The sequence below is a fragment of the Microbacterium sp. A84 genome, from assembly GCF_051842815.1.
Lineage (GTDB): Bacteria > Actinomycetota > Actinomycetes > Actinomycetales > Microbacteriaceae > Microbacterium.
Window position 1 is genome coordinate 167,622 of record NZ_JBPXMS010000004.1, and the last position, 56,921, is coordinate 224,542.

A 56,921-nucleotide genomic window follows, 5' to 3' on the forward strand; every position below is an offset into this window, starting at 1 on the left:
CAGCACTGTTTCGGGCATCGCACCACCTCTCCGCGTCGATCGGGTTCTCCCATGGTATCGAAAAAAATAATTTGTCCACAGGCACGTCAATATGCAATGCTTCGGGAGCGGAAAGCGCATGAGCGCCTCACCGCAGCCGACAAGGTGGTCCGGCAGCACGGACCACCAACCTTTCAAGGAAGAGAGATTGCAATGAGAAAAAGCGTCCTGCGTGCAGTAGCAACTACCGGTGCTTTCGCCCTCGCCTTCGGACTCGCAGCCTGCGCAAGCAGCCCTGCTTCCGAGTCAGAAGGTAGCGCCGAGGAAAGTGACATCACGGTCGGCGTCGCCATGCCAACCGAAACCTCGGAACGCTGGATCGCCGACGGCGATGCTGTCAAGTCGCAGCTCGAAGAGGCCGGCTACGACGTCGACCTCCAGTTCGCGAACGACGACATCCCGCGTCAGCAGCAGCAACTTGACCAGATGATCACGAACGGCGCCGACATCCTCATCGTCGCGTCCATCGACGGGACCGCTCTGGCGACTCAGCTTGAGAACGCTGCCAGCAAGGGCATTCCGGTCATCGCATACGACCGACTGATCAACGGCACCGAAGACGTCGACTACTACGTCACATTCGATAACTACACCGTCGGAGTGCAGCAGGCGCAGTCACTGCTGCGCGGACTCGGGTTCCTTGACGAGAACAACGAGGAGACCGGCGCGACCGACCCCAAGGCCGTTGAGCTATTCGCCGGATCGCCCGACGACAACAACACGAAGTTCTTCTACCAGGGTGCGATCGACACGCTGCAGCCGTACTTCGATGACGGCCGGATCACCGTCACGTCCGGGCAGATCGAGATGGATACCGTCTCGACGCTGCGCTGGGACCAGGCCACCGCGCAGAGGCGCATGGAGGACCTTCTCACCAGCACGTATGACGGTGGCACCAAGCCACTCGACGGCGTGCTGGCTCCATACGACGGCATCTCGCGCGGCATCATCACGGCTCTTGAGAACGCCGGCTACGGCTCGACCATCGAAGACGGCCTGCCGATCGTCTCCGGTCAGGACGCCGAGATCGCGTCGGTGAAGATGATCGCCGACGGCGTGCAGTACGCGACCATTTTCAAGGACACGCGCAAACTCGCCACTCAGGCAGTGGCGGCCGCCGACGCGTTCGCGAAGAACGAGACCCCGGAGGCGAACGACACTGAGACGTACGACAACGGAGTGAAGGTCGTCCCGGCCTACCTGCTCGAATCGGACATCGTCGTGGCGGACAACATCACCTCGCTGCTAGTCGACTCCGAGTACTGGACCGCGGAAGAGATCACCGCAGGCGTCGCCGACTGATCCGCATTGTGACGTCCGTCTGCCGAGCCGGCTCGGCAGACGGACGTCACAACTGCTGTCACCCACTCACAGACAGGAGCTGCGATGTCCGACGCTATCCTCGAGATGCGCAACATCACCAAAAATTTCCCCGGCGTCAAGGTGCTCGACGATGTCACGCTCACCGTCGCCCGCGGCGAGATCCATGCGATCTGCGGCGAGAACGGCGCCGGAAAATCCACCCTCATGAAAGTGCTGTCCGGCGTGTACCCGCACAGTTCATTCGACGGCTCGATCATCTTCGACGGGGAACCGCAGCGGTTCAACGCGATCAAGGACTCCGAGCACACCGGCATCGTCATCATCCACCAAGAGCTCGCCCTTGTTCCGTACCTCTCGATCGCCGAGAACATCTTCCTCGGCAACGAGATCGTCCAGCGCGGTCTCATCGACTGGCACGAGGCCAACGCGCGAGCAACAACCCTCATGGCGCGCGTCGGACTCCATGAAAATCCGACGACGCCGGTCGGCCAGCTCGGCGTCGGCAAGCAGCAGCTCGTCGAGATCGCCAAGGCGCTGACGAAGAACGTCCGCCTGCTCATCCTCGACGAGCCGACCGCCGCACTCAACGACTCCGATTCCGAACACCTACTCAACCTGCTCCGTGGCCTTCGTGAGCAGGGCATCACCTGCATCATCATCAGTCACAAACTCGGCGAGATCGTCGATATCGCCGATTCGACGACGATCATCCGGGACGGGCAGGCAATTGAAGTCGTCGACATGCACGGCCCCGACGCCACCCAGGATCGCATCATCCGGGGCATGGTCGGCCGATCGCTGGATCGCCGGTTCCCCGAACGCACGCCGAACATCGGCGCGGAGATCTTCCGTATCGAGAACTGGCGCGTGCTGCACCCGACGCAGCAGGGCCGCGTCGTCGTGGACGATGCCTCGCTCTCTGTGCGCGCCGGAGAGATCATCGGCATCGCCGGGCTCATGGGCGCTGGCCGCACCGAGTTCATGATGAGCGTCTTCGGACGCAGCTACGGACGAGATGCCTCAGGCAAGGTCTTCCTGCATGGCGAGGAAATTTCCACGCGTACGGTGAAAGATGCGATCGCCAATCGGATCGCGTATGTGTCGGAGGACCGGAAGGAATACGGCCTCAACCTGATCACCGACATCAAGACGAACATCTCCGCCGCTGCCCTGGGCAAGCTGACATCCGCGGGGCCGTTCATCGACCGAAACCGCGAGGTGGAAGTCGCGGAAAAGTACCGCAAAGATCTCAACATCAAGTCGCGAACCGTCGCCCAGACCGTCGGAAATCTCTCCGGCGGCAACCAGCAGAAAGTCGTGCTGGCGAAATGGCTGTACACGGACCCTGAAGTCTTGATCCTCGACGAGCCGACCCGAGGCATCGACGTCGGTGCCAAGTACGAGATCTACGAGATCATCGGTGCGCTCGCGGCTGCGGGCAAGGCGGTCATCCTGGTGTCCAGCGAACTGCCCGAACTGCTCGGGCTGTCCGACCGCATCTATACCCTCGCCTACGGGCGAATCACCGGGCAGCTTCCCGTCGCCGATGCGACGCAGGAAGCGCTCATGTCCCTGATGACAATTGAAAACTCTGCCACGAAGGAGGCCGCGGCATGAATAACGTCTTCACCGAGGTCAAAGACCTACTGACCCACAACTTGCGCACGTCCGGCATCTATATCGCATTCGTCGCGATCATCCTGCTGTTCACGATCCTCACCGGAGGAACGCTGCTCAGCCCGGAAAACGTCACGAACATAGTGCTGCAGAACGCGCACATCCTGATTATGGCGCTGGGCATGATCCTGGTGATCGTCGGCGGTCATATCGACCTCTCGGTCGGTTCGGTCCTCGCGTTCGCGTCCGCCGTCTCGGCCGTTCTCGTCATCCGCATGGGCATGCCGTGGTGGGTCGGCGTGATCGCAGCCATCGTCACGGGTATCTTGGTGGGCGTATGGCAGGGATTCTGGGTCGCGTACGCCGGAATTCCGGCGTTCATCGTCACCTTGGCTGGCATGCTGCTGTTCCGGGGTCTCACCTGGCTGGTACTCGATAATGTGTCGCTGTCGCCGTTCCCGACTGCCTACCGTGACGTCGCCAGCGGATTCTTGGACGGCACCTTCGGGTCAATTACGGTGGGCCAGGGCGAGGGCCTGAAGGCCGTGCCCCTGACCGTAGACATTTTCACTCTCGTCATCGGTGTCCTTGCTGTGATCGGTATCGTTGTCTCCTCGCTGCGCAACCGTCGCACGCGTCAGGGGTACAACCAGACCGTGGAGTCGATGCCACTCTTCGTGCTGAAGCTCGTCGTGATCTCCGCCGTGCTGCTGGCCCTAGCGTGGGCCCTCGCATACAACCGTGGCTTCCCGATCGTCCTGATCATCGTCGCCGTGCTCATCCTGGTGTATCAGGTGATCGCGAACCGCACGGTGTTCGGCCGTCACGTTTACGCAGTGGGTGGCAACCTGTCGGCTGCCCGCCTCTCGGGTGTCAATGTGCGAAGCGTGAACTTCTGGATCTTCGTCAACATGGGCTTCTTGACCGGCATCGCGGCAGCGGTATTCTCATCGCGATCGAACGGCGCGCAGCCCGGTATGGGGAACATGTTCGAGCTCGACGTGATCGCGGCATGCTTCATCGGCGGTGCCTCCACGATGGGCGGCGTCGGACGCGTCGGAGGAGCGCTCGTCGGCGGCCTAGTCATGGCTGTCATGACGAACGGCATGCAGCTAATGGGTGTCCCGCAGTCCAGCCAGCAGATCGTGAAGGGTCTCGTCCTGCTACTGGCGGTCGCCTTCGACATCTACAACAAGCGCCGCGCGGGAACAGTGCGCTGAGCGCAGATCGTAGATCGTAGTACCCGGAGGCCGGAGCGTCGTATGTGCTCCGGCCTCCGGCGTCGCCAGCGCCACCGGCCGACCGGCAAGGTCGAGCGTGAGCACGATGTTCGAATTCAGGGCGAAGTGATCTCAGGCCGAAGTGAGCTCAGGCCGAAGTGGCCTCAGGCCGAGATGATGCGTGCGCCAGCCACCGGTCCGTGCACGTGCAGAGCCACACGGCCGGAGGCCTGTAGCTCACCCTGCACGTATCGTGCGCTCTCCGGCGACTCGCAGAGGAAGGCGATCGTCGGGCCGGAGCCGGAGACGATACCGCTGAGAGCACCGGCCTCGAGCCCTGCCTTGATGACCTCATCGAGACTGGGTCGCTCGAGCAGTGCTGGAACCTCAAGGTCGTTGTACATGCACGCGGCCAGCGAGTGCGGATCTCCCGCACGCAACGCCTGCAACACCGGAATCGGCACATCGAGTGACAGCGGCGGGTCATCGGCGAGGGCGCCGTTTTGGGCACGGTGCTCATCGAGGCGCGCGTAGATCGCGGGTGTCGACAGCCCCGCCTCGCTGGTCACGAGCACCCAGTCGAACCGCCCTCGCGCGAGGGCAGGGTTGAGCTGGTCTCCACGCCCCGTTCCCACCGCAGTGCCGCCGTGCAACGCGAAGGGCACGTCGGCCCCCAGTCGAGCGGCAAGCTCGTGCAGACGCTGGGGCGAGAGCCCGGTGTTCCACAGCGCATCGCACGCGACGAGAGCGGCCGCAGCATCCGCTGAACCGCCGCCCATTCCGCCGGCGACCGGCACGCTCTTTCGCAGTTCGAGGTGCACACCAGCGGTGTATCCGGTCGCCGCTGCGAGCATCTTCGCCGCGCGCATCGCGAGGTTCCGGTCATCCACCGGTACGGTGCTGGGATCGTCGATTCCAGACACACTCAACGAGAAGCCGTCGTCCGGATAGGCGATGACGTCCTCGTAGAGCGACACCGCCTGGAACACCGTCGCCAAGGAGTGGTAGCCGTCGTCATGACGGCCACCCACCCCCAAGTACACGTTGATCTTCCCCGGCGCACGCACGTGCACTGCTTCGGGAACCGCGGCAAGGCTCATGGATGTCTCACAGAGTGGACGAAGAAGCCCAAAGGTCGACGTCGATGCCGTTGGAGAGCGCGTCGATGCGTGCCAGCTCGTCGTCCGAGAACGCCGGGCCGTTGATCGCTGCGATGTTCTCATCGATCTGTTCGGGGCGCGAAGCACCGATCAGGGCCGAGACGACCACCGGATCGCGCAGCGTCCACTGCAGCGACATCTGTGCAAGCGTCTGCCCGCGTTCCTTGGCGATCTCGTTCAGTCCGCGGAGGATGGTGAGGCCCTCAGCCGAAAGGGGCTTCTCAGAGATCGATCGGCGCTTCTGGGCCCGATCCGCCGTGCCGTCCCCGAGGTACTTGTCGGTGAGCAGTCCCTGTGCGAGCGGCGTGAAGGCGATGGCCCCGAGACCCTCGGTACGGAGTGTGTCGTTGAGCTCGGCCTCGGTCCAGCGGTTGAGGATCGAGTACGAGGGCTGGTGGATCACCAGCGGGGTGCCGAGTTCCTTCGCGACGGCTGCGGCCTTCGCGGTGCGCTCAGCGCTGTACGAGGAGATTCCGACGTAGAGCGCCTTGCCCTGGCGTACCAGGGTGTCGAGCGCCCCGACGGTCTCCTCAATCGGCGTGACGGGGTCGACACGGTGCGAGTAGAAGATGTCGACGTAGTCGAGGTTCATCGACGTCAGCGACTTCTCGGCGCTCGCGAGGAGGTACTTGCGGCTGCCGAAGTTGCCGTAGGGACCGGGCCACATGTCATAGCCGGCCTTCGACGAGATGATCAGCTCGTCGCGGTACGGACGGAAGTCCTCGGCGAAGACACGACCGAAGTTCTTCTCGGCCGAGCCGTAGGGCGGGCCGTAGTTGTTGGCGAGGTCGAAGTGCGTGATGCCGCGATCGAACGCGTGGCGCAGCAGTGCGCGCTGGTTGTCCATCGGGATGTTATCTCCGAAGTTCCACCACAGCCCGAGTGAGATCGGCGGCAGGTAGAGCCCGGACGTACCGACCTGGCGGTACTCGAACTGCTGATAGCGATCCTCCTTCGCCACGTACGGGCGGTGGAGTTCGGCGATGTTGGTGGGGAAGCGCGGCGTTTCAGTCACGCCTCCAGGTTAGTCGTCTAGGGCCTCAGCGATGCGCACGAAGTCATCAATGGTCAACTGCTCACCGCGGGCGGTCGGTGCGACGTCTGCTTTCTCCAGAATTGCGGATGCCTCGGCAGCTGTGCCGCCGAGGACGGCGGAGAGCGCCTGCCGCAGCATCTTGCGGCGCTGTTGGAAGGCCGCGTCGACGATGCGGAAGGTCTTCTTGCGTAGCTCCTCATCGCCGCGCACTTCGTCAGATCGCTGGAACGCGACCAGCACGCTGTCGACGTTCGGCACCGGCCAGAACACCTGCCGAGAAACGGTGCCGGCGAGTCGCCATTTGCCGTACCAGGCAGCCTTCACGCTCGGTGTGCCGTAGATCTTGCTTCCGGAAGGGGCTGCGAGCCGTTCGCCGACCTCGGCCTGCACCATCACGACGCCGCGCTGCAAATTCGGGAAGGTCTCCATGAAGTGCAGCAATACCGGCACCGAGACGTTGTACGGCAGATTCGCGATCAGTACGGTCGGGTCTCCGGGGAGCTCGGTGATGCGCAGCGCGTCCGCATCCACCACGGTCAGTGCATCCGCGGGCACTCCGTGCGCCATGGCTGTCTCCGGCAGGCGTGCGGCGAGCCGATGATCGATCTCGACGGCGGTGACGGATGCTCCGGTCTCCAGGATCGCAAGCGTGAGGGAACCGAGCCCAGGGCCCACTTCGACGACACGCTCACCCGCCTTGACCGCACCCACCTGAACGATCTTGCGCACAGAGTTGGCGTCGACGACGAAGTTCTGGCCGAGCTTCTTAGTAGGGGTGACATCGAGTTCGGCAGCAAGGCGGCGAATCTCGGTGGCGCCGAGCAGCGTGACAGTCATCCTGCCATTGTCCCCCACGCGAGTACTCTGTTCGAATGCCCACTCCCGGAGAGCTCATCGCACCCCGTCGCATGGGTCGTGATTTCCGGTGGTTGCTCGCGTCGTCGTGGACGAGCAATGTCGGCGACGGGATCGCCCTGGCAGCCGCTCCCCTGCTGATCGCCTCGATGACATCGTCTCCGATCCTGGTCGCCTCAGGAGCCGTGCTGCAGTTCCTGCCGTGGCTGATCTTCGGACTGCACGCCGGCGCCATCGCAGACCGGTTCGACAGGCGCCGGATGGTGATGTTCGCGAACGCGGCGCGTGCGCTCGTGTTGGTCGCGCTGTGCGCATTCCTTTTCACCGGCACGGCGAACATCTGGATCGTGCTCGCCGTCGCGTTCCTCTATGGCACGGCAGAGGTGTTCGTCGATACCGCGGGCAGCACACTGCTGCCCATGCTCGTGAAACCCGCTGACCTCGGCATCGGCAACGCGCGACTGCAGGCCGGATACCTGGTTGCCAACCAGTTCGCCGGTCCACCGATCGGAGCCTTCCTGTTCGCCGCCGGATCCGCATGGCCGTTCCTCGTCGAGGTCGTGTGCGTCTCACTGGCGATCGTGCTGATCTCGCGGATGACGCATACGCCGGTGCCGCCGCGCGATGTGGACAAGCCGTCGCCGGTGCACACCGACATCGCGGAGGGCGTGCGATGGATGTGGCGGAACCCGCCCGTGCGGATGCTCGTGCTGATCATCCTCACCTTCAACATCACGTGGGCCGCGCCCTGGGGCGTACTCGTCCTCTACGCGACCGAGCATCTGCACATGGGCGCCGTCGGATACGGCACCCTCACCACAGCATCCGCAGCCGGCGGCATCCTCGCCACGCTGACATTCGGATGGCTGGAGCGGCACGTCTCTTTCGCCACGCTCATGCGGGTCGCGCTGTCGCTGGAGGTGCTCATGCATCTCGCATTCGCGCTGACCACGCACGCGTGGGTGGCGCTCGTGATCATGTTCGTGTTCGGCAGCTATGCGTTCGTCTGGGGCACGATCTCCACGACCGTGCGCCAGCGGCTCGTGCCGCACGCGCTGCAGGGCCGGGTCGCGTCAGTGAACATGGTCGGTGTGTTCGGCGGCATGGTGATCGGGCAGGCACTCGGCGGGGTGATCGCGCAGGTGTGGGGGCTCACCGCCCCGTGGTGGTTCGCCTTCGTGGGCTCGGCGATCACGCTACTCATCGTCTGGAAGCCGATCTCGCACATCGTGAATGCCAAACCCGTGCTCGACGAGGATGTCGTCAGCTGAGGCTCAACCGGCGATCCTGGTTCGGCGATCACCAGCGGCAGGCGTGCCGAAGTATCCAGGTAGACGATCAATCTCGTTGCTCGGACACCAGGTCGCTGATGGTGCCGTCGATCTTGCGCGGATGAGGAGTCCTGCGAACACGGTGGAAAGGGTGCTCAACTAGAGAAGGAGCCGTAGACCTCGAGGGTGTTCCGAGCGATCTGGGTGGCAAGCTCGTCGACGTCGAGCTCCAACTCCGCGGCCATGAATCGCAGGGTGTGCGGGATCAGGTAGGGCGCGTTCGGACGACCGCGCAGCGGCACCGGCGTCAGGAACGGGGCATCCGTCTCGACGAGGATGCGATTGAGCGGGGTGACCTTCAACGCATCACGCAGGTTCTGCGCATTCTTGAACGTGACATTGCCGGCGAAGGACAGGTAGTACCCGGCATCCGCGCAGATCTTCGCCATCGCGTCATCACCGGAGAAGCAGTGGAACACGGTCGTCTCTGGGGCGCCGACGCGAGTCAAGGTCTCGAGCACTGCATCGTGCGCGTCACGATCGTGGATCTGCATCGCGATGCCGTGCTTCTTCGCGAGTGCGATGTGCGCCTCGAAGCTCTCGAACTGCGGGCCACGCCGGTGCTCCTCAGTACGGAAGAAGTCCAGCCCGGTCTCGCCGATCGCGCGCGCCCTGGGATGCGCTGCCAGCTCGTCGATCACACTGATCGCGTGGTCGAGCTGACCGGCTTCCGCGTATGTCGGGGCGTCGTTCGGATGGATCGCGACGGCGGCGAGCACACGCAGATCGGATGCCGCGGCATCCACCGCCCATCGCGACGATTCGATGTCGCCGGATGCCTGCACAACACCGATCACGCCGACGGCCTGCGCACGATCGAGCTGCTCGGTGAGGCTGAGCGGCTCGACCCCGTCGGTGATCTCGAGGTGGGCATGGTTGTCGTACATCGGCACTGTGAGTGGTTCCGGCGCCGCCGGGTACCTGAGGTCCCCGCGTCCCGCTGGCTCGCGAGACTTCACGTATGTCACCGTTTCGGGCTGTTCAGAGGTCATACGTGAAGTCTCGCGATCAGGGCTGGGACTCTACGCGCGGGAACAAGGGCGCGAGGGCTGCGACCTTCGTGCCGGCGGGGAGGATGCCCCAGGTGCCGGCCTCGCGGACGGGCTGTGCCTGCAGCACGCCGAGAGCCTCGGCAGCGCCGAGCGCCGACCAGAGCTTCTCGGTCGACTGCGGCATGACCGGCGACAGCAGCACGCTGAGCGCACGGAGGCCCTCGGCGCACGTGTAGAGCACTGTGCCCAGGCGCGCACGCTTGTCCTCGTCGCGGGCAAGCGCCCACGGCTCGTTCTCGGTGATGTAGCCGTTCAAGGCATCGACGATCGTCCAGATCGACGAGATGGCCTCATCGATGCGGAACTGGTCGATCCATCCATCGGCCGCAGTCGCAGCATCCGCCACGATCTTCTGAATCACGAGGTCCTGCTCGGTGTACTCGGCAGCCTCCGGAACGACGCCGTCGAAGTACTTCTCGATCATCGCGATCGTGCGCGAGGCGAGGTTACCGAAGCCGTTCGCGAGCTCAGCCTGGTAGCGGGCCGAGAGGTCTTCCCAGCTGAACGAGCCGTCCTGGCCGAACGCGATCGCAGAGAGGAAGTAGTAACGGTACGCGTCAGAGCCGAAGACATCGGTGATCTCGGTCGGCGCGATGCCGGTGAGCTTCGACTTCGACATCTTTTCGCCGCCGACAAGCAGCCAGCCGTGCGCGAAGACACCCTTGGGCACCTCGAGGCCTGCGGCCATCAGCAGTGCCGGCCAGATAACGGCGTGGAAGCGCAGAATATCCTTGCCCACCACGTGGTAGGCCGGCCAGCGCGTGGCGAACAACTCCTCATCGGAGCCGTAGCCGACAGCGGTGGCGTAGTTGAGCAGCGCGTCGACCCACACATAGATGACGTGCGATTCGTCCCACGGCAACGGGATGCCCCAGTCGAAGGTCGAGCGCGAGATCGAGAGGTCCTTCAGGCCCTGCGACACGAAAGAAACGACCTCGTTGCGGGCGGAGTGCGGGCGCACGAAGTCGGGCTCGGTCTTGTAGAGCTCCAGCAGGCGGTCCTGGAACTCGCTGAGCTTGAAGAAGTAGTTCTTCTCCTGCAGCAGCTCAAGCGGCTTGGAGTGGATCGCGCAGACTTTCAGGCCCTCGAAGGGCCCGGTGCCATCGACGATCTCGGAATCCGGCTTGAACTCCTCACAGCCCACGCAGTAGAGCGCTTCGTACTCGCCCGCGTAGATGTATCCGGCGTCGTACAGTCGCTGGAAGAACACCTGCACGTTCGTCTCGTGACGCTCCTGCGTGGTGCGGATGAAGTCGTCGTTAGCGACGTTGAGAGTCTCCAGCAGCGGGAACCACGCCTCGGTGACGAGCTTGTCGACCCATTCCTGCGGGGTGACGTTGTTCGCCGCAGCAGCGCGGAGCATCTTCTGACCGTGCTCATCGGTGCCGGTGAGCATCCAGGTGTCATCGCCGCCCTGGCGGTGCCAACGCGCGAGCGTGTCGACCGCCACTGACGTGTACCCGTGTCCGATGTGCGGGACATCAGAGGGGTAGTAGATGGGCGTGGTGATGTAGAAAGATTCGCCTGCGGGCATGCGGTCAATTCTAGGCCGGATGCGCGGGGTGGTTACGCCCCGGTGATCACGGGCTGCGGCACGTACTGTTTCCTCGGAGATGTACGCGATCTTCGGAGCAATTCCGAGGATTCCTCCGAGCGAAGCGCACATCTCCGAGCGGGGCGCTTGTGGGATGCTCAGCGGCGGTGAGCCGTGACCGAACCATGCGCGCGACGGCTGACTTCCCCTGGCTCTCGGGAGCGTATTTCTGCCTGAGTGACGGTGAAGCCGTCCTCGACGAGAAGTTCGGTGAGCGCATCCGCCGACCAGAAGTACGCGGGAGCGACGGCGTGGGAGAAGGGCTCGCGTGGAGCACCATCGAAGTATCCGATCAGCAGCGAGCCACCCGGTGCCAGCACACGTGTGAACTCGGACAGGATCACCGAAACATCGTTGGGTGCGGTATGGATCAGGGAGTACCAGGCGAGGATGCCGCCGAGCGAGGCGTCTTCGAAGGGCAGGGTTCGCATCGATCCCTTGCGGAAATCGAGGTGCGGATGCCGACGTCGAGCCGCGGTGAGGAACTCCTCCGACATGTCGAGGCCCCTGACGTCGCGACGACCATCGTGGAGGAACTCGGTCCAGAGGCCTGGTCCGCAGCCAGCATCCAGCAGCGGGCCGGGAGTCGCATCGCGCCAGGCCGCGATCAGCGCACTGTCGCGGACATCCATCTGCGAGATGTCTCCGGCGATCTCGATGTACTCCGCTGCGCGGGCGTCGTAGGCCGCGGCAATAGATGCGTCGCTGCTCAATTCCGGGCAGCCAGCGCCTGCTGGTAGAGGTCGCGAGAGCTCAGGCCGGTCGCGGCGGCGACCTCGGCGCAGGCTTCCTTCAGACGCATGCCTGATCCGACGAGCGCCTGCACCTGGGCGACTGCGTCTTCTGCGGATATCGCGACGGGGGCCGCGCCTTCAACCACGACGACGATCTCACCTTTGACGCCGTTCGCTGCCCACTCGACGAGTTCGGATGCCGTTCCGCGGCGCACCTCTTCGTAGAACTTGGTCAGCTCGCGACAGACGGCGATGCGCCGGGTCTCGCCGAAGGCCGTGCCCATGTCGGTGAGCGAGGAGGTCAGTCGTGCCGCGGACTCGAAGAAGATCATCGTTCGCTGCTCGGTCGCGAGCTTCTTGAGTGCGGTGCGCCGATCCCCCGGCTTCCGCGGCAGGAAACCTTCGAAGGTGAATCGATCCGTCGGCAAACCTGAGATCGCGAGCGCCATGAGCACCGCGCTGGGTCCGGGGATCGCAGTGACGGTGACGCCCTGCGCAACTGCCTCTGCGACCAGTCCATATCCTGGGTCACTGACCGCTGGCATCCCGGCGTCGCTGACGACGACGATGTCTTGGTCCGCGGCAAGCGCCGCAAGCTCCGCCGCCTTGTGCTTCTCGTTGTGATCGTGCAGCGCGATCAGTCGCGGACGATTCTCGATCTGCAGCGCACGAAGCAGGTGAGCGGTCGTCCGGGTGTCTTCTGCCGCGACAATCTCGGCATTCTCGAGAACCTCGATGAGGCGGCGGGAGGCGTCGCCGAGATTTCCGATCGGAGTCGCAGCGAGGATGATCACGCATTCAGCCTAAGCGGGAAGTCCTAGGCTTGTGCCGTGACCGCGCCCGTTCCCCTGCTCCCGCCGCCTGCGGATCGTCTGACGCGCTGGGGCCAGCTCCGTGATCGGCTGCTGCGCGACCCGGAGTGGCGCGGCGTCATCCGCTGGTTCGCACCGCTCGTCGTCACGGCGCTCGCCGCTGTGCTGCGGCTGTCGAACCTCGCGCATCCGAACGTGCTCGCATTCGACGAGACCTACTACGTGAAGGATGCGTGGTCGTTGTGGACGCTCGGGTTCGAGGGCACCTGGGGTGATGGCGCGAACGAAGACTTCCTCACCGGAGACACGAGCACGCTCGGTCAGACCGGCAGCTACGTCGTGCATCCACCGCTCGGCAAGTGGATCATCGCGCTCGGCATGGGCATGTTCGGAGCAGGCAACAGCGCGGCCTGGCGGCTGACCACCGCACTCATCGGCACCATGACCGTGCTGCTGGTCTACATCGTTGCCAAAGAGCTGACCCGCTCGACCGTCGCAGCCACTGTCGCCGGGCTCCTGCTGGCGATCGACGGGCTCAGCATCGTCATGAGCCGCATCGCCCTGCTCGATGGCACGCTGACCTTCTTCATCCTGCTCGGATTCCTGTTCATCCTCTACGACCGCAGGCGAAGTATTCCGCTGGTGGAATATGCCGCTGCTGATGGATCGGAACCGCTGTGGGGCCGCGTCATCTGGCGACGTCCGTGGGTGATTGCCGCTGGCGTCGCGCTGGGCGCAGCGTCTGCTGTGAAGTGGTCGGGACTGTACGCACTCGCCGGCTTCGGCCTGTACCTCGTGATCGCCGATGCACTGGCCCGTCGCCGCGCCGGAGTGCTCTACTGGCCGATGGATGCCGTGATCCGACAGGGTCCCGTCTCCTTCCTGCTGTTGGTGCCCGCGGCGTTGCTCACATACCTGGTCTCCTGGACGGGCTGGCTCGTGACGGCCGGCGGCTACGACAGACAGAGTTCAGACAACCCGCTCGTCGCACTCTGGAAATACCACGAGTCGATCTACGGCTTCCACGTCGGGCTCAGTACCGGGCATCCATATGCCAGCGCGGCGTGGCAATGGCCCTTCCTCGTTCGTCCCACGGCGGTGTGGGTGGGAGACGACCAGAGCTGCGGCACCGACCATTGCATCTCGGTGGTCTCGACGATCCCGAATCCGCTGATCTGGTACGCAGGCGTCGCCGCGGCGATCTTCCTGCTGTACCGGCTCGTGCGCCGGTTCATTCGGCGGCAGCCGATGCCGTGGACCTACGCGATGCCTCTCGTCGGACTGGCCGTCACCTATGTGCCGTGGCTGCTGTACCCCGAACGTACGATCTTCCAGTTCTACACGGTGGTGATGATGCCGTTCCTCGTACTCGCGCTGGTACTGGCGCTGCGCGAGATTGCGGGGCGACGCGAGGATCCGCTGCATAGACGGCAGTCCGGCGAGCGCACGGTCATCGTCTTCCTCGTCATCACCGTGCTCGTCTCCGCGTTCTTCTACCCGGTGTGGACCGGCATGAACGTGCCATACGACTTCTGGCTCGTCCACAACTGGCTGCCGACTTGGGTGTAGCTGGCGACCATCACCCGGGAACAGGTTCTCGCCGGTGTGGGCTTCGAGCCCGATGCCAGTGCTGATGCGGGTCCCACCATGCGGGTCCGCGCACCTCGGGAACGCCCCGATTCGCGCGACGTTGCAGCGCGTTGAAGATGCGGGAGCTGGTGCCGATCGAGACGATGCGGCCGTTCTCGTCGAACAGGATGCGCTGGATTCCGCCTGCACACCCGGCTTGCAGCGCGGCTGAAATCGGGACCAGGTCACCGGTGTGCGCGACGCTCCCCCATCCGTGGCCCGCCGCGAGGTCGGCAGCCGTCGCAGCCACGACAAGTGTGGGCGCTGCGCCACCCAGATGCGGGAACAGATCTGATCCAGCCGCAGTGGTCAGGATCGCGGCCAGCGCGTCATGCCGCTTCTGGCCAGGGGTTCGGGTGTCTGCGGCAGCCAGGTTATCTTCGACTCCGGCTTCTTCCTCCGCAGACGGTTCGAAATGCACCCCGCCGCGTTCGGCCTTGTCGGCGGGCGCCTCCTCAGGCGCCTCGGCGCCATTCACCCGGGGGTTCAGAAGGCTGTCCATGAGCAGGCCCAGCTGTCCGGCCACTTCGGGAAGCAGATTGCCTCGCACTGGGATCGCCCCATCCCGGACCTTGCCGATCGAGAAGTACCGGCCGCGCAACGTCGCTTCCTCCGCCGGCTCCGCACCGTCGGGGTCGAGATATGCCACCATCACCTTGGCCAACACACTCAGGTCTTCCGGGAGCGGGAGAGGCCGCGGCGCGGCCTCGTCGCAGCCAGGATCGCCATCAGGATCGGCTCCCCGAGCGAAGTCGGCGAGCTGCCGGTCTGCCTCGATGCGATCCTCATCACTGATGCGACGCGCTGACTGCTCAAGCGGATCAGTCGCGGCCAGAAGCCCTGCCACCCCGAGCACCCCGCTGACTATGACCTCGCGCAGCGCCTGATAGCGGGCGGGCAAGAAGGCGCCGTCGCTGAAGCCGAGATCTCTGCGCACCAGTCCCGCAGCCTTCACGAGCCTGGTCGCGCCGCGGGTGTCGCTGCCGGTCAGCGTGCGCACCAGATCAGCAGGGCGGGAGCACCCGAACTTGGTCGTCATCCGCTCGTCTCTGAGGCCCTCCGACCGGTCCCGCACCAGGACTGTCGCATCGATCTGCACCCCTTCCAGCCGGCGCTGAATCCGACCGGTCAGGGCGAGAAGCTCCGCGGCATCCTGATCAGAAAGGCGCGGGATCTCCTCCGCGCCGAACGCATCGCGCGCCACCGAATCGAGGGTCTCCTCGAGACCTCGAAGTCGAGCAACGATGCTGTTCATACCTCTATTCAACAGGGGGCCACCGACATTACTGCCCCGTTTATGGCTGATCAGCAAACTTTTTCAAAGTATTTTCGTTACGCTGCAGGAACTTGCCGGCCACCAGCGCGAGCGCGCATCCGCGCCGCGTCGCGCTCGTACATGGCGGCGTGCGCCAAGAGCTCTGGCCTGTTGTCTGATTCCGCCCGCGAGTGACGTGCGAGTGCGTCGAGTCGAAGCGCGATCATCGCCCATAAGGATTCCACTGAAGCATCCGTGCCGTATGCCGATAACAACGTCGCCAGACGCGCAGGTTCGGCTGTTTGCACATCGATCGGTGCCTCAGCGTCCTCTACGTAGGGAATCAGCCGATAGGCGAGGTACGCAAGGTCCCACAGACGCGGTCCAGGTGCCGCCATGTCGAAATCGATCACACCGACGAGCACCCGATCTTCGAAGACGAGGTTGTAGGGCGCGAAGTCGTTGTGACACACGACTTCGATGGGTTCTCGCACCGGCATCCGCCACCCCGTCGTAGTGCGTGCACTCACGACACTCGCGTCATGAATCCGTCGTAGCAGCCTCGCGGCGCTCACCAGGATGCTGTCTTCCCACAGCCACTCCGGGAGCGGATAGTGCGCGACCGAACCTTCCACGAAGGATAGTCGCTCACGCCCGTCAGCAGTCATCCCCAGCACTTGCGGGACGCCGTCAATACCCGCTTGATGAAGTTCGGCGAGAAGCGCATGGATGTTGGGCGTCCATGTGCCCGTTGATCGACGCACCTCCCGGCCAACTCGCGTCACGTCATTCGTGTTGCCGCCGGAGAGAACGTGCTCCATCGCTTCGTCGTGCATGCGTCTAACCCCGCCCATCCCACGCCGCACGCACCGCGCTCAACGCCTCTTCAAGCGACAGGCCGTCAGCCTCTCCGACATACCGCTTCGCCGCCGCTTGAACCCTCCCCGAATGAACCTGTCCGGTCGCCACCCTGGTGCCGAGCGCCCGACTGGTGACGATGAGCCCATCGTTCTCGAGCGCGGAGTACGCCTTCGCGACCGTGCCCGCCGCGACGCGCAGATCAGCGGCAAGCTGACGAATCGAAGGCAGGCGGCTACCTGCGGCCAGACTTCCGGAGCGGATGCCGTCGGCGATCTGCGCACGGATCTGTTCGAAAGGTGCGACGGCGCTACCCGGATCGACGGTGATCATGCCGACGCCCGGGTCTCCGTCACGGATTCGCCGATCGTCCCCGATTCGCCGATCGTTGCAGCTTTGAGCGCCGCGACAGTCACGCTGACGATGCTGAGAACGAGGAAGAGCCCACCGCCGAGAAGTAGGGCATCCGACAAGACCTCCCACACGACTGCTGTCTCCCCGTCGATCGTGGCATTCCCCATCGCCAAGCCGGCAGTGAAGGAATACCCACCCATTGAGAACAGGACCGCACCGATCGACAGATTGAGAAGCACCTCCACCGAGCGCTGTCGCCAGTGCTGATCGAGATCGGCGTCTCCGATGCGCGGAAAGGCGGGCGTCGAACTAATCCGCCACAGTGCAACCAACACGCACGCGGCCAGGACGACGATCGAGATGAGCGCGGGAACGCTGTAGAACCAGCCCGGGTACGGCCCCGCTGACGAGGCGTAGTCGCCGCTCTCGAAACGGATCACTCTCGAACGCCCCGCCTCGTCATCACTCGCCGTCAGACCGCAGAACACGATGAGGAGAAGGAAGAGCACGGTCACTTCGATGAACGCCCAGCCCCACCGTCTCGGCACCACGCGCACTGCGGAGCGGGGCACAAGACTGGCCACCCTCGGCTCGCCATCAGAGATCTCGACTTCGCGAGGCGGAGTGACGCCATACAGCAGCATCCCGGCCGCGCCAGCGATGAGCGGCGTCACGGCAAAGGGCAGGCCCAGCAGTTGCGGCGAGGCGACGGCCGCGACGGCGCCAACGATGAAGACGAGGACCGCGAACAGAACAGCAATAAGGGCGCGCCGTCGCGCCGCCTGCATTACGGGGGCGAGACGCGGGTGCGGCAGAGATCGTGTGCGTCGGCGCAGGATCGCCCACACCAGAACCGTGGCGACGATGACGCCAGCGATGAACAGCAGTGCCATTGGTCCGGCCATGATTGCCCCCTCGTGTATCACCGAAACGGTACACGAATCAACATCCGTGTGTCAACAGATCGATACACAAATCAGGACAGCGATTCCCTGCTCCGCACGACCGCCGAGGCATCCCCCGTCGGCAGCCGGCACACGAACGCGCGGCAATCGTAGACGAGGTCCGCGACCGCGTCCTTCCCAGAGAACAGCTCGAATCCGGCATCCGAAAAAGCACCCGCCTGCGCGGGCGTGACGATGGCAATCACGTCCGCGTCGACGCGATGGGATGCCCTGGCGAGCGCACCCGCGCGATCATGCGTCACCACGACCACCTGACGTGGCGGCTCGACGAGCCCTGCCGCGGCCGCGAGTAGCGAGCCGTGTCCGAATGGATGCTGCACAGCGGATGCCGCGTACGCACGCACCTGCTCCTCGGCACCCGCCCGGTACTTCTCCCCTGCACCCAGCCGCCATGCTGTCAGCGCTGCCGACGCCAGCGCCGCGACGCCGGACGGCAGATCCCCGTCGGTCTGGTCAGGTGCCGCTGCCACGCCCTGTGCCGCAAGCACCGGGTCGCCGTCAGCACCCTTGCTGAGCACCTCGTCCAGTAGTTCACGGGCCACCACCGCCCAGCGCGCGTCTCCGGTTGCCACTGCGACGGCGAGCAACCCGTCCGCGAACAGGCCCACATCGGCGAGCGTCGCCACCGCCGTCGAGGCCACACCATCCAACGACGCCCGCACAAGCCGGCCCTCCGGCGAACGGTTCACCGACAGTACAAACGACGCAGCCTCGGCCGCAGCATCCACCCACGACCGCTCATCCAACGCCGCACCCGCCTGGGCGAGCGCGCCGATCGCGAGTCCATTCCACCCGGTGATGACCTTTCCGTCGACCGCCGGCGGTTCGAGCTCCTCGCGAGAAGCGGCGAGGTAGTACCCGCCCTCGCTGCGCTGCCCGTCGATCCACGACTCCGAGTCCTGTGCAGCGCCGAACGCCCCGCCGTCCTGACGCAGCACCCCGAGAAGGAACCTGGCGATGCCCCGCGCCGTCGTGTCGTCACCGGCACGCACGGCGATGTTCAGCAGCTGGGCGTTATCGGTCAGCATCCGCTCGTAGTGCGGCACAGTCCAATCGCGCTGCGTGGCGTAGCGAAAGAACCCACCGTCGACGCTGTCACGAAGGTCGGATGCCGCCATCGCTGCCAACGCACGCGCGGCCGAGGCCGCCGCATCCGGTGCCTCACGCCGAACCAGAGGGTGCTGCAGAAAACCCAAAGTCGTGGCCACCGGGAACTTCGGCGCGCCACCGTAGCCACCGAACATGGCGTCCTCGCGGGAAGCGATCATCCCGGCGGCCGCAGCCAGGCCCGAGGTCGACGGAACGTCTGATGGTGTGACGACGGCGGTCTGCGCCAGTGCCTCTGCGACAGCATCCGCCGATTCCACCGCCTTCTCACGGCGCAGCGTCCATGCCTCCTGCACCGCCCCGAGAACATCGCGGAATGCGGGCAGCGGCGCACGGGCTTCTGGTGGCCAGTACGTGCCTGCATAGAAGGTGCGTCCCTGCGGGGTCGCGAACACCGTCAGCGGCCATCCGAGATTCTGCGTGAACGCAGATGCGGCCGCCATATACGCGCCATCGACTTCCGGATGCTCCTCCCGATCCACCTTGACCGCGACGAAATCCCGGTTGATGAGACCCGCGATCTCTGGGGACGAGAACGACTCCCGCGCCATCACATGACACCAGTGACAGGTGGAGTACCCGATCGAGATCAGCAGCGGCACGTCGCGACGCTGCGCTTCAGCGAACGCCTCGGAGCCCCACGGATACCAGTCGACCGGATTCTCGGCGTGTGCACGCAGATAAGGGCTGAGTGTCTTCGCGAGGCGATTGCTCATGCCCTCACGCTACGCCGAGTCAACAAAACCACGCCGAGACGACGGCGTAAATGCCGCGTCTCGGCGTGGTTTTGTAGTTTCGCGGGCGCCAGGAAGGCGGCGCGTCTCAGTTGAATTCGTTGGGGTGCGATCCGACACGACCCGATCCGTCGAGCGGGTCGAGTGCGTCGATCGCGGCGATCTCCGCGCCGCTCAGGGTGAAGTCGAAGACATCGAGATTCTCACGCAGTCGTTCGGCACGCACCGACTTCGGGAACACGATCGTTCCCTTCTGCAGGTGCCAGCCCAGCACGATCTGCGCCGGAGTCTTGTCGTGCGCCGCGGATGCATCGGCGACAGCAGGCGTGCCGAACAGGTCGTATTTGCCCTGGCCGAGCGGTCCCCACGCTTCGATGCGGACGCCGTGCTCGGCAGCCCACGCGACAACCTCGCGCTGCTGGTATGCCGGGTGCAACTCGATCTGGTCGACCGCGGGAACGACACCGGTCTCGGCGACGACGCGCTCCAGGTGTTCCACGAGGAAGTTCGAGACGCCGATGCTGCGGGTGAGCCCCGCGTCGCGCAGCTCGATCAGCTTCGCGAACGCGTGGACGTAGTTGTCCTTTTCCGGGGTCGGCCAGTGCACGAGGTACAGGTCGACCTGGTCGAGACCGAGCTTCTCGAGGCTCTCCGCGATCGCCGTGTTCGCCTCGTCGCCCTCGTGGCGGTCATTCCACAGCTTGGTCGTGATGAACAGTTCGTCGCGGGCGATGCCGCTCTTTGCGATCGCGGCGCCGACGCCCTCTTCATTGCCGTAGATCGCTGCGGTGTCGATGTGGCGGTAGCCAATCTCGAGCGCTTCGCTGACCGCACGTTCGGTGTCTGCCGGTGGCACTTTGAACACGCCGTAGCCGAGCTGCGGGATCGAAACGCCGTCGTTGAGAGTCACAGTGGGGATCGTCATGCATTCAGCTTAGGGCCTGTCATGACAGGCCCTCAGCCCCCAGTACGGCACGAAGTGCCTCGGTGTAGTCCTCGAATGCGCGTCGTCCCTGCGTGCTCAGGGCGACGTAGGTGACCGGAGTGCGGCCCTTATGCGTCTTCTCCACGACGACGTAACCGGCATCCTCGAGTTTGCGCAGGTGCGTCGACAGGTTGCCCGCCGTCATGTCGAGCAGTTCCTGCAGTCGAGGAAAGGCGATGCTCTCGGTGGCTTCCAGCGTCGCGAGCGCTGCGGTGATGCGCAGGCGGGCAGCGGCGTGGATGACCGGGTCCAGCTCAACCACGATTACTCCCCGTCGTCGAGCGACGCAGGCGCCCCAGGTGGATGAAGGAGACGGCTCCCAGGAGGAGGAATCCGGCGCCACCGCCAATCGCGAGCACGAGGTAGTGCGTCGGGTAACCGAAGAACGGGGCGATCACCGCCACGATCACCGTCCACACACCGAGGATCAGCATCGGCACGGCCTGCCAGATCGCAGCACCGACGATGTACATGATCCCGGCGAACAGGACGTAGGCGACCGGATAGAAGATGTTCGCGAGCTCCATGCTCATCCCGTTCACAGCCAGCCCCTGCGCGAACACGAAGATGGCGAGGCTGCCGACCGTCCACGTCGAGCCGTATACGACGCCGGAGAAGGCGGATGCTGCATCGCGCCGGATGCCGCGCCCTGAGCGGCTCCCCCACACTGCCGACATCGCGATCGCGACGACGAGCAGGACGACGAAGATGGCCACCGCCACTGGCAGTGGGAGTGCGAAGCTCGGCTTCAGTCCGTCGATGAGCCAAAGGGCACCGAATCCGAATAGCCACACCACGCCCCACATCGTCACGAGGGCGGGGACGAAGGACGCCACCTGGCCCTCCATGCTGCGCTGCTGGTTACTCGCCAGCGCGAGCATCTCCGCTGGTGAGAGAACTTCGTCATCATTGGTCATGTTCAGAATCCGTTCTGTGTCAGAAGAATGGGCATTGCAAGTGCAGGAAGCGTGAAGAGAAGATTGACCAGCCCATGCGCGAACACGAGCGGCATGAGACGGCGCTGGCGCAGATAGATCAACCCGGAGCAGACGCCCCAGACGAAGAACGCGCAGACGAATGCGACGGTCGCTCCTGGTGTCGGTGCGTACCAGACATGCTGCAGAGCGAACAGGATCGACGGCACGACGATCGCGAGCACCGTCGGCCAGCGGCGTGCGAGCGTCCCCTGCGCGTAGCCGCGGTAGACGAGCTCCTCAACGGGCGCATTCAGCGGCGCGAAGGTCAGGGCACCGACGACGCCGATGATGCTCCAGACGACGGGATTCAGTGTGGGAATGGCAGACGGATCAACGAATACTGTCTCCATCTGAATGAACAGCTCATCGCCGTGCTGTGCCCACACGACCAGCATGATTGTGCCGCTGAAGGGCAGATACATCACGATCAGCCACAGCAGGCCCCAGAGCAGATCCTTCAGGATCCGGCGCGGTTCAAAACCGAGGACGTCGCGGATACTGCGACCGTCTCTGCGCAGGAGCCGGGCGACCAACAGCAGGCAGATGATGTTGACCGGCAACATCGCCACCACTGCGATCATCGGCGGAGGTGGAAAGGTGACGCTCTCGAAAGCGCTGACAATGAGCCAGGTCAGGGTGGATGCCGCGGCGACGAGCCCGATGCGCAACACGGGGAGCCCGATCGCCCATCTCTTCGCAGACGCGCGGCGGAGGGTGGCAGCATCTGCCACCAATTCCTTCGTCGCGTTGTGTGAACTCATAAAGTACTTTGTACTGCAAACCTGTTTGTGTGTCAAGAGAGGGCGCTGCCCGTCATACGATGAAGGGCTATGTCTGCATCAGATCTCGTCATCACTTATCCCGCGGAGCTGCCGGTCAGCGCCGCCAGGGAAGAGATCGCCGACGCCATCCGCAACAATCAGGTCGTCGTGGTCGCCGGCGCCACCGGATCCGGCAAGACCACGCAGCTGCCGAAGATCTGCCTGGAGCTCGGGCGCACGAAGATCGCGCACACTCAGCCTCGCCGCCTCGCCGCTCGCACGATCGCAGAGCGGATCGCCGAAGAGTTGCAGGTCGAGCTCGGCACCACCGTCGGGTACAAGGTGCGCTTCACGGACAAGGTGTCGGAATCGACCCTCGTCGCTCTGATGACCGACGGCATCCTGCTCAACGAGATCCACCGCGACCGGCTGTTGCGCCGCTACGACACGATCATCATCGATGAGGCTCACGAGCGTTCCCTCAACGTCGATTTCCTGCTCGGTTACCTCACCCGCATCCTGCCGGAGCGTCCGGATCTCAAGGTCATCATCACCTCGGCGACGATCGATCCGGTGAGCTTCGCGAAGCACTTCGCAACTCCTGCCGGCATCCCGGCCCCCGTCATCGAGGTGTCCGGGCGCACCTATCCGGTCGAGATCCGGTACCGGGCGCCCGCGGAGGACGAGTCAGAGGACGAAGTCTCGGCGATCGTCACCGCACTGCGCGAACTCGATCGCGAGGCTCCGGGCGACGTGCTCGTGTTCCTGCCCGGCGAGGCCGAAATTCGGGATGCCGCGGATGCCGTGCGCGCGGCCTACACCTCGACCTCCGCGCCCGTCGAGGTGCTCCCCCTCTACGGTCGCCTCTCCGCCGCAGAACAGCACCGCGTGTTCGAGAAGAGCCGCGTCGCCGGAGTCCGGCGTCGAGTCGTCCTCGCCACGAACGTCGCCGAGACGAGCCTGACCGTCCCTGGCATCAAGTACGTCATCGACACCGGCACCGCACGCATTTCGCGCTACAGCAACCGATCGAAGGTGCAGCGCCTGCCGATCGAGGCGATCTCACAGGCATCCGCGAATCAGCGCTCTGGTCGCGCGGGCCGCACCAGCGACGGCATCGCGATCAGACTCTACGGCGAGGATGACTTCGAGAAGCGCCCGGAGTTCACCGAACCCGAGATCCTGCGCACTTCGCTCGCATCCGTCGTGTTGCAGATGCTGTCGCTCGGCTTCGGCGACATCACTGCCTTCCCTTTCCTTACCCCACCGGATTCCCGTGGAATCAGGGCAGCATTCGACCTACTCACCGAGCTGGGTGCGGTCGACCTCGGTCGCGACACTCCTCGACTCACCAGCATCGGACGCGACATCTCGCGGATGCCGATCGACCCAAGATTCGCGCGAATGCTGCTCGAAGCGCAGAAGACCGATGGTGTGGAATCCGTTCTCGCAATCGTCGCCGGTCTCACGATCCAGGATGTTCGTGAGCGGCCGTCGCAGGATGCGCCGCAGAATGTTCGCGACGCCGCCGAGAGGATGCACGCGCGCTTTGCCGACCCGACCAGCGACTTCCTCGCGATCCTGAACCTGTGGAACCATCTACGCGAGCAGCAGCGCGAACTCGGCTCCAGCGCCTTCCGGCGGCTGTGCCGCTCGGAGCACCTGAACTATGTGCGCGTGCGCGAGTGGTTCGACGTGCACCGTCAACTGCGGTCGCTCGTGAAGACGCCCTCCTCTTCAACCGGTAAGGGCGGCGCAGCGGCCGACCCCGACGCGATCCATCGTGCGATCCTGTCCGGACTGCTGTCCCAGATCGGCACGCTCGACGAGCGAAACACCAAGACTCCACCCAAGGGGCAGGCGAAGAGCCAGAAGGATCCGAAGCGCCGCATTGCTGAGTACCGCGGCGCCCGCGGCATCCGCTTCTCGATCTTCCCGGGATCAGGCCTGCGCAAGCAGAGCCCGCGCGCGGTCATGGCCGCCGAGATCGTCGAGACGTCGCGCACCTTCGCGCGCACTGTGGCTGTGATCGACCCGGCGTGGGCGGAATCCCTCGCCGGTGACCTCGCGAAGAGGTCGGTGTCAGAGCCGCACTGGTCAAAGGATGCCGGCGCCGCCATCGCCTTCGAGAAGGTGACGCTGTTCGGGGTCGAGATCGTCCCGCGCCGGCGCATCCAGTTTGCGCGCGTCGATCGCGCCGCATCGCGCGAGATGTTCGTACGGCACGCGCTGGTCGAGGGCGAGTGGGATCCGAGTCGGATCGACAAGCGCGTCAGCGCCTTCTGGCGGAGCAACGGCGAACTGCGCAAGCGCCTCGAGAAGCTCGAAGAGCGCGAACGGCGCCGCGATATCCTCGCCGGCGACGAAGAGGTGTTCCACTTCTACGACGAACGTATCCCGGCCGACGTGTTCGACGTGAGATCGTTCGAGAGCTGGTGGGGCGAGACGCTGCAGCAGACGCCGAAGCTGCTCGTCATGCGCGAGAGCGACCTGATCGAAGATGACGAACGCGCCGATCAGAATGACTTTCCCACGCGCTGGACGCAGGGTGATCAGGTTCTCGGTCTCGCCTACCGTTTCGAGCCTGGGGCTGCGGACGACGGCGTCAGCGTCGTCGTGCCGTTGGCGCTGCTGGCACAAATCGAGGATCGCGGCTTCGACTGGCAGGTGCCGGGCCTGCGCGCAGACCTTGTCACCGCGCTGCTGCGCGCCCTGCCGAAGTCGATCCGTCGGCACGTTGTTCCCGCGGCCGATTGGGCAGAAAAGTTCGGCGAGACACTGGCAGAGGAGGGCCCGGAGCGGCATGGTGGATTCCCGCTGCGGTCGCTGAAGGAAGCACTCGCGCGGATGATCCAGCCGTTGGCGAACCAGCCGGTGAACGCAGCCGATTTCGATGACGAGCGCGTGCCGGGCCACCTGCGCATGAACTTCCGCGCGGTCGATGAGCGCGGCCGCGTAGCTGGCTCCGCGCGTGATCTCAGCGAGCTCCAGCAATCCCTCACTGATCGAGCCAGGGCGAGCGTCGCGCGATCGATCTCCCGTCCGGTCAAAACCGACGGCACAGCGAAGCCTGGCGCGAGCGCCGTGGCCGTGGCATCGTCGCGCGGTCCGATCGAACAGGACAACCTCACGACCTGGACGTTCGGCGATCTACCTAAGGTCCTCGACACCAAAGTCGCCGGCGGCGTCGTTCGCGGATACCCCGCGATCGTCGACCAGGGCAAGACTGTGTCGGTGCGCGTCGAGGCGACAGCGGATGCCGCGGCCGCAGCGACCCGCGATGGCGTACTGCGCCTGGTGTTGCTGAACGTTCCGTCTCCCGCGTCATACGTGCAGGGACATCTCACCTCGCAAGAGAAGCTCGCACTGGCCGCGTCGCCCTACTCATCGGCGGCGGCGCTGATCGAGGATGCCAGGTCTGCCGTTGTGCGCGCGGCCCTTCAACAGCACGGCGCCGACGGCGTCATCCGTACCGAGGCCGAATTCATCCAGGCGCGGGATGCGGTAAACGCCACGCTGGTCGATGCGCTGTTCACGACCGTCTCCCTCGTTGCCCGCATTCTCACGAAGTCGCGCGAGGTCGAGCGCGGCATCAAGTCGCAGAACTCGCTCGCTCTGCTCGGTCCGCTGAACGACATTCGTACGCAGCTCAGTGGTCTGTTGCATCCGGGATTCATCTCCGCATCCGGCATCGATCATCTGGCGCATTTGCCCCGCTACCTCGACGGGATGCTCGACCGGATCAAGATTCTGGCCAGTGAGCCAGGCAAGGACCGCACCCGCATGACCGAATACGAACGTATGGCGAAGGCGTTTGAGGATGCCGGGGGCACCATCCCCCTCGCACCTGCGACCTCCCCCGCGCTGGTCGAGGTGCGCTGGCTGCTGGAAGAGTTCCGCATCAGCGTCTTCGCACAGCGGCTCGGCACCGCACAGCCGGTCTCGCCGCAGCGCATCCAGAAGTTGCTGTCGGCGCGCTGAGCGAAACCTCGTGCGAGATACCCTGGCGAGATGAGTCGACGAACGGTCCCGGCAGGAGCTGCCCAGTTGTCCGTCGAAGACGGTGGAGATGCCGACGGCGCCCCGGTGCTGCTGATCCATGCGGGCGTCACCGATCTGCGTTCCTGGGATCATCTGATCGAACACCTCGGCGCGGGCGCACGTTGCATCCGGTACGACGCGCGTGGCTACGGCGAGACCAGGTACGAAGCAGACGATGGGTGGTCGCCCGTCACCGATACCCTCGCTGTGTTGGATGCCTCGAACGTGAAAAGGGCGATCGTGGTGGGCTGCTCCATGGGTGGTCGTACAGCGATCGATTTTGCCCTCGCGCATCCGGAGCGAGTCTCGGCGTTGGTGCTGATCGCACCCGCCATCAGCGGCGCTCCGGAACCAGCGCTCGACCCGGTGCTCGCCGAACTTGATCTTGCGATCGATGCGGCCGACTCGCGTGGGGATCTCGACGAAGTGAATCGGCTCGAGGCCCACGTCTGGCTGGACGGGCCCGGTCACGAAGGTCGCGTCACAGGGCCCGCACGCACACTCTTCCTCGAGATGAACGGTCGTGCGCTCGCGGCTGCTGATCCTGGAGAACCCACAGTCGCGCCAGATGCTTTCTCCGCACTCGGCCGGATCTCCGTACCGACCCTCCTCCTCGTCGGCGACCTCGATCTGAAGCCTGTCCGTGAGAACACGCGGCATGCCGCGGCATCCATCCCCCAGTCACAACTGATCGAGCTCCCCGGCGTCGCTCATCTGCCGCATCTGGAAGGCCACCATTCGACGCTGGATGCCATCGTCGAGTTTGTCGCCTCGGCACCGCACAGCCGCAGCGCATAGCAAAGGCGTTCCGCAGCGCCTGATCCTGCGTCACACAACGTCACCTGAATTGGCGTTTATCGTCGCGATCAAGTGGAATTGACTCCTATCCCTCCCCACTTCCCCGAAAGGGGCGTTTGGCATTCCCATGATCACCATCGAGCACGTCAGCCGATCATTCGGCGGCACCCTCGCACTCGACGACGTGTCGCTCGAGATTCCGCGCGGTCAGATCTTCGGCGTCGTCGGGCAGTCCGGCGCCGGCAAGTCGACGCTGCTGCGCACCGTGAATGCGCTGGAACGACCGGATTCGGGCAGCGTCGTCGTTGACGGCGTGCAGATCTCGCACCTGGCCGGCAATGAACTGCGGGCTGCGCGCCACGGCATCGGCATGGTCTTTCAGCACTTCAACCTGATCGGCAACCGCACGATCGCCCAGAACGTCGAGTTCGCACTCGAAGCTGTCGGGCGCAGTCGCGGCGACCGCGCGAAAGAAGCGCTGGAGATGCTCGATCTCGTGGGCCTTTCCGCACGCGCAGGCGCCTACCCATCACAGCTCTCCGGCGGTCAGCGTCAGCGCGTCGGTATCGCCCGCGCCCTGGCATCCCGTCCGAGTGTGTTGCTCTCAGACGAGGCGACCAGCGCACTCGACCCCGACACCACCCGCCAGATTCTGGCGCTGTTGCGCCGCCTCTCCGGAGAGCTGGGGCTCACAATCCTGCTGATCACCCACGAGATGGCCGTCGTGAAGCAGATCTGCGATGCCGCCGCTCTTCTCGAGTACGGCAAGGTCATCGAAGAGGGCGCGTTGACCGATCTCATTCGCACGCCCGGCAGCCGTCTGGCGCGTGATCTGTTCCCGCTCGGCGACGTGCCAGACATGCCCGCATCCGCGATCATCGACCTCACCTTCGCCGGAGAAGAGGCGCAGAAGCCGACCATCACGATGCTCGCACGCGCGCTCGATCTGGATGTGTCGATTCTCGGCGCCACGATCGAAACGATCAACGGGGCTCAGGCAGGACGCACCCGTCTCGCCTTCCCCGCAGACCCAGCAGTTCTTGCTCGTGCGCAGGCGTTCCTCGCCGAGCACAGCGTGGCGTTCGAAGTGGTGAAGGCAGCATGATCGACTACACATCCCCCGACTTCTGGCCCGATCTGTTCGACGTCATGCTCAAGGGCACGCTCGAAACTCTCTGGATGACCAGTGTCGCGATCCTCATCACGATCCTCGTCGGGCTGCCCCTGGGCATCGTGCTCGTCGGCACCGAGAAGGGGCGTTTCTTCTCGACCCCCTTCGGTTCCGCTGCAGCCGGCGTCTTCATCAACCGGCTGCTGGGATTCATCGTGAACCTCGGTCGCTCCGTGCCGTTCATCGTGCTGATGATCGCCCTGATCCCGCTGACGCGCTTGCTTCTGGGTTCGTTCATCGGCACCGGTCCGGCGATCTTCCCGCTCACGCTCGTCGCGATTCCGTTCTTCGCCCGGGTGGTGGAGATCGCGGTCAAGGAGGTCGATTCGGGCCTGCTGGAGGCATCCGATTCTCTCGGCGCGACCCGCTGGCAGCTGGTCAGGCGCGTCATCCTTCCCGAGACGGGACCGGCGATCGTGCTCGGCATTGCGACGACGATCACCTCGATCATCAACTTCTCGGCCATGGTCGGCGTCGTCGGCGGTGGCGGGCTCGGAAACGTCGCACTCACCTACGGCTTCCAGCGCTACAGCTGGGTGCACATCGTCGCCGTCGTGATCGTGCTGTTCGTGATCGTGCTGCTCGTGCAGTGGGCGTGCAACGTGATCGCCCGCCGTCTCGACCATGCCAATCGCGCAGCGCACTCCGCCGACATCATCGTCGTTGGCGCCTGAATCCACAGCATCCCGCAGCACAACACCCCCTCACCCTGACTATCACTAGGAGCATCCGCATGTCCTTCTCCTCTCTCACGCGCGCCGTCGCGATCACCGCGGCCGGCGTTCTGGCGCTCGGTCTGACTGCCTGCGCCAGCTCTGAGCCCACCCCGGCGGCAGACGGCTCCGAAGGCCTCGGAACTCTGAAGGTCGGGGCGCTGCCCGTGCCCGCCGGCGACATGCTCGAGTGGATCTCGGAGAATCTTGCCGAGGAGAAGGGCCTCACGATCGAGTGGCAGACCTTCACCGACTACAACACGCCGAACCCGGCGCTGTCTGACGGTTCGGTCGACGCCAACCTGTTCCAGAACTCGACGTTCCTCGACACGTACAACGAGCAGTCCGGCGACGACCTGATCTCGCTCGGCGACGTCTACCTGCCCGCAGCTGCCTTCTACAGCGAGAAGATCGACAGCCTCGACGAGCTCAAGAAGGGCGCGACCGTCGCCATCCCCAACGACCCCACGAACGAGGGCCGTGCACTGGAGCTGCTTGCGGCTGAGGGCATCATCGAGATCGAAGACGGCGCGACCACGCTCGGCGAGATCAGCGAGAACCCCAAGGACCTGAAGTTCGTCGAGATCGAGAACGCCTCGCTCGCCCTCGCACTGCCCGACAACGACGCAGCCTTCGTCACGGCGTCGTTCGCGATCCCGGCCGGTCTCTCTGACGAGCAGGCGATTCTTCTCGAAGGCAACGACAGCAAGTACTACAACGTGCTCGCCACTCGCCCGGAGCTGAAGGATGACCCGCGCATCGAAGCTCTCATCGAGCTGCTGAACGATGACCGCACCAAGGAGTTCATCCTGGAGACGTGGAAGGGTCTGATCGTTCCGGTCAGCTGATCACCGACTCTCGTGAAGCCCCGCGCCTTCTGGCGTGGGGCTTCGCTGGTTGCAGGTAGCCTGGCGGCATGGCTCGCGCGATCGTGTATTCAGAAATCGGTACTCCTGACGTCCTCCATCTCGTGGAGATCCCTGATCCGGTGGCTGGCCCCGGCCAGGTCGTTGTGCGGATCGACGCGGCAGGTGTGAACCCGCTCGATGCGAAGCTGCGCCGAGGGGCACGACCAGGTGCGCCGATCACTGAACCACGTCGCGTCGGCTTCGACGGCGCCGGCGTCGTCGAATCGCTGGGCGACGGTGTCTCCGAGTTCGCGGTCGGCGATCGCGTTGCGATCGGCAACACGGTGGGCACCTACGCGACGCACCTCGCTGTGTCCGTCAAGAATCTTGATCTGCTGCCGGATGCCGTGACCGCTGCCGAGGGCGCGGCCCTCAGCATCCCGGTGGGAACCGCGTATCAGTGCCTGCGTTCGCTCAATGTCGGTGAGGGTGATGTACTGCTCGTGCATGCCGGTTCCGGCGCTGTCGGGCAGGCCGCGATCCAGTTCGCGGCCTCATGGGGCGCGACCGTCATCGCGACCGGAAGCCCAGCCCGCCATGAGCAACTGCGCGCACTGGGTGCGATCCCCGTCGCCTACGGCGAAGGCCTGGCCGACCGCGTGCGCGCGGCAGCGCCTCAGGGAATCACGGTCGCGCTGGATTGCATCGGCACCGAAGAGGCGATCGAGACCTCGCTGGATCTGGTCGTCGACCGAGACCGCATCGCGACGATCGTGCGTGGCCCGGATGCCGCGAGCTTCGGCATCCGCGCCTTCAGCGGTGGATCCCCCGAGCCGCTCACCGCGCAGGAGCTCGCCTGGCGGGCCGAAGCCGTCGGCGTCGCGATCGGCCTGATCGCAAGCGGAGACTTCCAGATCGAGCTCGGCCCCGAGCTGCCCCTGGCCGAGGCCGCCAAGGCACACGAGCTGGTCGAGGCGCACGCCGCACGCGGCAAGATCACGCTGGTGCCGTAGGGCGCGAGCACTGCACGTTCCAGCTCTCAACCATCTGGTCACGTCACGCGACGTCACGAAGACACACAGTGTGACACGAACCGTTCACGCTGCGCCCGCACCCCTCAGAATCGTCAAAAGCGCGATGAGAGGAGCCGGACATGGCAAGCGAGGACGACAAGCGTCAGATCAAGTTCGGAGCGATCCTCACCGGGACCGGTGGTCCAGGTGATCAACTTCGGTGGCTGGATCCGGAGATCCCCAGCGACGCCAGCGTCGACATTGACTGGTACATCGAGTACGCACAGCTCGCCGAGCAGGCCAAGTTTGATCTGGTCTTCATCGTCGACAGCCAGTTCGTCACTCCGCACTCCCCGCCGCATTACCTGAATCGACTGGAGCCGCTGACACTCCTTTCTGCGCTGGCCGTATCGACCACGCACATCGGGCTGGTGGGAACCGCGACTACGTCGTACAACTCGCCATACAACCTTGCCCGACGCTTCGCCTCACTCGACCTGATCAGCCGCGGTCGGGCCGGTTGGAATGTCGTCACCAGCGGGGACGGCGGCACGGCTACCAATTACAGCCTCGACGAGCACTTCGACTACCCGACCCGCTACCGCCGAGCAGCCGAACACATCGAGGTCTCGCAGGGGCTATGGGACAGCTACGAGGATGATGCCTTTCCGCGCGATCGTGAGACCGCGGTGTTCCTCGACCCGAGCAAGCAGCACGAACTCCACCATGAAGGTGAGTTCTTCCGCGTTGCCGGCCCCCTCAACATCCAGCGCTCCCCTCAGGGCCAGCCGGTGATTTTCCAGGCCGGAGACAGCAATGACGGTCGTGATCTCGGCGGCCGCTATGCCGACGGAATCTTCACTCATGCATCGAACATCCCTGACAGCCTGGCATTCGCTCAGGACATCAAGGATCGCGCTTCTGCGGCAGGCCGAAACCCCGATCACGTGCTGATCCTTCCCGGTGCTCGTATCGTCGTAGGCGATACGGACGATGACGCCCGCGAGATCGAGCGCGCGCAGCACGAGCTGAGCAACTCGTTCGAGATCTCACTGGCAGAGCTAGGACGTCCGTTCGGCTGGCATGATTTCACCCAGTACGACCTGGATGCCCCGTTCCCAGACGTGCTGCATCTTGCTCAGCGCAGCTTCCGCACGAACGCTGAGTCGATCACCGCGTTCGCCGAGAAAGACTCGCTGACGCTCCGCCAGGTAGTCGAGCGGCTCTCGGCCTTCCGCCCTTCCCCATTTGTGGGGTCGGCGACGACTGTTGCCGACCGACTCCAAGAGTGGTTCGAGTCCGGAGCCGTGGACGGTTTCAACGTGTATGTGTCGCATCCCTCCCAGTTCCGCCGTCTTGTCAGTGAGGTGATCCCCATCCTCCAGGAGCGTGGGTTACATCGCACCGATTACGCGGGCACCACGCTGCGGGAGCATCTTGGCCTTCCGATCCCGGCAAATCGGTACACCAGCGCCGCGCCCGCCGTCACCTCGATTCCAGACGGTGCGCTCAGCGCTGTCGTCTGACAACCACAATCCACCTCAGAAAGCAGACCGACCGTGACCAGTTCTTGGCGTCCCCTCGCAGCAGCAGCCTTCGCAGTGGTGCTCACCGTGGGCATGTCCGCCTGCGCCTCCGGCGACAGCGGTGGCTCCCGCCCCGGCGGGGAGGAGTCGGTGTTGCGATGGTCGCTGGGCCTGCCGACCTCGTGGGACCCGGTCACGAGCCGCACGGGCTTCGACATCAACACGATCTCGCTCCCGTATGCGTCGCTCACGCGGCTTGACGATAAAGGCAATGTCGAGCCGAGTCTCGCGGAATCCTGGACGTACGACGAAACGGGTACATCCATCACGTTCACGCTTCGGGACAACCTCACGTTCAGCGATGGCACACCGTTGGATGCCGAAGCGGTGAAGGCGCACTTCGAGCGGGGGCAGGACCAGGCCGACTCTCATCTGCGTGATCAATTGGCAGACCTCGAGTCGGTGACGGCCGATTCTGAGACGGAAGTCACCCTGCACCTCACCACCGTCGACTACCAGATCCCGTATCTCGTTGCCGGTCGCACCGGAGCCATCGCCAGTCCGACAGCTGCAGAGGATCCGAAGCATCTCGCCATCGCCCCTGTCGGTGCGGGCCCGTTCATCCTCACCGAGTTCGTGGCCGAGTCACACGCGTCGTTCATCAAGAATGATGACTACTGGGATGCCGACAACATCCACATCGACCGGTTTGAGCTTTCCACCGCTCTGGACGCCGCCACTGTCGTCTCCGCGGTGCAGTCCGGTTCAATCGACGTCGCACGACTTCCGGCAACGCAGATCGAGCAGGCAGAGAGCGCGGGACTGACTGTAACGGTAGCCGGCACCCTCGCTGCAAGTGATGCGTCTATCAATCTGAACAAGGCACCGCTCGATGACCCCGCAGTCGTCGAGGCTCTTCGCTACGCGTTCGATCGTGAGGCCTTCGTCGATGCGGTCACGGCGGGTACCGGAACGGTCACACACCAGCCATTCCCGGAGGGGTACGTCGCCTTCAACCCTGAGATCGAGGACATTTGGAGTTACGACCCCGACAAGGCGCGTCAGATCCTCAGCGATGCGGGTTACGAAGACGGCGACCTTGCGATCGAAATCACCGCTCATGCAGGCTCCGAGCTGGATGCGCAGCTCACGCAGTCCCAACTTGCCGACATTGGCATCAATTCGACCATCAGCCTGGTACCGGCGGGATCGACGACATGGCAGGACGAGGTGTACGTCGCCAAGTCACCGCAACTCGCTTTAGATGGGACCATCGGGCGCGAGTCTCCGGTGGCGAATTTGCTCGCCACCTATGGCCCCGAAGGCATCATGAACCTGAGCGGTCCGCACTCTTCAGACGAGTTCCTTGCCGCGTTGGATGCTGTGCGCGCGACGCCGATCGATGCACCGGAATATCAGGAGAACCTCTGGAACGCTGTGCGCATCGGCGTCGAGCAGTCGCCGACGAACTACCTGTACAGCAACCCCTGGGTCTTCGTGTCCAGCTCCGACGTGGGCGAGCTTAATCTGCTGCCTTCTCAGGTGCGTTGGGAAGGAGTGCAGGTCGGCGATTGACCCCGCGACCCGAACACTATGGCGACTCTCACTCCCGTCTTCACGGCGAACGCTGCCCCGACGCCCGCGCCACGCAACTCGGCCGTCTGGAGCTCACGAATTGCACACGCGCTGGGCAGCACCGTTCTCATCGTCGTGCCGGTTTTCATCTTCGCGACTCTCATCACTTTCCTACTCGGCGCCGCGAGCGGGCTCAGCCCTGCCGCTTCATTGTCCGGTGACGAGGCAACGCCCGAACGCATAGCCCAGATCAACCAGGAGCTGGGTCTCGATCAACCGCTGCTGATGCGCTACATCACGTGGATGGGATCGTTGCTGACCGGTGACCTGGGCGTCAGCTGGTACAACGGATTCAGCGTGACAGAGCTGATTGCGCAGCGCCTCGCGATCACCACGTCAATCGTCTCCGTTGCTCTCCTTCTCGGCGTTGTCGTCGGGGTAGCCCTGGGAATCGTCGCAGCACTCAACCAGGGTCGACCAGTCGACCGCGCGATCACCGCGATCATCGCTGTGGTGTCGACGTTGCCGCCCTTCGTGTTGTCGATCGGACTCATTGTCGTCTTCAGCGTGTGGCTGCATCTGCTGCCGTCGTCGGGATATGTGCCGTTCGGGCAGAATCCGGCGATGTGGTTTCAGCTGATCATCATGCCTGCCGTCGCGTTGAGCCTCGATCCGGCAGCAGATCTCGCGCGCCAGCTGCGCACAGGCCTGGTGCACTCCTTGGCACAGCCGTACATCACTGGCGCGGTGGTGCGGGGACTGCACCCGCGAAGAATTCTCGTCGTCCATGCGCTCCGCAATGGCGCGGGACCCGCAGTTGCCGTACTGGGGATGAAAATCCCCGCATTGCTCGGAGGTGCCGTCGTCACCGAGACCATCTTCAATATGCCCGGCTTCGGCCTGCTCTCCGCCGATTCTGCATTGCGCGGTGATGTTCCCGTTGTGCAAGGCACCCTCGTCGTCGCGATCGTCCTCGTACTGACATTCAACGTGCTGGTGAATGTCGGACTCGCTGCGTTGCAGCCCGCATCGCGGAGGAGCGCGAAATGAAGTTCGCCGATGTGTTCCGCCCGGCGAGCGCAAAGCTGGCACTCGCGATCCTCCTGCTGGTCACCGTACTCACGCTGTTCGGGCCGTTGCTGGCACCTCTAGATCCGTATGCGCAGGATACGTCCGCCATGCTGCAGGGAACCAGCTTCGCGCACCCGCTGGGAACGGATGAGCTGGGGCGCGACGTTCTCAGCCGTCTCCTCACTGGTTCGCCGCTGTCCGTGCTGTCTGCGTTGATGGCGGTGGCCGTCGGGCTAGTTCTCGGTGTCGTACCTGCTCTGCTCTCTGTGCACCTCTCACGAGTGTTCGAATGGTTTGCGCTCCGGGTCACCGATGCGCTCATGACGCTGCCGTTTCTTGTCTTCGCGATCGCCATGACTGCGCTCATGGGCAACGGCGTTCCTCAGGCAATGCTGGCTGTCGGGATCCTCATCTCTCCGGCGTTCTTCCGGGTGACCCGCGCGGCAGCACTAACGGCATCCAGCTCGCAGTATGTCGAAGCGGCCGAGCTGATGGGCGCGTCGACGACGTGGATCCTCCGCAGACATGTGTGGCGACATGTCGTCCCTGCCGTTGCGGTCACCGCCGCGGGACTGACCGGTACGGCTCTGGTGATCGTCGCATCCTTGACGTTCCTCGGCATTGGCGTCGTCCCCCCAGAACCGACGTGGGGAGGCCTCCTCGCGAGCGATCTGAAGTACCTGTATCAGCGCCCGCTCGGGCCTCTCGCCCCGGCACTGCTGATCGTCGCAACTGTCTGGGCCTTCAACGCGCTGGCTGACGCACTGCGCGATGCCCAGACTCACCGCAGCACAGCACGTTCTGAATCGACCACACCTCAGGAGGTATCCGCATGACGTTACTTGAGGTTTCAGGTTTAACGATCACGACACCTGCGGGGCTCGCACTCGTCAACGACGTGTCGTTTCGGCTCGAACGAGGCGAGGCTCTGGGCATCGTCGGTGAGTCCGGCAGCGGGAAGTCGCTGTCGTGCCGTGCCGTACTAGGCATCGTTCCCGAGCCTCTGAACGTCACGGCCGATCGAATCGACTTCGATGGGACAGATCTCCGGGCTGCGACCGCGACGCAATGGCAACGAATCCGTGGGACCCGCATCGGCGCTGTGTTCCAAGATCCTGGGTCGTTTTTGAATCCGTCCATCAGTGTCGGCCGCCAGCTTGCCGAAGTGCATCGCGTGAAGAACGGCAGGCGACGGCGCGAGGCGTGGGCATCAGCAATCCGTGGTCTCGGCGATCTCGGATTAGTTGCACCCGAGCGGGTCGTTCGCCGGTTCCCGTATGAGATGAGCGGCGGCATGCTCCAGCGAGTACTGCTTGCGATCGCCATCGCCGAATCTCCCGATCTGCTCATCGCTGATGAGCCGACAACGGCGCTCGACGTCACGGTGCAGGCGGAAGTACTCGATGTGATCGCTGATCTGCGCGCGACGACCGGGCTCGCTGTCCTTTTCGTGTCCCATGATCTTCCCGTCGTCGCTCATCTGTGCGATCGCATTCAGGTCATGCAGCATGGCCGAACGGTCGAGTCCGGAGCTTCCGCAGACGTGCTGCAGGCACCGGCGCATCCGTACACGCGTGCTCTCCTCACGGCGCACGCGGAATATGGGCTCGATCGATTCCTTCGCCCGGAGGTTGCACATGTCTGATGTCGTGCGCATCGAGAATGCCACGCTCGGCTACGGCAGTAGGTCGCACGGGGGCGCTGTGCTTCGCGACATCTCCCTCACGATCGGCAGAGCTGAGCGAGTCGGCCTGATCGGGGAAACCGGCTCAGGCAAATCGACCCTCGCGCGTACTCTGCTCGGCCTCACCACGGTGTTCTCGGGAAAGGTGAGCGTGGACGGCCGCGATCTCGCACGCCTGCGCGGACGGCCCTTGCGCGCGTTCCGGAGATCCGGGCTGGTGCAATACGTCTATCAGGATCCGCTGCGCAGCCTCGATCCTGACGTCACCGTATCGTCATCGGTTGCCGAAGGGCTTTCGATTCGCGGCGGGCTGTCCGCCGCCGAGATCAGGCAACGTGTCGAGGACGCGATCCTGCTGGTCGGGCTCGACCCATCACTCGGTCTCCGGCTCCCTCGTGAGCTCTCCGGCGGTCAACGTCAGAGAATAGTGCTCGCTCGGGCGCTAGTTCTCTCCCCTCGTCTGTTCATTCTCGATGAACCCGTCAGCGCACTGGATGCTTCCAGCCGCGTTCAGGTGCTCGATCTGCTCAGGCTCACCGCTGCCGAGCGACAACTGTCTCAGCTGTTCATATCGCACGATCTCGGCTCGATCGCCGGTGTGACCGATCGACTGATCGTGCTGTACCGCGGCGAGATCGTCGAAGATGCAGCGACCGAGGAAGTTCTCGCCAATCCGCAGCATCCGTATACGCAGCTACTCATCGAATCTGCCCCCACACTGATGACTGCAGGTGCGAGCCGTGAACGTCGGCGGGCGCTGCGAACTGCATTGGAAAGCGCCACGCGGTGACTTCCGGCGCAACAGTTCGACACATCGAAGACACCGTCCATTCCGAACACCAAAGATGGATCACATGAGCACGAACTCTGCCCCCTCCGCCGTCTGGCCTGCCGCCCGCGTGCGCGGCACCCTCGCCGTCGTCACCGGTCGCGGCGAGCGCGCGCCCGTCTACGAGCGCTTCGCCACGCGCATCAGCGCCGATGGCTACACGGTCGCCGTCTTCGAAGCGGATGCCGATGCCGCCGCCGCATGGCTCGCGAGTGTCGAAGAGTCGCCACGAATCCTCGTCGGCTCAGACACCGGTGCCGCGTCCGTGTTAAGAGTGCTCGCGCAGGGCAGCGAAGTGGATGCCGCCATCGTCGCCGGCACGCCAGTCGAAGTCGACGGTGTCGTCCAGCCGGTCGACACTGATCGCACCGCATGCCCGTTACACCTCGGTGTGCTCAGCAGCGCCGAGGCCCGCACGTCGCCGCTCGCCGCCGAGCCCGTCCCACCGGCCGCGGACCTCGCCGCGGTCGCCGTTCCAGTGCTCGCGTTTCATGGCTCCGCAGATCCGGTGTCCCCGTTCAACGAAGCAGAGGCGTTGCTCAACGCGGTTCCCGATCTTGAGCTGATCGAGACGGTCGGGGGCCTGCATGACGCGCTCAACGATGCCTCCCATCGCAGCGTGGCCGCCACCATCGTGTTGTGGTTGGAACGACTTCGCACAGGCGATGTGCACACGCCAGTGGTGCGGGCCCTTCGACCACTGGAACTGTCGGCTCGTCATGCCTCGGAGTCGCTGGTCTCATGACCGCGTTTTCCACTCAGCAGGTGCAGGCCGGGTATATCTCCGGCACACCGCAGAACAGCGCCGTCCCCCCGATCTACCAGACCGCCGCGTACGAGTTCGCATCCCTGGCAGATGCCGCCGATCTGTTCGCACTACGCAAGACCGGCAACCTGTACAGCCGCAATGCGAGCCCCACGCAGCAGGTGCTCGAAGAACGCGTCGCGGCACTGGAAGCAGGCACGTCCGCCGTCGCGGTCGCCTCAGGGCAGGCCGCGGTCGCCGTCACCTTGCTCGCGCTGGCCGGGCGTGGGGGTCACATCGTCGCCGCGAACCAGCTCTACGGTGGCACGGTCGATCTGCTCCAGGACACTCTGGACGACTTCGGCATTCCGGTGACCTTCGTCGACCAGGACGATCCGGACGCCTGGCGCGCGGCGATCCGCCCGACCACCCGCATCCTGTTCGCCGAGTCGGTCGCAAACCCGATCGCGCAGGTGCTCGATATCCAGCTGGTCGCCGATATCGCGCACGACGCAGGGGTTCCGCTCGTCATCGACAACACCGTGGGCACGCCCTACCTGATACGTCCGGGCGAGCACGGCGCCGACTTCGTCGTGCACTCGGCGACGAAGTTCCTCTGCGGCCATGGCACGTCCCTCGGTGGCGTCGTCGTCGATCAGGGCACCTTCGACTTTGGTGCACAGCCTGAGCGGTGGCCGCAGTTCACGGCGCCGTACCCACGATTCGGCGACCTTGTGCTGTGGGAGCGCTTCGGCATCGGGCAGTCTTTCTCGGCCCTGGTCAAGTCGAAGTACGTGCATGACCTCGGCCCGTCGCTCTCACCCTTCAACGCCTGGCAGATTCTGCAGGGCATCGAAACGCTCGATCTGCGGGTGGCTCGCCAGAGCGCGACGGCCCTCGCGATCGCCGAGCATTTGGCGCAGCATCCGAAGGTGGCCGCTGTGCACCATCCTGGACTCCCCGGCAACCGCTGGCACACGCTCGCCGAGCGCTACTTGCCGCGGGGCATCCCCTCGGTCTTCTCGTTCGATCTCGCTGGCGCCGACGATGCCGGCGCTGAGGACGCTGGCGCTGACGATGCCGGCGCTGACCATGCCGGCGCCCAGGCCCGCGTCGCGCGGGTGGTCGACGCGCTGGAGGTCGTGCGGCTGGTCGCGAACATCGGCGATGCCCGCAGCCTCGTCGCGCATCCCGCATCCATGACGCATTCGCATCTGAACGTCGACCAGCGAGCAGCCGCCGGCATCTCGCTGAACACCATCCGATTGAGTGCCGGGTTGGAAGATCCTGCCGACATCATCGCCGACCTCGACCGCGCGCTTACGCACGCCTGACGACTGGAGCATCATGGGCATCAATCTCGGATACTGGACCCCGGTCTACGGCGGGTTCCTCCGCAACGTCACCGACGAGGGACGCATGGCCGCCACGTGGGAGTACATCCGCGAAATTTCAGTGAAGGCAGATCTCCTCGGATTCCACACCACGCTGGTCCCAGAGCTGTATTTGAACGACCGCAAGGGGATCGATGCCCCGAGCCTGGAAGCTTGGTCGCTGTCCGCGGCGATCCTGGCCGTGACCGATCATCTGCGCGTGATGACAGCAGTCCGGCCCGGTTTCCATCTGCCCGCAGTCCTCGCGAAGACTGTCAGCACTCTCGACAGCGTTGCCCCTGGACGCATCGCGCTGAACGTCGTGGCCGCGTGGTGGGCAGAAGAGGCACGTCAGTTCGGTGGTAATTTCACCACCCATGACGAGCGCTATGTGCAGGCCAAGGAATTCGTCGAGGTGTTGAACGGGCTGTGGGAGAGCACACCGTTCTCCTTCGCCGGCAGCCATTACGAGTTCGAGGGCGCGATCGTCGAGCCCAAGCCATCAGCGCATCCGGTGATCTTCGCCGGCGGCGAGAGCGACGCCGGCCGCGAAGCCATCGCCGACTTCGCCGACGCCTACGTGATGCACGGCGGCACGCTCGATGAGGTCCGCAGCAATGTCGCCGACATGAACGCGCGGTCCGAGCGGCTGCATGGCCGCCCGATCTCAGAGTTTGGGATGCCGGCATATGTCATCGTCCGCGACACCGAAGCCGAAGCACAGCGCGAACTCGACCGCATCACCACCGTTGACCCTGACTCCCCCGGCTATGCATCATTCGAGGAGTTCAAACGCAACTCGAAGCTGTCACTCGAAGTGAGTCGCCGTGAGTACTCCGTCGGCACCCGCGGTCTGCGCCCCAATCTCGTCGGCACGGCCGAGCAGGTCGCCGAGCGTATCCACGAATACGCGGAAGCCGGCATCACACTGCTGCTGATTCAGGCCTCACCCCTGGATGAAGAACTCGAGCGCATCGCCGAGCAGGTATTCCCGCTCGTCCCGCAGGAGGCACTCGTATCTGCTCTACGCTGAGAACATGACTGGTCTTCGCTGGGGAATCCTCGCCACGGGTGGCATCGCCACCTCCTTCGCCTCCGATCTGCGCACCGCGGGTCTCGATCTGGTCGCGGTGGGATCCCGCTCGCAGGCTTCGGCTGACGCTTTTGCTGCGAAGTTCGACATTCCGCGCGCACATGCGTCGTATGAGGCGCTCGTCACCGATCCTGACGTCGACATCATCTACGTCTCCACACCTCACCCGATGCATCACGCGGGCGCGAAGCTTGCTCTCGAGAACGGCAAGCACGTCCTCGTGGAGAAGTCGTTCACTCTCAATCGTGCCGAGGCCGAGGACCTGCAGCGCATTGCCACCGAACGCGGCCTTCTGGCGATGGAAGCCATGTGGACGCGCTATCTGCCGCACATGGTGCGCATCCGGGAGATCATCGCCGAAGGCACCCTGGGTGAGATCCGCGCGGTGAGCGCAGACCACACGCAGCGGATCACCGCTGACCCCGAGCACCGCCTGAACGCGCTCGCGCTCGGCGGCGGCGCGCTGCTCGACCTCGGCATCTATCCGATCTCGTTCATCTGGGATATCCTCGGCGCACCGACTTCGATCCAGGCCACCGCACGTCTGATGGAAACCGGCGCAGATTCCGAGGTCGCCACGGTCATGACGCACGCGAGCGGCGCGGTCTCGACCAGCCTCTCCTCGTCTCGCGCGGCCGGCCCCAATGCCGCCGCGATCATCGGCACCGACGCGCGAATCGAAATCGACCGTGTCTGGTACACGCCGACATCCTTCCGCGTGGTCGGTCATGACGACACTGTGATCGAGAGCTACGCCTCCGAGATCGACGGCCGCGGCATGCAGTACCAGGCCTTCGCCGCAGAGGGCGCAGTCGCCGCCGGGGACACCGCGGGTGCGCTGCTGCCGCTCCCCCTCGCGGAATCCGTTGCGATCATGGGAACGCTCGACGAGATCCGCGCGCAAATCGGCGTCCGCTACCCGAGCGAGGAGAGCACTCATGGCTGACCCTCAGGACCCTCGCGTCGCTGTCTACCTGGACTTCGACAACATCGTCATCTCTTGGTACGACCGCGTTCACGGGCGCAACGCCTACGGCAAAGACCGGCAGCGCATCACCGAGAACCCGAATGATCCCGAGGTCATCGAGCGGCTGAGGAGCGCGATGATCGAGGTCGGCGCGATCATCGACTACGCCGCATCCTTCGGCACGCTGGTGCTCACTCGTGCCTACGCTGACTGGTCATCGCACGTGAACGCCGAGTACCGCTCGCAGCTCGTCGCGCGCGCGGTCGACCTTGTACAGCTGTTCCCTGCGGCCGCATATGCGAAGAACGGTGCCGACATCCGTCTGGCCGTGGATGCTGTGGAAGACATGTTCCGCCTCCCCGATCTCACCCACGTGGTGATCGTCGCCGGCGACAGCGACTACGTCCCTCTCGCGCAGCGCTGCAAGCGTCTGGGCCGCTACGTGATCGGTGTGGGCGTCGCTGGATCGACCGCCAAGTCGCTGGCCGCGGCGTGTGACGAGTTCGAATCCTACGATTCACTGCCGGGTGTCGTACGCCCGGCACCCAAGCAGGCTGCCCCATCTGCCGAGCCGGTTGCCCCGCAGGTCACCGAGCCGGTTGCACGGCGGAAAACTGCGAACGCCGAGCCGGCTGCACCGCGTACGACTGCGGATGCCGAGCCCGAAGCCCCCGCGACGAAACCCAAGGCTGCGGTCAAGAGCCGCGCGAAGAAGGTGGCCAAGCCTGCCGAGCCGGTCGAAGAATCGGCCCCGACCACCGAGCAGGAAGAGGCCACCCTGCTGCTGGAGCGTGCCCTTCGCCTCGGTCATGACAAAGCCGGCGCGGATGAGTGGCTACACAGCTCTGCCGTGAAGACGCACATGCGCCGCATGGATCCGTCGTTCAGCGAGAAGGCGCTCGGCTACCGTTCATTCTCGGACTTCCTGAAGTCTCGCGATGAGATCACCGAGCTCGAGGAGACCGGTCATGAGCGACTGGTCCGCCTCCTTGAGGATTGAGACGAGACGCACGTGAGTACTGAAGAACTCGACGAGCGGATCGCGCAGCCGTGGAACGACGGTGCACTGTATGCCGCACACGGCGGTTCGTTCCCCGCCACTGTCAGCGGCACCGGGGTGGTCGGCAGCATCACGGTGTCTGGCCTCGCCCAGGCCGACGATCACGCTCTCGTCGTCGAGGCCTTGGAGCAGCACCTCGGGCTCTGAGGACGCCTCGTCCACCGCTCAGTCGGTGCGGAGGCTGCCGATCTGACGGCGGACTTCGTCGATGCTGCGCATGACCGCGACCGAGTCATTCAGGGAGTGCAACGGTGATTGTGTGCGCCCCTCTGCGACATATGATGCGAGTGCGGCAGCCTGCCAGGCAAGCCCGTCCCGCCCGACGAGTCCGCTCTCATCCTCCCAAACCTGCTCCGCACCATTCAGTGTGATGCGCAGTCTGGCCGGGAACACGAAGCTCGTCTCGTAGCTCACCGAACCGGCAGTGCCATACACGGCGGCAAGTCCAGGGGTCGTCACCGTCGTCGATGCACTCACCATAGCGCGTGCACCACGATCGTTCTCCAGCGAGATCAGCGCTTCGGTCTCAGCCCCGGTGGGGGCAAGAAGTCCCGATGCGGCGATGCTGGTAGGGACTCCGAGCACAGAGTGCGCGAACCACAGGCTGTAAACCCCGGCATCGATCATCACTCCGCCGCCGACAGCGGGATCAAAATTGGGATGCTCCGGGTCATACGTCCACTGCCATCCAAGGTGCGCCGTGACCAGCCGAACATCGCCGAGCGCGCCATCATCAAGAAGCTGCGCGAGGATGTCGGACTGCGGCAGGTACCGCGACCACATCGCCTCCATCGCGAAGACCCCGGCAGCCTTGGCAGCCTGAGCGATCTCCTCCGCTTGTACCGCAGTGAGGGCGATGGGCTTCTCGATCAGCACGTTCTTGCCCGCAGCGATCGCCTCGAGCGCCAACGGATGATGCTGCGCATGCGGCACCGAAATGTACACGACATCAATGTCGTCATCGTCAAGAAGACCTTGATAGCCCTGGTAGCGACGCGGGATGCCGTGGCGCTGCCCGAACGCCTCAGAGCGTTCCTGCGACCGTGACGCGACCGCGTGCACACGCTGATCTGTGTGTCGATGCACCGCGCTCACCCAGTCTTCTGCGATCCCTCCAGGACCGAGAACTCCCCAGCGCAGCACCGAACCGCCGCGCAGTGGGGTCACCCGCGGCACAGGTACAGACATTGGGTGACGTTCACTCACGATCGGTCTCCTTCTTGAGATCAAGTGGGGTTCACGCCCCCAGGCTCTCCCACTCTAGGCTTGGAGCATGACCCACATCTCGCAATCGCCGTATGCGCGCGCGCTGGATGATCGGATGCATGAGCTGCACCCCACGCTGCAGCAGTACTTCTCATCACTTCCCGAGGGGCACATCGGTGTCGGCGAGGGCGTGTTCAGCAGAGTCGGCACTCCTCGGCGATGGCTGTGGCCGTTGCTGCGTCCGCTGCACGAGCGCGGCGTGGTTTACGCGGGCTGGCAGCTGAGCGTCCCGTTCCGGGTCACCAACCGGCTCGTCAACGGCCGCGCGGTCAGCGAGCGTGAGTTTCTGCTACCTGGCCAGTCCTGGACGATGCGCGATGCCGTGTCGCTGCGGCCACACGGCAGACTCGTCGATGAGCTCGGTGAGCCGGGGATTGTGGCGGCGAGCTTCGAAGCCGAGGTGCGAGACGGCGCACTGATGATGACCAGCCACACGGTCGGTATTCGCATCGGAATGGCCAAGGTGCGCTTTCCCCGCTTCCTCTCCCCTGTCGTGCGCCTCACGGAGAGCTTCGATGACGTGCTCGAGCGTCAGCGTGTGGCCGTCACCATCGATGTCCCTCTGCTGGGCCGGGTCTACGAGTACGCCGGCGACTTCAGCTATCGCATCGAGGAGGACCCGCAGTGACCGCAGGACGCATCGTGATCGGAGGATCCTCCGGATTCATGGGACAGCACCTCCAGCGTAAGTACCGCGCCGAGGGCCGCGAGCTCGTCACGATCTCCCGGTCGGGTGCTGATCTGAGCTGGGGCGATCAGGCCGGCATCGACCAGGCCGTCGACGGAGCTTCCCTCGTGATCGGGCTCGCCGGCAAGAGCGTGAACTGTCGCTACACACCGGAGAACCGAGCCGAGATCTTCCGATCCCGCCTCGACACCACAGCTTCGCTCAGCGCTGCTATCGCGAGCGCCTCGAATCCGCCCGCACTGTGGGTGAACTCATCGACCGCGACGATCTATCGTCATGCCGAAGACCGGCCGATGACAGAGTCCGCGGGTGAGATCGGCACCGGATTCTCCGTCGAGGTCGCGAAGGCGTGGGAGCAGTCGTTGTTCGCCGATGACCTGCCGCGCACCCGCCGGGTGGCGCTGCGCAGCACGATCGTGCTGGGCCATGGCGGCGTGCTCGGACCGCTGAAGAACCTCGCGAGGATCGGACTCGGCGGAGCACAGCACGACGGTTGGTGGCCGGTGTCGAAGTCGCGGCGCGCGGCCGGCACCGGACACTTCCCGGGCGCGAAACGCGGCGCGCAGCGCTTCAGCTGGGTCCATATCGACGACGTGGCACGCATCATCGATTTTGTTGAGCAGCATCCAGAGCTTGACGGCCCCGTGAATGCCGCGGCCCCCTACCCCGTCGACAACACGACCTTCATGGCGAGCGTGCGGCGCGTGTTGGGCGCGAAGTTCGGCCCGCCAATGCCGCGATGGATGCTGGAGATCGGCGCCATCGGCATCCGCACCGAAACCGAGCTCATCCTCAAGAGTCGGTGGGTGGTACCGGAAAAATTAGCGGCTGCAGGATTCGAGTTCGAGTACCCGACGCTGGATGCCGCACTGCAGAAGTCCTTCGACCTGGCAGAATCGAACAGTTGATATTCACCGAAGAGAGACACTGATGACTACTGAGGCCATGGCCAAGCGGCTGGACTACAACCCCGGCCCCCGTGTCGGGATCACGTTTTCGACGTTCGACCTGCTCCATGCCGGGCACATCATGATGCTCGCTGAGGCGAAGCGCCAATGCGACTACCTCATCTGTGGGCTGCAGATGGATCCGACGCTGGATCGTCCGGAGAAGAATGCTCCGACGCAGACGGTCGTCGAGCGGTACATCCAGCTGCGAGGCTGTGAATACGTTGACGAGATTGTGCCGTACTCGACCGAACAGGATCTCGAGGACATCCTCCGCTCTTTCAAGCTCGACGTGCGCATTGTCGGCGATGAGTACATCGATCGTGACTTCACCGGTCGCACATACTGTGAGGAAAGCGGGATCGAGCTGTACTTCAACGGCCGAGACCACCGTTTCTCCAGCTCCGGGCTGCGCAAGATCGTGGCCGCCAAAGAGGCAGAGCGCGTCGCGCGACTCTGACGGGCGTCACGCCTGCGTCGCGTCGCCGCCCTCCTGTTTGCGCTTCTCAATTTCCTGACGTAGCCGCCATTCTTCGATCTCGCGGTCCAGGTCTGCGATCTGCTGCTCGGTGTTGCGGGAGTCTGCGGGCGGCGCCCAGCGCGAGTTCGCCGGCGTCTGCGTCCTCGTCTGCACCCGCGTCTGCGCCGCACGACGTGGCATCCTCGGCATGGGAATGCCGCCCCCGGAATACTCACGGCCGAGAGCGAACCAGAGGATGCTGCCGATCAGCGGCAGGAAGATAACGAGGATGATCCACACCATCTTCGGCAGACGCTTCACCTGGGCGTTGTCGCGCGTGATGACATCAATCAGCGCGACGATCATCAGCGCGACGACAAGAATCGACAAGAACGGCATGACTTCAGGGTAGACGACAGGCGAGTGTCATGCCCGCGATCAGCCCGGTGCTTGAATGGGGCCATGGCTTTTCTCGTCTCTCCCGCTCCCGTCACTCTCACCGGAAGCCTCGTCGAACTGCGCCCGCTCGATCGCAGTCACCACGACGGGCTCGTCGAGGCCGTGCAAGAGGGCAACCTGCAGGAGACAGCCTGGTACACATCCGTGCCCGCACCTGACGGAGTCGCCGCCGAGATCGAGCGTCGCCTCGCACTCAGCGAGAAGGGTGAGATGGTGCCGTTCACCGCATTCGATGCCGCCGGACGCGTGATCGGGCAGACGACCTACTACGACCTGGTCGCTGACGTGCCGCGTCTGCACATCGGATACACCTGGAATCGTCTATCCGCTCACGGCACCGGAACGAACGCGGAGTCCAAGCTGCTGCTCTTGCGGCATGCGTTCGAAACCCTCGGTGTCTACCGCGTCGGATTGACCACGCAGTGGCTGAACTTCCAGTCCCGTACGGCAATCGAGCGGCTCGGGGCGAAGCAGGACGGCGTGATGCGGGCGATCTCCCGCTATCGTAACGGCGCGCTACGCGACAGCGTGGAGTTCTCCGTCATCGAGCCGGAGTGGCCGGCTGTGAAGGCGAACCTGGAAGCACGATTGGCGAAGCACCGCCGGGGTTGACACCCCGACGGCGCTTCGCGTGCTGAGCGTCAGTCTTGTGCGTAGCTGAGGCCGAACCCGTACGCGAAAAGCGCCCCGTCTTCGGTCTCGTCGTAGCCGGGAGTGTCGCTGTTCTGCTCGATAACAGCCGCACGCGTGCCGGCCAGAGCGAACGGCAAACGCCCCTGCGGGTTGAACTCGCCGGAGACGACGTCCATCAACGCCGCCGTGGTGTTGCCGAAGTTGGCGAGGATCGCACCGGCATCGCGCAGGCCACTCTCCTCGTCGAGCACGAACGGCTGACGGAAGTAGATGTCCAAAACGGTGTTCTCGGCACCGACCTCGGCCATCACCTGCTGCACCGAGTCGAGCCCCGGGGTGACCTCCCACGACTCGGACTGCGCCATGCCGGTGAAGTCGATGATGCTCGACTCCCAAGGCAGCGAGCCGCCGAAACGCAGACCGGAGTCCGTGCAGGAACCGGTACCGGTGACGACGCACGCGTCAGCCGCCCCATAAGGACTCTGCCCGTCGAGTCCCGTGAAGCCGTCGATCACACTCGGGTTGATGTGGTCGCCGTTGAGGCCCGTTGCGGGGTCGTTGCTGACGTAGCCACCAGTGTTCGCGTTGCTCGCTGTCATCGAGATGAGCGCCACATCCGCATCGGCAGCCGTGCGCTGCTCCGCCGGATCGTTGCCATCGATGACCTCGAAGCCGGCAGCCTTGACCTCAGCGGCATCGACGTTGCCGAGTACGTAGACCGTCTCGCTGCCCTTGAGCGGAAGGAGCGGCTCACCGTCAGTCTCCTCGTTCTGCAGGAGAACTGTTGACTTGCGCTGCAGGTCCAGAGCGCTCGCCTGGTGTTCTGCGCTGCCCACCGTGGCATCAGCAAGAGCGGGGTCAACATATGGGTTCTCGAACAGCCCCATCTCGAACATCGGCGCCAACATACGTTCAGCGGCAAGCGTCACACGCTCTTCGCTGACCAGACCAGTCTCGACGAGGTCCGTGATCGTCGCCACATCGTGGAAGCCCGAGAGCGTGTCGGTTCCGCCGTTGATCGCGGCGGCCACCCGCTCGGGCACCGTGGCATCCTCCATGCCCCACGCCCGGTCGTTGATGATGCCGGTATCGGAGTTCACATAGCCTGCGAAGCCCATCTGGTCCCGCAGCAGGCCGTTGACGATCTGATCAGAGAACGCCATGCCGACTTCCTCGTAGTCCACGCCTTCGTAAGTGACGTCGACGGGCACGCCGTAGTACGGCATGATCGACGAGACGCCGGCTTCGATGGCGGCTTCGAACGGCTTGAGGTGGTAGCCGAATGCGTCGCCGGGATACACCTGCGCCTTGCCGAACGAGTAGTGCGGGTCAAGACCCAGCTCCTGCGGGCCGCCACCCGGGAAGTGCTTCATGGTCAGCGCGACGTTGGTGTCCGGGCTCAACGAGTTGCCATCGTTGCCAACCTCGCCCTGAAGCGACTCGACGAGCTGCCTGGCGATGTTCGCACCGAGATCAGCATCCTCGGTGAATGTTTCGTGCGTACGGTACCAGCGCGGTTCAGTGGACAGGTCGGCCATGTAGCCGTACATGCCACGCAGTCCGATCGATGACCATTCGTCGCCCATCACGGTGGCGAACTCGTCGACGACGGACATGTCACCGTCGGTCGCCTCGCCAGTCTGCAGAGCCTGTTCGCCGAGCGCTGCCGCGGCGATGCCTGCTTCCTTCGGGAACGGCGAGAAGGCACCGGCCGACTCGTTGATGCCCGCTCGTGCCTGCGGATCGATGTGGTTGCGAGCGTTGGATTTGTACAGCACCGGGATGCCGAGACGTGTCGCTTCGCTCTGCTCCTGGACCGCGTTCATGAACTCTGCGGCTTCGGAGGGCGTCACGGTGACGTTGGTGGAGAAGCCGCCGCCCGCAGGCGCGCAGTCCGCCCGTTCACCGGCATCCACCACGTTGCGGAAGATGAAGCGGTGCATCTGCTGCTCGCCGATGTAGTCGGCTGCCAGCGCGGGCACAGTGCCGAACTCACCGGTGGCGACGTCGCAAGACGCGTTGAGCGTGTCGATCAGCATGAGGCCGGCCTTCTCCTCAAGCGTCATCTGGCCGATGAGGTCGGCTACCCGATCATCGACGGGCTTGCGCCAGTCCTCGTAGACGTCCAGTGCGCCGTTTGCGTTGAGGTCCTTGAAGTACCGGCCCTTGACCTTGATGGTGTCCTTGGCCTTGGCCTCCAGCACCGGCGGCTTGCCGTGATTGCCCTCATCGCTGGTGGCGACGGGCTGCGGTGCGGCGGCGACTCCGCCTATGCCGACGGCCAGGGTCAGTGGCACGGCAAGGAGGAGTGACGCCAGACCTCGGCGGCGGACTCCACGTGAGAATGCGCTCATGAATCAGTTCTCCTTCGAACAGGGGGCTCTCGGATCCTTGTCCGAGTGCACCCAGCCTCGGTGAGCTATTCAGAGTGGGCAAGCTATTGCAGTCAGTTGCCCGTGATGTCGCGGAACAGGCCTGCATGCTTGTCGTTCCATGCCTCCGTCACCGGCTCCGGACACGACGACAGTTTGACGATCACCGTGTCCGTCAGTGGATCGAGCCAGACATACTGCCCGTGGATGCCCACGGCATACACGTTGCCGCGTTCGTTTCCGGTGGACCACCATTGATTGCGGTACGAGGCATTCGGATGCGTCCGCTGAATCGCCGATCCGCGTGCGAGCTCGGGGTCACCCCCTGCCATGGTTCGCGAAACCCACTCCGCAGATACGATCCGCTGACCCCCGAGTTCGCCTCCCGCGAGCATCAGCTCGCCGACGCGCGCCAGATCGCGGGCCGTGCACGAGATGCCGCCGTTGGCGAAGGCGAAACCGCCCTGATCCACGGTGATCGACGCCTCGTCCCGGCATCCGAGTCGCTGCCAGAGCCGATCCGCCACCTCATCGGCGTAACGCCGCCCGGTGACGGCCTCGATGATCCATGCCAGCACGTCTGTGTCGGCCGAGCAGTACTGAAACTGCTCACCGGGGGCGCCGCTGGATCGCAGAGACTGCAGGAACGCGTACGTGTCGCGCGGGTCGCCCGCACGCGGCAGACGCCAGCCTGCGACACGATCCTGCTGGCGCACCTCGGAATCAGGATCCCGGTAGTCCTCGCTGTAGGCGACGGCAACGGTCATGTCCAGCACCTGCTGCACCGTGGCGATACCGTGTGCGGAATCGGCGAGCTCGGGCAGATACGTCGAGACGTGCGCTTCAGGATCGATTAGGCCGTCATCGACGAGGCTCGCGATCGTGATTCCACAGATCGACTTCGACACGCTCATCAGCAGATGCTGGTCGCGCTCGGCGAACCCATCCCGGTAGTACTCGGCGAGCACCTCGCCATGACGTACCACCACCAGCGCATCGGTGAAGGCGGCATCGAGCCTGCTCTCCAGGCCGGGCACATTCGACAGCGCGTCGAGTCTCACGATGCGCTCGCGCTCCCTCGGTTGCCGAGCGATTGCCATCGTCGGCACGAAGTGCGAGACGTTCGCGAACGCCCAACGATTGTGCGGGGCGTCCTGCCAGTCTTCCTGGCTCGGCGCGGACTGTGCGTTCGGGTAGCGCGGCGGACGCGTCGAGATCGTCGAGATCGTGTCAGTCACAGCAGGATGCTCCTCTCGTCGCCGTCGGGCTGCGGCATCCGCACCCCGGGAACCGCCGGCATCGCCGCCAGCAGTTGACGTGTGTACTCGTGGCTCGGCGCGGTCAGCACGACATCCGCTGGCCCGGTCTCGACCAGCTGTCCACGGCGCATGACGCCCGCTTCATCGCTCATGTATCGCACGACATCGAGGTCGTGCGAGATCAGCAGGTAGCTCAGCCCTCGCTCGCGCTTCAGCCGCTGCAGCAGGTTCAGAACCTGTGCCTGCACCGAGACGTCCAGCGCGCTGGTGGGCTCATCGAGCACGACCAGCTGCGGTTCGGTGGCGATCGCGCGCGCTACTCCGGCGCGCTGCGCCTGCCCACCGGAGAGCTGATGTGGCAACCGTTCGCCGTGGCTCGAGGCGAGACCGACTTCGTCGAGCAGCGCCGAGACCCGACGGCGGACGTCGGCGGCGCTGAGTCGGGTATGGGTGACCAACGGCTCAGCCACGATGTCGCGAATGCGCATTCGCGGGTTCAGCGCCGCCTTCGGATTCTGGAACACGATGCCGGTCTCTGCACGCAGGCGGCGCAGCGCCGAGCCGCGCACAAGTGCCGGGTCGGTGCCGGCGATCAGGCTGCGCCCTGCATCCGGGACGATCAGACGCAGCACGCACCGCGCGATCGTGCTCTTGCCCGATCCAGATTCGCCCACCAGCCCGAACGTCGTGCCGCGAGCGATGCGAAAGCTCACGTCATCCACGGCGCGGAACGCGGTCCGGTGAACTCGATACTCCTTCACGATGTGCTCGACGACGAGGGCGGCGGTCTGCGGCTCGCTCATGCTTCCCCCACCCGGATGCAGGCGACTTCACGGAGCGCGCCGATCGGCATCAGCGCCGGATCCGTCAGGGTGCAGCGATCCTGTGCTCGCGGACAGCGATCAGCGAACGCGCATCCGGTGATACCAAGCAGATTCGCCGGCACGCTCCCGCGAATCGCATCCAGCTCCTGGCCTTTGGCGTGCCGAGCTGGCATCGCACCGAGCAGGCCACGGGTGTATGGGTGCTGCGGATTGGCCAGTACGTCGGCGCTCGGTCCGGACTCGATGACCCGGCCGGCGTACAGCACAGCGACCGTGTCACACACCTCTTGCACCACGCCGAGGTTGTGGGTGATGAACAGCACGCCGAATCCGAAGCGATCCCGCAGGGACAGCACGAGCTGCAGGATCTGCCGGGCGATCGTCACATCGAGCGCGGTGGTGGGCTCGTCGAGAATCAGCAGTTTCGGCTCGCAGATCAGCGCCTGAGCGATCATGACGCGCTGCAGCATCCCGCCGGAGAGCTCATGCGGATAGCTGTCGTACACGCGCTCCGGATCAGGTAGGCCCACATGGCCGAAATACTCCAGGATGTGCGCGCGCATCGCCGACCTACTCGTCCGTCGGTGTCGTTCGAGCACGGCGCGCAGCTGGCGTCCGAGGGTGAAGACCGGGTTGAACGCCGTGCCCGGATTCTGGAACACGATGGAGATGGCCTCGCCCCGCACCGGGGATGGACGGTCGAGTCGCTGTTCGATTCCGTCGAGCAGGATCCGCCCCGACGGTTCGGCCCCCTGCGGCAGCATCCCCAGCACGGCGAGGCCGGTCAGGCTCTTTCCGCAGCCGGTCTCTCCCACGATGCCGAGCACCTCGCCCGGCGCGATGCTGAGCGAGATGCCACGCACTGGACGGTTGGTCGTGCGACCGCGCTCGACGAATGCGATCTCCAGGTCTTCGACGCGAAGAAGGTCGGTCATCGCTTCACCTGCCTCGGGTCGAGGAGGTCGCGCAGTGCGTCTCCGATGAGGTTGAAGCCGAGCACGGTGAGGAAAATCCCGAGCCCTGGGAAAGTCGAGATCCACCAGTTCGTGAAGATCTGTCCTCGCCCCTCGGCGACCATGAGTCCCCAGTCGGGCGTCGGCGGCTGAGCACCGAGACCGAGGAAGGCCAACGACCCTGCCGCGAGCACGATCGCCCCGACATCGACTGTCCCCTGCACGATCACCGGCGTCATGCAGTTGCGCAGGATGTGACGGGTGAGGATGCGCCAGGTCGGCACTCCGATCGCGCGTGCTGCTTCGACGTAGGGGCGTTCCCGCAGCGAGCGTGCTTCTGCCCGCACCAGGCGCGCGTACCAGGGCCACCAGCAGATCGCGAGTGCCAGACCGGCGTTGAACAGGCTCGGCCCGAGCAGCGCGACCATCACCATCGCCAGGAGCAGAGGAGGAAATGCCTGGAACACCTCGGTCACGCGCATCAGCACGTTGTCGAGCCATCCGCCGTAGTAGCCGGCGATCGCTCCGAGCGGGATGCCGATCACCGCCGCGATAGCGACGACCGCAACCGAGATCGACAGGGCTGGCCTCGCGCCCAGGATCACTCGGCTGAGGATGTCACGACCGAGCTGGTCCGTGCCGAACAGGTGGGCGACGCTGGGCGCAAAGTTGCGCGTCTCGACATTCGTCTGGCCGAGCCCCTGCTCGGGGTAGGGAGCGATCCACTGGCCGAAGAACGCGAGCACGATGACCAGCACCACGATCGCGAGACCCGCAGCGGCGAGCCAGTCTGTGCGCAGCACACGCAGCAGTCGCGTGCCGGTGGTGTCCCGAGCAGGGAGCGGAAGCGGGCTGAGGACCGTCGTGATCGTGCTCATGCGACTTTCACTCTCGGGTCGAGTCGAGCCTGAATCAGGTCGACGATGAGGTTGGCGAGCAGGTAGGCGAAGGCGCCGAGCAGGGTGATCGCCATGATGGCCGGGTAGTCCACCGCGAGCATCGCTCCGCTGGCGAACTGCCCGATTCCCGGCCAGTTGAACACGACTTCGACGAAGAACGTGCCGGTCAGGGCGTATGCCGTCGCGAGGCCCACGATCGTCATGGTCGGCGGCAGTGCGTTCTTCAGCGCCAGCCGCCAACGCACCATGTGGTCCCGTAGGCCATACGCATTCGCGGTGAAGACGTAGTCCTCGCTAAGCACCTCCAGCATCGACGCGCGGATCATCCTGGCGACGAGGCCGAGCGGATAGGCAGCGAGCGTGATGGCAGGCAACAGCAGATGGACCATGCCGTCAGTCCAGGCGACGAAGTTGCCGGTGAGTAGACAGTCCAGCAGCGCGAAACCGGTGATGTCGGTGACGGGATGCGTGTATTCGATGGCCTTCGAGAACTGACCTGTTGCGGGAAGTATCCCCAGAGTTCCCACGAAGAACACCTGCAGCAGCAGTCCCAACCAGAACGAGGGAATCGACACGCCACCGATAGAGATCACGCGGATCGCCCCGTCGACGATGCCTCCAGGCCGGCGGCTCGCGAAGACACCGAGCGCGATGCCGCCAATGGTCGCGATCAGCATCGCCGCGAACAGCAGCTCGAGCGTGGCCGGAAGCCGGGCACCGAGCTCGAGCAGCACCGGCCTCTTCGTCGACAGCGAGTTACCCCAGTCTCCGGTGAGCAGACCGCCGAGATACGTCAGGAACTGCTCGGGCAGCGGATTGTTGAAGCCGAGCTTCTCACGGATCCGTTCCAGCTCCTCCGGCTGAGCTTTGGGCCCGGCGTAGACCACCGCCGGGTCGGACGGGACGATCCGGGTCAGGACGAAGACGATCAGCGTGATGACGAACAGCACGAGCACGGCCGAACCGATGCGCCTGACAAGGAATCTCCACATGATCCGAGCCTGGCTTACTCTGACGGGGTGATCCGCGAGAAGAACGTCGTGAACGGATAGTTCTCGTTGAAGTCGCCGATCGTCAACCCGACGGGTGCCACGGTCACGGCTTGAGCGTCGAACAGGAAGAGCGCCGGGGCTTGGTCGACCAAGAGTTCCATCGCCTGCTCGTATGTCGCCTGTGCCGCTTCGCGGTCGCTGCCGGTGAGGGTACTGGCCGTGTCGATCAGAGCGTCGTACTCGGGGTTGTCCCAGTAGCTCAGGTTGAAGAAAGGCTCCTCACTGGAGTGGAACAGGGAGTACAGGTTGTCGGATCCAGCGTCGCTGTAGGTCGGCCAGTAGTAGACGACGAAGATGTCTTGTGCTGTCGCCGGGTCGGCCTTGGCCGCCTCCCATTGCTGGTTGAAGAGCATCGCCGTCACGTTGACCTCCACGCCGATCTGGGCGAAGGCATCCTTGATCAACGGTACGAAACGCGTCTCGGTCGGATTCTCCGAGGCAAAGGTCAGTTCCAGGGTGAAGCCGTCAGGGTGCCCCGCCTGCGCGAGCAGTTCTCGAGCCTTGTCGAGATCCTGGGTGTACTGCGCGACATCCTCCGAGTACGGGAAGATCCCCTTCGGTACGGCAGCACGCGACTGTGATCCGTAGCCCAGCGCACTGACGTCGATGATGTCCTGGTAAGGCACCGCGTAGCTGAGCGCCTGTCGCACGATCGGGTCATCGAGCGGAGGGCGGGTGGTGTTGAGCATCGCGAGGTAGTTGAATGGCGAGTTGGCGGTGCGGATGTCCGAGCCGGTCTGTTCGGCCACGGACTCGATGTTCTCCAGCGGGATGCTGGTCGCGAAATCAACTTCGCCGGCGGTGAGCATCTGCTGCGCGGTGACGGCATCCGGGGTGATCGAGATGTCGACGATGTCGTAGTGCGAGGCGGTGTCAGTATTCCAATAGTCATTGAACGCGGTGAGCACCACCTTCTCTCCTGGCGAGTACTCGTCGAGAGTGTAGGGACCGGTACCGGCGTCGATGCCAGCCTCGAAGTACAGCTCGTCGGCGGCCGAGGCTTCCAGTGCCTTGGGCGAGACGATCCAGGCACCATAGGTGGAGGCGGCGACAAGATCCATGGGTGCGGAGTAGGCCAGGTGCATGACGACGGTCGAGTCGTCCGTCGCCTCCAGGCTTTCCAGCGGCGCCCAGATGAATGCCGCGCCGGCACGTTCCCTGGCGGCTTCGATGCTGGCGACGACAGCGGCAGCATCAACGACCTCGCCATCGTGGAAGGTCACGCCTTCACGGATGTGGAATGTCCAGGTCAGCCCGTCTTCGCTGGTCTCCCACGACTCGGCGATCGCCGGTGTGAACTCCTCTGCGGAGCCTTCGGCGTTCTTCCACAGCAGCGGCTCGTAGAGATTGCCCAGATAGAGCGCCTCAGTGGAGAAGGAGGTGATCGGATCCCACGTCGTGACGGCTGCGGAGGCCGCGACGGTCAGTACGTCGACCTCGGAGGATTCGTTCTCAGCTCCTCCGGCGGAGCAGGCCGCCAGAGACACGGCGGCGACGGTGGTCAGAGTTATCAGTGCAGTTCGCTGTGTTCGAGTGCGGGTGACGTCCATGTCGACCTCCAGAGAAGGGCCGCGAAGGGGCGGGTTCCGGCCAGTCTATGGACAGGAGGTCGAGACTCACCAATACTTGTTTTTCAGTACTTAGATGCTTGAGAGGTATCGCATGGACCTTCGCCTGCTGCGTTACTTCATCGCGGTGTCCGAACACGGGACCGTGCATGGCGCGGCCGAGGCGGTACGCGTCGCTCAGCCTTCACTGAGTCGCCAGATCCGTCGCCTGGAACAGGATCTGGGGTTCGCGCTCTTCGACCGAGAACCCCGTGGTGTGACGCTGACCGCCGCGGGTCGCGCCTTCCTCCCCGTCGCCAAGGATCTACTCACCCGCTCCGCGCGGGCCACCTCGACCGCGCGTTCAATCGCTCTGGGGGCCGGCGATGCTTTGACTGTGGCATCCGCCAATACGACCGTGACCGACATTCTGGCGCCCTTCGTCGTCGCACAGGGTGCCGACGGGCCGATCAGCAACGCCGTCGAGGCACTCCCGGAGCATGTGTACAGCGTCTTCGCGCGAGGCGACGCCGACTTCGCGGTCGGCACGCGTATCCCTCCGGCGGAGTTCCGCTCGCGGGTGATCGGTCACGCGTATCTGTGGGCCCAGGTACATCCTGAACACCCGCTCGCTGACAGCCCCGGCATCCGCCTCAC

The 56,921-nt window shown here is 64.6% G+C and carries 54 protein-coding genes (2 of these 54 cut by a window edge); 28 read left to right on the plus strand and 26 right to left on the minus strand.

Features of this window, described 5'->3' with window-relative positions; translation table 11 throughout:
- Positions 1 to 18, minus strand: partial view of an ATP-binding cassette domain-containing protein gene (locus ACSU04_RS15610; RefSeq protein ID WP_439280596.1) — the 5' end (the start) only. Its footprint begins 1,509 nt before the window's first position; only the first 18 of its 1,527 coding nucleotides appear in the window; its start codon is at positions 16 to 18; the stop codon falls past the left edge of the window.
- A gap of 174 nt (positions 19 to 192) precedes the next feature.
- Here ACSU04_RS15610 and chvE point away from each other — a divergent pair, with 174 nt between their 5' ends.
- From chvE to mmsB, 3 genes are all read left to right on the plus strand, one after another.
- Positions 193 to 1,341, plus strand: coding sequence for a multiple monosaccharide ABC transporter substrate-binding protein (chvE, locus tag ACSU04_RS15615; protein ID WP_439290217.1), 1,149 nt, complete (start codon positions 193 to 195; stop codon positions 1,339 to 1,341).
- A gap of 84 nt (positions 1,342 to 1,425) precedes the next feature.
- Positions 1,426 to 2,979: a multiple monosaccharide ABC transporter ATP-binding protein gene (mmsA, locus tag ACSU04_RS15620; RefSeq protein WP_439280598.1), complete on the plus strand. Its 1,554-nt coding sequence runs from the start codon at positions 1,426 to 1,428 to the stop codon at positions 2,977 to 2,979.
- Positions 2,976 to 4,199 (plus strand): multiple monosaccharide ABC transporter permease, encoded by a 1,224-nt coding sequence (gene mmsB, locus ACSU04_RS15625; protein ID WP_439280599.1) that lies wholly within the window; start codon positions 2,976 to 2,978, stop codon positions 4,197 to 4,199. The genes mmsA and mmsB overlap by 4 nt, the downstream gene beginning before the upstream one ends.
- A 164-nt stretch (positions 4,200 to 4,363) precedes the next feature.
- Here mmsB and ACSU04_RS15630 read toward each other — a convergent pair whose 3' ends face one another.
- From ACSU04_RS15630 to rsmA, 3 genes are read right to left on the minus strand one after another with little or no spacing between them, the layout of a single operon-like run.
- Positions 4,364 to 5,299, minus strand: coding sequence for a 4-(cytidine 5'-diphospho)-2-C-methyl-D-erythritol kinase (locus ACSU04_RS15630; protein ID WP_439290218.1), 936 nt, complete (start codon positions 5,297 to 5,299; stop codon positions 4,364 to 4,366).
- 7 nt (positions 5,300 to 5,306) lie between these two features.
- Positions 5,307 to 6,374 carry an L-glyceraldehyde 3-phosphate reductase gene (mgrA, locus tag ACSU04_RS15635; protein WP_439280601.1) on the minus strand — a complete coding sequence of 356 codons (1,068 nt, stop codon included), beginning with the start codon at positions 6,372 to 6,374 and terminating at the stop codon, positions 5,307 to 5,309.
- Between the two features lie 9 nt (positions 6,375 to 6,383).
- Positions 6,384 to 7,232, minus strand: a complete 849-nt coding sequence (rsmA, locus tag ACSU04_RS15640) for a 16S rRNA (adenine(1518)-N(6)/adenine(1519)-N(6))-dimethyltransferase RsmA (RefSeq protein ID WP_439290219.1) — start codon at positions 7,230 to 7,232, stop codon at positions 6,384 to 6,386.
- Between the two features lie 35 nt (positions 7,233 to 7,267).
- On the opposite strand from rsmA, the gene ACSU04_RS15645 reads away from it, so the two are divergent.
- Complete coding sequence (locus ACSU04_RS15645) at positions 7,268 to 8,521, plus strand: MFS transporter (RefSeq protein ID WP_439290220.1); 1,254 nt, start codon at positions 7,268 to 7,270, stop codon at positions 8,519 to 8,521.
- Positions 8,522 to 8,676: 155 nt separating this feature from the next.
- On the opposite strand, the gene ACSU04_RS15650 is transcribed toward ACSU04_RS15645, so the two are convergent.
- From ACSU04_RS15650 to rsmI, 4 genes are all read right to left on the minus strand, one after another.
- Entirely contained in the window at positions 8,677 to 9,573 is an 897-nt protein-coding gene (locus tag ACSU04_RS15650; RefSeq protein WP_439290221.1) for a TatD family hydrolase, read from the minus strand.
- A 16-nt stretch (positions 9,574 to 9,589) separates the two neighbouring features.
- Entirely contained in the window at positions 9,590 to 11,167 is a 1,578-nt protein-coding gene (gene metG, locus ACSU04_RS15655; RefSeq protein ID WP_439280605.1) for a methionine--tRNA ligase, read from the minus strand.
- Between the two features lie 158 nt (positions 11,168 to 11,325).
- Positions 11,326 to 11,940: a class I SAM-dependent methyltransferase gene (locus ACSU04_RS15660; RefSeq protein ID WP_439290222.1), complete on the minus strand. Its 615-nt coding sequence runs from the start codon at positions 11,938 to 11,940 to the stop codon at positions 11,326 to 11,328.
- Positions 11,937 to 12,755 (minus strand): 16S rRNA (cytidine(1402)-2'-O)-methyltransferase, encoded by an 819-nt coding sequence (gene rsmI / locus ACSU04_RS15665; protein WP_439290223.1) that lies wholly within the window; start codon positions 12,753 to 12,755, stop codon positions 11,937 to 11,939. Before rsmI ends, ACSU04_RS15660 begins: the two co-directional genes overlap by 4 nt.
- Before the next feature lie 36 nt (positions 12,756 to 12,791).
- On the opposite strand from rsmI, the gene ACSU04_RS15670 reads away from it, so the two are divergent.
- Positions 12,792 to 14,342, plus strand: coding sequence for a dolichyl-phosphate-mannose--protein mannosyltransferase (locus ACSU04_RS15670; protein ID WP_439290224.1), 1,551 nt, complete (start codon positions 12,792 to 12,794; stop codon positions 14,340 to 14,342).
- Between the two features lie 10 nt (positions 14,343 to 14,352).
- On the opposite strand, the gene ACSU04_RS15675 is transcribed toward ACSU04_RS15670, so the two are convergent.
- From ACSU04_RS15675 to ACSU04_RS15715, 9 genes are all read right to left on the minus strand, one after another.
- Positions 14,353 to 15,657: a DUF222 domain-containing protein gene (locus tag ACSU04_RS15675; protein WP_439290225.1), complete on the minus strand. Its 1,305-nt coding sequence runs from the start codon at positions 15,655 to 15,657 to the stop codon at positions 14,353 to 14,355.
- A gap of 77 nt (positions 15,658 to 15,734) precedes the next feature.
- Positions 15,735 to 16,493, minus strand: a complete 759-nt coding sequence (locus tag ACSU04_RS15680) for a phosphotransferase enzyme family protein (RefSeq protein WP_439290226.1) — start codon at positions 16,491 to 16,493, stop codon at positions 15,735 to 15,737.
- Positions 16,494 to 16,497: 4 nt separating this feature from the next.
- Entirely contained in the window at positions 16,498 to 16,848 is a 351-nt protein-coding gene (locus ACSU04_RS15685) for a GntR family transcriptional regulator (RefSeq protein WP_439290227.1), read from the minus strand.
- Positions 16,845 to 17,774 (minus strand): hypothetical protein, encoded by a 930-nt coding sequence (locus ACSU04_RS15690; protein WP_439290228.1) that lies wholly within the window; start codon positions 17,772 to 17,774, stop codon positions 16,845 to 16,847. Before ACSU04_RS15690 ends, ACSU04_RS15685 begins: the two co-directional genes overlap by 4 nt.
- Before the next feature lie 71 nt (positions 17,775 to 17,845).
- Positions 17,846 to 19,657, minus strand: coding sequence for a thioredoxin domain-containing protein (locus ACSU04_RS15695; RefSeq protein WP_439290229.1), 1,812 nt, complete (start codon positions 19,655 to 19,657; stop codon positions 17,846 to 17,848).
- A gap of 106 nt (positions 19,658 to 19,763) precedes the next feature.
- Positions 19,764 to 20,600, minus strand: a complete 837-nt coding sequence (locus ACSU04_RS15700) for an aldo/keto reductase (protein WP_439290230.1) — start codon at positions 20,598 to 20,600, stop codon at positions 19,764 to 19,766.
- A gap of 19 nt (positions 20,601 to 20,619) precedes the next feature.
- Positions 20,620 to 20,922: a transcriptional regulator gene (locus ACSU04_RS15705; protein ID WP_439290231.1), complete on the minus strand. Its 303-nt coding sequence runs from the start codon at positions 20,920 to 20,922 to the stop codon at positions 20,620 to 20,622.
- Positions 20,915 to 21,577: a hypothetical protein gene (locus ACSU04_RS15710; protein ID WP_439290232.1), complete on the minus strand. Its 663-nt coding sequence runs from the start codon at positions 21,575 to 21,577 to the stop codon at positions 20,915 to 20,917. The genes ACSU04_RS15705 and ACSU04_RS15710 overlap by 8 nt, the downstream gene beginning before the upstream one ends.
- Positions 21,578 to 21,579: 2 nt before the next feature.
- A complete protein-coding gene (locus tag ACSU04_RS15715; protein ID WP_439290233.1) occupies positions 21,580 to 22,398 on the minus strand; it encodes a lysostaphin resistance A-like protein in 819 nt (272 codons plus the stop codon).
- Between the two features lie 69 nt (positions 22,399 to 22,467).
- Here ACSU04_RS15715 and hrpA point away from each other — a divergent pair, with 69 nt between their 5' ends.
- The 18 genes from hrpA (at position 22,468) to ACSU04_RS15805 (ending at position 43,052) form a co-directional block, all read left to right on the plus strand.
- Positions 22,468 to 26,379: an ATP-dependent RNA helicase HrpA gene (hrpA, locus tag ACSU04_RS15720; RefSeq protein ID WP_439290234.1), complete on the plus strand. Its 3,912-nt coding sequence runs from the start codon at positions 22,468 to 22,470 to the stop codon at positions 26,377 to 26,379.
- Between the two features lie 30 nt (positions 26,380 to 26,409).
- Entirely contained in the window at positions 26,410 to 27,237 is an 828-nt protein-coding gene (locus ACSU04_RS15725; RefSeq protein WP_439280618.1) for an alpha/beta fold hydrolase, read from the plus strand.
- 127 nt (positions 27,238 to 27,364) lie between these two features.
- A complete protein-coding gene (locus ACSU04_RS15730) occupies positions 27,365 to 28,342 on the plus strand; it encodes a methionine ABC transporter ATP-binding protein (protein ID WP_439290235.1) in 978 nt (325 codons plus the stop codon).
- Entirely contained in the window at positions 28,339 to 29,082 is a 744-nt protein-coding gene (locus tag ACSU04_RS15735) for a methionine ABC transporter permease (RefSeq protein ID WP_439280620.1), read from the plus strand. The genes ACSU04_RS15730 and ACSU04_RS15735 overlap by 4 nt, the downstream gene beginning before the upstream one ends.
- Positions 29,083 to 29,141: 59 nt before the next feature.
- Complete coding sequence (locus tag ACSU04_RS15740; protein WP_439280621.1) at positions 29,142 to 29,969, plus strand: MetQ/NlpA family ABC transporter substrate-binding protein; 828 nt, start codon at positions 29,142 to 29,144, stop codon at positions 29,967 to 29,969.
- Positions 29,970 to 30,037: 68 nt separating this feature from the next.
- Positions 30,038 to 30,982: a quinone oxidoreductase family protein gene (locus ACSU04_RS15745; protein WP_439290236.1), complete on the plus strand. Its 945-nt coding sequence runs from the start codon at positions 30,038 to 30,040 to the stop codon at positions 30,980 to 30,982.
- Between the two features lie 140 nt (positions 30,983 to 31,122).
- The gene (locus tag ACSU04_RS15750) at positions 31,123 to 32,508 is read left to right on the plus strand and encodes an LLM class flavin-dependent oxidoreductase (protein ID WP_439280623.1); all 1,386 of its coding nucleotides are present in this window, start codon (positions 31,123 to 31,125) and stop codon (positions 32,506 to 32,508) included.
- Between the two features lie 33 nt (positions 32,509 to 32,541).
- On the plus strand, positions 32,542 to 34,083 hold the full coding sequence (locus tag ACSU04_RS15755; protein WP_439290237.1) for an ABC transporter substrate-binding protein: 1,542 nt from the start codon (positions 32,542 to 32,544) through the stop codon (positions 34,081 to 34,083).
- Between the two features lie 18 nt (positions 34,084 to 34,101).
- Positions 34,102 to 35,133, plus strand: coding sequence for an ABC transporter permease (locus tag ACSU04_RS15760; protein WP_439290238.1), 1,032 nt, complete (start codon positions 34,102 to 34,104; stop codon positions 35,131 to 35,133).
- On the plus strand, positions 35,130 to 35,990 hold the full coding sequence (locus ACSU04_RS15765) for an ABC transporter permease (RefSeq protein ID WP_439280626.1): 861 nt from the start codon (positions 35,130 to 35,132) through the stop codon (positions 35,988 to 35,990). The genes ACSU04_RS15760 and ACSU04_RS15765 overlap by 4 nt, the downstream gene beginning before the upstream one ends.
- Positions 35,987 to 36,799, plus strand: coding sequence for an ABC transporter ATP-binding protein (locus tag ACSU04_RS15770; protein ID WP_439280627.1), 813 nt, complete (start codon positions 35,987 to 35,989; stop codon positions 36,797 to 36,799). The genes ACSU04_RS15765 and ACSU04_RS15770 overlap by 4 nt, the downstream gene beginning before the upstream one ends.
- Positions 36,792 to 37,628, plus strand: coding sequence for an ABC transporter ATP-binding protein (locus ACSU04_RS15775; RefSeq protein WP_439280628.1), 837 nt, complete (start codon positions 36,792 to 36,794; stop codon positions 37,626 to 37,628). Before ACSU04_RS15770 ends, ACSU04_RS15775 begins: the two co-directional genes overlap by 8 nt.
- Before the next feature lie 64 nt (positions 37,629 to 37,692).
- Positions 37,693 to 38,412: an alpha/beta hydrolase gene (locus ACSU04_RS15780; protein ID WP_439280629.1), complete on the plus strand. Its 720-nt coding sequence runs from the start codon at positions 37,693 to 37,695 to the stop codon at positions 38,410 to 38,412.
- A complete protein-coding gene (locus tag ACSU04_RS15785) occupies positions 38,409 to 39,746 on the plus strand; it encodes an O-acetylhomoserine aminocarboxypropyltransferase/cysteine synthase family protein (RefSeq protein ID WP_439280630.1) in 1,338 nt (445 codons plus the stop codon). The genes ACSU04_RS15780 and ACSU04_RS15785 overlap by 4 nt, the downstream gene beginning before the upstream one ends.
- A gap of 13 nt (positions 39,747 to 39,759) precedes the next feature.
- Positions 39,760 to 40,818, plus strand: a complete 1,059-nt coding sequence (locus ACSU04_RS15790; RefSeq protein WP_439290239.1) for an LLM class flavin-dependent oxidoreductase — start codon at positions 39,760 to 39,762, stop codon at positions 40,816 to 40,818.
- A 4-nt stretch (positions 40,819 to 40,822) separates the two neighbouring features.
- Positions 40,823 to 41,824: a Gfo/Idh/MocA family protein gene (locus ACSU04_RS15795; protein WP_439290240.1), complete on the plus strand. Its 1,002-nt coding sequence runs from the start codon at positions 40,823 to 40,825 to the stop codon at positions 41,822 to 41,824.
- A complete protein-coding gene (locus ACSU04_RS15800; RefSeq protein WP_439290241.1) occupies positions 41,817 to 42,845 on the plus strand; it encodes an NYN domain-containing protein in 1,029 nt (342 codons plus the stop codon). Before ACSU04_RS15795 ends, ACSU04_RS15800 begins: the two co-directional genes overlap by 8 nt.
- Positions 42,846 to 42,857: 12 nt before the next feature.
- Positions 42,858 to 43,052: a heme-binding protein gene (locus ACSU04_RS15805; protein ID WP_439280634.1), complete on the plus strand. Its 195-nt coding sequence runs from the start codon at positions 42,858 to 42,860 to the stop codon at positions 43,050 to 43,052.
- A gap of 18 nt (positions 43,053 to 43,070) precedes the next feature.
- Here the strand turns inward: ACSU04_RS15805 and ACSU04_RS15810 are convergent, their stop codons facing one another.
- Positions 43,071 to 44,111 carry a Gfo/Idh/MocA family protein gene (locus ACSU04_RS15810; protein WP_439290242.1) on the minus strand — a complete coding sequence of 347 codons (1,041 nt, stop codon included), beginning with the start codon at positions 44,109 to 44,111 and terminating at the stop codon, positions 43,071 to 43,073.
- Positions 44,112 to 44,178: 67 nt separating this feature from the next.
- Here ACSU04_RS15810 and ACSU04_RS15815 point away from each other — a divergent pair, with 67 nt between their 5' ends.
- From ACSU04_RS15815 to ACSU04_RS15825, 3 genes are read left to right on the plus strand one after another with little or no spacing between them, the layout of a single operon-like run.
- The gene (locus ACSU04_RS15815; protein WP_439280636.1) at positions 44,179 to 44,799 is read left to right on the plus strand and encodes a DUF4166 domain-containing protein; all 621 of its coding nucleotides are present in this window, start codon (positions 44,179 to 44,181) and stop codon (positions 44,797 to 44,799) included.
- Positions 44,796 to 45,767, plus strand: coding sequence for an epimerase (locus tag ACSU04_RS15820; RefSeq protein ID WP_439290243.1), 972 nt, complete (start codon positions 44,796 to 44,798; stop codon positions 45,765 to 45,767). The genes ACSU04_RS15815 and ACSU04_RS15820 overlap by 4 nt, the downstream gene beginning before the upstream one ends.
- 22 nt (positions 45,768 to 45,789) lie before the next feature.
- Entirely contained in the window at positions 45,790 to 46,266 is a 477-nt protein-coding gene (locus tag ACSU04_RS15825; protein ID WP_439280638.1) for an adenylyltransferase/cytidyltransferase family protein, read from the plus strand.
- 6 nt (positions 46,267 to 46,272) lie between these two features.
- Here the strand turns inward: ACSU04_RS15825 and ACSU04_RS15830 are convergent, their stop codons facing one another.
- Positions 46,273 to 46,665, minus strand: a complete 393-nt coding sequence (locus ACSU04_RS15830; RefSeq protein ID WP_439290244.1) for a PLD nuclease N-terminal domain-containing protein — start codon at positions 46,663 to 46,665, stop codon at positions 46,273 to 46,275.
- A 63-nt stretch (positions 46,666 to 46,728) separates the two neighbouring features.
- On the opposite strand from ACSU04_RS15830, the gene ACSU04_RS15835 reads away from it, so the two are divergent.
- Positions 46,729 to 47,337, plus strand: coding sequence for a GNAT family N-acetyltransferase (locus ACSU04_RS15835; protein WP_439280640.1), 609 nt, complete (start codon positions 46,729 to 46,731; stop codon positions 47,335 to 47,337).
- Positions 47,338 to 47,366: 29 nt separating this feature from the next.
- Here ACSU04_RS15835 and ACSU04_RS15840 read toward each other — a convergent pair whose 3' ends face one another.
- The 7 genes from ACSU04_RS15840 to ACSU04_RS15870 form a co-directional block, all read right to left on the minus strand.
- Positions 47,367 to 49,712 carry a glycoside hydrolase family 3 N-terminal domain-containing protein gene (locus tag ACSU04_RS15840; RefSeq protein ID WP_439290245.1) on the minus strand — a complete coding sequence of 782 codons (2,346 nt, stop codon included), beginning with the start codon at positions 49,710 to 49,712 and terminating at the stop codon, positions 47,367 to 47,369.
- 92 nt (positions 49,713 to 49,804) lie between these two features.
- Complete coding sequence (locus ACSU04_RS15845; RefSeq protein ID WP_439280642.1) at positions 49,805 to 50,968, minus strand: serine hydrolase domain-containing protein; 1,164 nt, start codon at positions 50,966 to 50,968, stop codon at positions 49,805 to 49,807.
- On the minus strand, positions 50,965 to 51,792 hold the full coding sequence (locus tag ACSU04_RS15850) for an ATP-binding cassette domain-containing protein (protein ID WP_439290246.1): 828 nt from the start codon (positions 51,790 to 51,792) through the stop codon (positions 50,965 to 50,967). The genes ACSU04_RS15845 and ACSU04_RS15850 overlap by 4 nt, the downstream gene beginning before the upstream one ends.
- Entirely contained in the window at positions 51,789 to 52,748 is a 960-nt protein-coding gene (locus ACSU04_RS15855) for an ABC transporter ATP-binding protein (protein ID WP_439280644.1), read from the minus strand. Before ACSU04_RS15855 ends, ACSU04_RS15850 begins: the two co-directional genes overlap by 4 nt.
- Positions 52,745 to 53,644 carry an ABC transporter permease gene (locus tag ACSU04_RS15860; protein ID WP_439280645.1) on the minus strand — a complete coding sequence of 300 codons (900 nt, stop codon included), beginning with the start codon at positions 53,642 to 53,644 and terminating at the stop codon, positions 52,745 to 52,747. The genes ACSU04_RS15855 and ACSU04_RS15860 overlap by 4 nt, the downstream gene beginning before the upstream one ends.
- Positions 53,641 to 54,657 carry an ABC transporter permease gene (locus tag ACSU04_RS15865; protein WP_439280646.1) on the minus strand — a complete coding sequence of 339 codons (1,017 nt, stop codon included), beginning with the start codon at positions 54,655 to 54,657 and terminating at the stop codon, positions 53,641 to 53,643. Before ACSU04_RS15865 ends, ACSU04_RS15860 begins: the two co-directional genes overlap by 4 nt.
- A 14-nt stretch (positions 54,658 to 54,671) precedes the next feature.
- Positions 54,672 to 56,267 carry an ABC transporter substrate-binding protein gene (locus tag ACSU04_RS15870; RefSeq protein ID WP_439290247.1) on the minus strand — a complete coding sequence of 532 codons (1,596 nt, stop codon included), beginning with the start codon at positions 56,265 to 56,267 and terminating at the stop codon, positions 54,672 to 54,674.
- Positions 56,268 to 56,379: 112 nt separating this feature from the next.
- Here ACSU04_RS15870 and ACSU04_RS15875 point away from each other — a divergent pair, with 112 nt between their 5' ends.
- A protein-coding gene (locus tag ACSU04_RS15875; RefSeq protein ID WP_439290248.1) for a LysR family transcriptional regulator crosses the window boundary here: on the plus strand, positions 56,380 to 56,921 show its 5' portion. It continues 349 nt past the right edge of the window; the window shows 542 of its 891 coding nt (coding positions 1-542); it begins with the start codon at positions 56,380 to 56,382; its stop codon lies beyond the right edge, outside the window.

Excerpts from the sequence above, each read along its gene's own strand:
- ACSU04_RS15775 (WP_439280628.1), top strand. The coding sequence starts at position 36,792 with ATGTCTGATGTCGTGCGCATCGAGAATGCCACGCTCGGCTACGGCAGT.
- mmsB (WP_439280599.1), top strand. The coding sequence starts at position 2,976 with ATGAATAACGTCTTCACCGAGGTCAAAGACCTACTGACCCACAACTTG.
- ACSU04_RS15650 (WP_439290221.1), bottom strand. The coding sequence starts at position 9,573 with ATGACCTCTGAACAGCCCGAAACGGTGACATACGTGAAGTCTCGCGAG.
- ACSU04_RS15825 (WP_439280638.1), top strand. The coding sequence starts at position 45,790 with ATGACTACTGAGGCCATGGCCAAGCGGCTGGACTACAACCCCGGCCCC.
- ACSU04_RS15685 (WP_439290227.1), bottom strand. The coding sequence starts at position 16,848 with ATGATCACCGTCGATCCGGGTAGCGCCGTCGCACCTTTCGAACAGATC.
- ACSU04_RS15630 (WP_439290218.1), bottom strand. The coding sequence starts at position 5,299 with ATGAGCCTTGCCGCGGTTCCCGAAGCAGTGCACGTGCGTGCGCCGGGG.
- ACSU04_RS15700 (WP_439290230.1), bottom strand. The coding sequence starts at position 20,600 with ATGACGATCCCCACTGTGACTCTCAACGACGGCGTTTCGATCCCGCAG.
- ACSU04_RS15800 (WP_439290241.1), top strand. The coding sequence starts at position 41,817 with ATGGCTGACCCTCAGGACCCTCGCGTCGCTGTCTACCTGGACTTCGAC.
- ACSU04_RS15675 (WP_439290225.1), bottom strand. The coding sequence starts at position 15,657 with ATGAACAGCATCGTTGCTCGACTTCGAGGTCTCGAGGAGACCCTCGAT.
- ACSU04_RS15740 (WP_439280621.1), top strand. The coding sequence starts at position 29,142 with ATGTCCTTCTCCTCTCTCACGCGCGCCGTCGCGATCACCGCGGCCGGC.
- ACSU04_RS15790 (WP_439290239.1), top strand. The coding sequence starts at position 39,760 with ATGGGCATCAATCTCGGATACTGGACCCCGGTCTACGGCGGGTTCCTC.
- ACSU04_RS15770 (WP_439280627.1), top strand. The coding sequence starts at position 35,987 with ATGACGTTACTTGAGGTTTCAGGTTTAACGATCACGACACCTGCGGGG.
- ACSU04_RS15865 (WP_439280646.1), bottom strand. The coding sequence starts at position 54,657 with ATGTGGAGATTCCTTGTCAGGCGCATCGGTTCGGCCGTGCTCGTGCTG.
- ACSU04_RS15645 (WP_439290220.1), top strand. The coding sequence starts at position 7,268 with ATGCCCACTCCCGGAGAGCTCATCGCACCCCGTCGCATGGGTCGTGAT.
- ACSU04_RS15780 (WP_439280629.1), top strand. The coding sequence starts at position 37,693 with ATGAGCACGAACTCTGCCCCCTCCGCCGTCTGGCCTGCCGCCCGCGTG.
- ACSU04_RS15680 (WP_439290226.1), bottom strand. The coding sequence starts at position 16,493 with ATGCACGACGAAGCGATGGAGCACGTTCTCTCCGGCGGCAACACGAAT.
- ACSU04_RS15750 (WP_439280623.1), top strand. The coding sequence starts at position 31,123 with ATGGCAAGCGAGGACGACAAGCGTCAGATCAAGTTCGGAGCGATCCTC.
- ACSU04_RS15710 (WP_439290232.1), bottom strand. The coding sequence starts at position 21,577 with ATGACCAATGATGACGAAGTTCTCTCACCAGCGGAGATGCTCGCGCTG.
- ACSU04_RS15760 (WP_439290238.1), top strand. The coding sequence starts at position 34,102 with ATGGCGACTCTCACTCCCGTCTTCACGGCGAACGCTGCCCCGACGCCC.
- ACSU04_RS15730 (WP_439290235.1), top strand. The coding sequence starts at position 27,365 with ATGATCACCATCGAGCACGTCAGCCGATCATTCGGCGGCACCCTCGCA.
- ACSU04_RS15860 (WP_439280645.1), bottom strand. The coding sequence starts at position 53,644 with ATGAGCACGATCACGACGGTCCTCAGCCCGCTTCCGCTCCCTGCTCGG.
- ACSU04_RS15795 (WP_439290240.1), top strand. The coding sequence starts at position 40,823 with ATGACTGGTCTTCGCTGGGGAATCCTCGCCACGGGTGGCATCGCCACC.
- ACSU04_RS15715 (WP_439290233.1), bottom strand. The coding sequence starts at position 22,398 with ATGAGTTCACACAACGCGACGAAGGAATTGGTGGCAGATGCTGCCACC.
- ACSU04_RS15830 (WP_439290244.1), bottom strand. The coding sequence starts at position 46,665 with ATGCCGTTCTTGTCGATTCTTGTCGTCGCGCTGATGATCGTCGCGCTG.
- hrpA (WP_439290234.1), top strand. The coding sequence starts at position 22,468 with ATGTCTGCATCAGATCTCGTCATCACTTATCCCGCGGAGCTGCCGGTC.
- chvE (WP_439290217.1), top strand. The coding sequence starts at position 193 with ATGAGAAAAAGCGTCCTGCGTGCAGTAGCAACTACCGGTGCTTTCGCC.
- ACSU04_RS15835 (WP_439280640.1), top strand. The coding sequence starts at position 46,729 with ATGGCTTTTCTCGTCTCTCCCGCTCCCGTCACTCTCACCGGAAGCCTC.
- mmsA (WP_439280598.1), top strand. The coding sequence starts at position 1,426 with ATGTCCGACGCTATCCTCGAGATGCGCAACATCACCAAAAATTTCCCC.
- ACSU04_RS15735 (WP_439280620.1), top strand. The coding sequence starts at position 28,339 with ATGATCGACTACACATCCCCCGACTTCTGGCCCGATCTGTTCGACGTC.
- rsmA (WP_439290219.1), bottom strand. The coding sequence starts at position 7,232 with ATGACTGTCACGCTGCTCGGCGCCACCGAGATTCGCCGCCTTGCTGCC.
- ACSU04_RS15840 (WP_439290245.1), bottom strand. The coding sequence starts at position 49,712 with ATGAGCGCATTCTCACGTGGAGTCCGCCGCCGAGGTCTGGCGTCACTC.
- ACSU04_RS15850 (WP_439290246.1), bottom strand. The coding sequence starts at position 51,792 with ATGAGCGAGCCGCAGACCGCCGCCCTCGTCGTCGAGCACATCGTGAAG.
- ACSU04_RS15745 (WP_439290236.1), top strand. The coding sequence starts at position 30,038 with ATGGCTCGCGCGATCGTGTATTCAGAAATCGGTACTCCTGACGTCCTC.
- metG (WP_439280605.1), bottom strand. The coding sequence starts at position 11,167 with ATGCCCGCAGGCGAATCTTTCTACATCACCACGCCCATCTACTACCCC.
- ACSU04_RS15815 (WP_439280636.1), top strand. The coding sequence starts at position 44,179 with ATGACCCACATCTCGCAATCGCCGTATGCGCGCGCGCTGGATGATCGG.
- ACSU04_RS15870 (WP_439290247.1), bottom strand. The coding sequence starts at position 56,267 with ATGGACGTCACCCGCACTCGAACACAGCGAACTGCACTGATAACTCTG.
- ACSU04_RS15695 (WP_439290229.1), bottom strand. The coding sequence starts at position 19,657 with ATGAGCAATCGCCTCGCGAAGACACTCAGCCCTTATCTGCGTGCACAC.
- ACSU04_RS15785 (WP_439280630.1), top strand. The coding sequence starts at position 38,409 with ATGACCGCGTTTTCCACTCAGCAGGTGCAGGCCGGGTATATCTCCGGC.
- ACSU04_RS15765 (WP_439280626.1), top strand. The coding sequence starts at position 35,130 with ATGAAGTTCGCCGATGTGTTCCGCCCGGCGAGCGCAAAGCTGGCACTC.
- ACSU04_RS15690 (WP_439290228.1), bottom strand. The coding sequence starts at position 17,774 with ATGGCCGGACCAATGGCACTGCTGTTCATCGCTGGCGTCATCGTCGCC.
- ACSU04_RS15725 (WP_439280618.1), top strand. The coding sequence starts at position 26,410 with ATGAGTCGACGAACGGTCCCGGCAGGAGCTGCCCAGTTGTCCGTCGAA.
- ACSU04_RS15855 (WP_439280644.1), bottom strand. The coding sequence starts at position 52,748 with ATGACCGACCTTCTTCGCGTCGAAGACCTGGAGATCGCATTCGTCGAG.